This is a genomic window from Paraburkholderia sp. Tr-20389, from assembly GCF_017104565.1.
In the GTDB taxonomy this organism is placed as follows: Bacteria; Pseudomonadota; Gammaproteobacteria; order Burkholderiales; family Burkholderiaceae; genus Paraburkholderia.
The window spans coordinates 55,327-112,087 of sequence record NZ_JAAGPD010000006.1 but is presented as its reverse complement, the minus strand read 5'-3'; the positions used below and the strand labels follow the sequence as shown (position 1 = coordinate 112,087).

At 63.0% G+C, this 56,761-nt stretch carries 52 protein-coding genes (2 of these 52 running past the window's edge); 36 read left to right on the top strand and 16 right to left on the bottom strand.

The window, feature by feature from the left end:
* Window positions 1–688 carry the 5' portion of a M15 family metallopeptidase gene (locus G3N95_RS09500; RefSeq protein ID WP_205969875.1) on the bottom strand. 158 nt of this gene lie to the left of the window's left edge, so only the first 688 of its 846 coding nucleotides appear in the window; the start codon lies at window positions 686–688; its stop codon lies off the left edge, out of view.
* A gap of 126 nt (window positions 689–814) precedes the next feature.
* Here G3N95_RS09500 and G3N95_RS09495 point away from each other — a divergent pair, with 126 nt between their 5' ends.
* Together G3N95_RS09495 and G3N95_RS09490 are read left to right on the top strand one after the other, a co-directional pair.
* A complete protein-coding gene (locus tag G3N95_RS09495; RefSeq protein WP_205969738.1) occupies window positions 815–1,735 on the top strand; it encodes a hypothetical protein in 921 nt (306 codons plus the stop codon).
* A gap of 397 nt (window positions 1,736–2,132) precedes the next feature.
* Window positions 2,133–2,822 carry an HAD family hydrolase gene (locus tag G3N95_RS09490; RefSeq protein WP_205969737.1) on the top strand — a complete coding sequence of 230 codons (690 nt, stop codon included), beginning with the start codon at window positions 2,133–2,135 and terminating at the stop codon, window positions 2,820–2,822.
* Window positions 2,823–2,848: 26 nt separating this feature from the next.
* Here the strand turns inward: G3N95_RS09490 and G3N95_RS09485 are convergent, their stop codons facing one another.
* Window positions 2,849–3,709: a LysR family transcriptional regulator gene (locus G3N95_RS09485; protein WP_205969736.1), complete on the bottom strand. Its 861-nt coding sequence runs from the start codon at window positions 3,707–3,709 to the stop codon at window positions 2,849–2,851.
* Window positions 3,710–3,833: 124 nt separating this feature from the next.
* Here G3N95_RS09485 and mdtD point away from each other — a divergent pair, with 124 nt between their 5' ends.
* A complete protein-coding gene (gene mdtD / locus G3N95_RS09480) occupies window positions 3,834–5,249 on the top strand; it encodes a multidrug transporter subunit MdtD (RefSeq protein ID WP_205969874.1) in 1,416 nt (471 codons plus the stop codon).
* A 14-nt stretch (window positions 5,250–5,263) separates the two neighbouring features.
* Here mdtD and G3N95_RS09475 read toward each other — a convergent pair whose 3' ends face one another.
* Window positions 5,264–6,181: a LysR substrate-binding domain-containing protein gene (locus G3N95_RS09475; RefSeq protein WP_205969735.1), complete on the bottom strand. Its 918-nt coding sequence runs from the start codon at window positions 6,179–6,181 to the stop codon at window positions 5,264–5,266.
* 137 nt (window positions 6,182–6,318) lie between these two features.
* Here G3N95_RS09475 and G3N95_RS09470 point away from each other — a divergent pair, with 137 nt between their 5' ends.
* The 3 genes from G3N95_RS09470 (at window position 6,319) to G3N95_RS09460 (ending at window position 9,977) form a co-directional block, all read left to right on the top strand.
* Window positions 6,319–7,278 (top strand): hydroxymethylglutaryl-CoA lyase, encoded by a 960-nt coding sequence (locus G3N95_RS09470; protein ID WP_205969734.1) that lies wholly within the window; start codon window positions 6,319–6,321, stop codon window positions 7,276–7,278.
* 12 nt (window positions 7,279–7,290) lie between these two features.
* Window positions 7,291–8,442 carry a CaiB/BaiF CoA-transferase family protein gene (locus tag G3N95_RS09465; protein WP_205969733.1) on the top strand — a complete coding sequence of 384 codons (1,152 nt, stop codon included), beginning with the start codon at window positions 7,291–7,293 and terminating at the stop codon, window positions 8,440–8,442.
* Between the two features lie 95 nt (window positions 8,443–8,537).
* The gene (locus G3N95_RS09460) at window positions 8,538–9,977 is read left to right on the top strand and encodes an MFS transporter (protein ID WP_205969732.1); all 1,440 of its coding nucleotides are present in this window, start codon (window positions 8,538–8,540) and stop codon (window positions 9,975–9,977) included.
* A gap of 89 nt (window positions 9,978–10,066) precedes the next feature.
* Here the strand turns inward: G3N95_RS09460 and G3N95_RS09455 are convergent, their stop codons facing one another.
* Window positions 10,067–12,247 carry a malate synthase G gene (locus tag G3N95_RS09455; RefSeq protein WP_205969731.1) on the bottom strand — a complete coding sequence of 727 codons (2,181 nt, stop codon included), beginning with the start codon at window positions 12,245–12,247 and terminating at the stop codon, window positions 10,067–10,069.
* A 62-nt stretch (window positions 12,248–12,309) separates the two neighbouring features.
* Complete coding sequence (locus G3N95_RS09450; RefSeq protein ID WP_205969730.1) at window positions 12,310–12,726, bottom strand: heme-binding protein; 417 nt, start codon at window positions 12,724–12,726, stop codon at window positions 12,310–12,312.
* Window positions 12,727–13,060: 334 nt separating this feature from the next.
* Between G3N95_RS09450 and G3N95_RS09445 the strand changes: the two genes are divergently transcribed.
* Genes G3N95_RS09445 through hpaH form a run of 6 tightly spaced genes read left to right on the top strand, consistent with a single transcriptional unit; the run spans window position 13,061 to window position 18,190 of the window.
* Complete coding sequence (locus G3N95_RS09445; RefSeq protein ID WP_205969729.1) at window positions 13,061–13,828, top strand: fumarylacetoacetate hydrolase family protein; 768 nt, start codon at window positions 13,061–13,063, stop codon at window positions 13,826–13,828.
* Entirely contained in the window at window positions 13,825–14,583 is a 759-nt protein-coding gene (locus tag G3N95_RS09440) for a fumarylacetoacetate hydrolase family protein (protein ID WP_205969728.1), read from the top strand. Before G3N95_RS09445 ends, G3N95_RS09440 begins: the two co-directional genes overlap by 4 nt.
* Before the next feature lie 32 nt (window positions 14,584–14,615).
* On the top strand, window positions 14,616–16,073 hold the full coding sequence (gene hpaE, locus G3N95_RS09435) for a 5-carboxymethyl-2-hydroxymuconate semialdehyde dehydrogenase (protein WP_205969727.1): 1,458 nt from the start codon (window positions 14,616–14,618) through the stop codon (window positions 16,071–16,073).
* Window positions 16,074–16,085: 12 nt separating this feature from the next.
* Entirely contained in the window at window positions 16,086–16,949 is an 864-nt protein-coding gene (gene hpaD / locus G3N95_RS09430) for a 3,4-dihydroxyphenylacetate 2,3-dioxygenase (protein ID WP_205969726.1), read from the top strand.
* Between the two features lie 20 nt (window positions 16,950–16,969).
* The gene (locus tag G3N95_RS09425; protein WP_205969725.1) at window positions 16,970–17,368 is read left to right on the top strand and encodes a 5-carboxymethyl-2-hydroxymuconate Delta-isomerase; all 399 of its coding nucleotides are present in this window, start codon (window positions 16,970–16,972) and stop codon (window positions 17,366–17,368) included.
* A gap of 18 nt (window positions 17,369–17,386) precedes the next feature.
* The gene (gene hpaH / locus G3N95_RS09420; protein WP_205969724.1) at window positions 17,387–18,190 is read left to right on the top strand and encodes a 2-oxo-hept-4-ene-1,7-dioate hydratase; all 804 of its coding nucleotides are present in this window, start codon (window positions 17,387–17,389) and stop codon (window positions 18,188–18,190) included.
* Window positions 18,191–18,227: 37 nt separating this feature from the next.
* Here hpaH and G3N95_RS09415 read toward each other — a convergent pair whose 3' ends face one another.
* The 3 genes from G3N95_RS09415 to G3N95_RS09405 form a co-directional block, all read right to left on the bottom strand.
* The gene (locus G3N95_RS09415) at window positions 18,228–19,217 is read right to left on the bottom strand and encodes a helix-turn-helix domain-containing GNAT family N-acetyltransferase (protein ID WP_205969723.1); all 990 of its coding nucleotides are present in this window, start codon (window positions 19,215–19,217) and stop codon (window positions 18,228–18,230) included.
* 69 nt (window positions 19,218–19,286) lie between these two features.
* The gene (locus G3N95_RS09410; protein WP_205969722.1) at window positions 19,287–19,838 is read right to left on the bottom strand and encodes a thioredoxin family protein; all 552 of its coding nucleotides are present in this window, start codon (window positions 19,836–19,838) and stop codon (window positions 19,287–19,289) included.
* Window positions 19,839–19,890: 52 nt separating this feature from the next.
* Entirely contained in the window at window positions 19,891–22,638 is a 2,748-nt protein-coding gene (locus tag G3N95_RS09405; RefSeq protein ID WP_205969721.1) for a glucosidase, read from the bottom strand.
* Between the two features lie 199 nt (window positions 22,639–22,837).
* On the opposite strand from G3N95_RS09405, the gene G3N95_RS09400 reads away from it, so the two are divergent.
* Window positions 22,838–23,824 (top strand): pseudouridine-5'-phosphate glycosidase, encoded by a 987-nt coding sequence (locus G3N95_RS09400; RefSeq protein WP_205969720.1) that lies wholly within the window; start codon window positions 22,838–22,840, stop codon window positions 23,822–23,824.
* On the opposite strand, the gene G3N95_RS09395 is transcribed toward G3N95_RS09400, so the two are convergent.
* Entirely contained in the window at window positions 23,763–24,359 is a 597-nt protein-coding gene (locus tag G3N95_RS09395) for a molybdopterin-dependent oxidoreductase (protein ID WP_205969719.1), read from the bottom strand. The two genes, G3N95_RS09400 and G3N95_RS09395, sit on opposite strands and share 62 nt — an antisense overlap.
* 183 nt (window positions 24,360–24,542) lie before the next feature.
* On the opposite strand from G3N95_RS09395, the gene G3N95_RS09390 reads away from it, so the two are divergent.
* The 3 genes from G3N95_RS09390 to G3N95_RS09380 all read left to right on the top strand — a co-directional run bounded on the left by G3N95_RS09390 (window position 24,543) and on the right by G3N95_RS09380 (window position 27,331).
* Window positions 24,543–24,959 carry a cupin domain-containing protein gene (locus G3N95_RS09390; protein ID WP_205969718.1) on the top strand — a complete coding sequence of 139 codons (417 nt, stop codon included), beginning with the start codon at window positions 24,543–24,545 and terminating at the stop codon, window positions 24,957–24,959.
* A gap of 126 nt (window positions 24,960–25,085) precedes the next feature.
* Window positions 25,086–26,327, top strand: a complete 1,242-nt coding sequence (locus G3N95_RS09385; RefSeq protein WP_205969717.1) for a cystathionine gamma-synthase family protein — start codon at window positions 25,086–25,088, stop codon at window positions 26,325–26,327.
* A 152-nt stretch (window positions 26,328–26,479) separates the two neighbouring features.
* A complete protein-coding gene (locus G3N95_RS09380) occupies window positions 26,480–27,331 on the top strand; it encodes an alpha/beta hydrolase (protein ID WP_205969716.1) in 852 nt (283 codons plus the stop codon).
* Between the two features lie 16 nt (window positions 27,332–27,347).
* Here the strand turns inward: G3N95_RS09380 and G3N95_RS09375 are convergent, their stop codons facing one another.
* Entirely contained in the window at window positions 27,348–27,863 is a 516-nt protein-coding gene (locus G3N95_RS09375) for a GNAT family N-acetyltransferase (protein WP_205969715.1), read from the bottom strand.
* Between the two features lie 282 nt (window positions 27,864–28,145).
* Here G3N95_RS09375 and G3N95_RS09370 point away from each other — a divergent pair, with 282 nt between their 5' ends.
* Window positions 28,146–29,519 carry an MFS transporter gene (locus tag G3N95_RS09370; RefSeq protein WP_205969714.1) on the top strand — a complete coding sequence of 458 codons (1,374 nt, stop codon included), beginning with the start codon at window positions 28,146–28,148 and terminating at the stop codon, window positions 29,517–29,519.
* Window positions 29,520–29,585: 66 nt separating this feature from the next.
* Here G3N95_RS09370 and G3N95_RS09365 read toward each other — a convergent pair whose 3' ends face one another.
* Window positions 29,586–30,482 carry a GNAT family N-acetyltransferase gene (locus G3N95_RS09365; protein ID WP_205969713.1) on the bottom strand — a complete coding sequence of 299 codons (897 nt, stop codon included), beginning with the start codon at window positions 30,480–30,482 and terminating at the stop codon, window positions 29,586–29,588.
* A 212-nt stretch (window positions 30,483–30,694) separates the two neighbouring features.
* Between G3N95_RS09365 and G3N95_RS09360 the strand changes: the two genes are divergently transcribed.
* The 11 genes from G3N95_RS09360 (at window position 30,695) to G3N95_RS09310 (ending at window position 43,095) form a co-directional block, all read left to right on the top strand.
* On the top strand, window positions 30,695–32,173 hold the full coding sequence (locus tag G3N95_RS09360) for an aldehyde dehydrogenase family protein (RefSeq protein WP_205969712.1): 1,479 nt from the start codon (window positions 30,695–30,697) through the stop codon (window positions 32,171–32,173).
* 204 nt (window positions 32,174–32,377) lie between these two features.
* A complete protein-coding gene (locus G3N95_RS09355) occupies window positions 32,378–33,046 on the top strand; it encodes a haloacid dehalogenase type II (protein WP_205969711.1) in 669 nt (222 codons plus the stop codon).
* A 40-nt stretch (window positions 33,047–33,086) separates the two neighbouring features.
* Entirely contained in the window at window positions 33,087–34,361 is a 1,275-nt protein-coding gene (locus tag G3N95_RS09350) for an FAD-binding oxidoreductase (RefSeq protein WP_205969710.1), read from the top strand.
* A 78-nt stretch (window positions 34,362–34,439) separates the two neighbouring features.
* Complete coding sequence (locus tag G3N95_RS09345; protein ID WP_205969709.1) at window positions 34,440–36,059, top strand: ABC transporter substrate-binding protein; 1,620 nt, start codon at window positions 34,440–34,442, stop codon at window positions 36,057–36,059.
* Between the two features lie 67 nt (window positions 36,060–36,126).
* Window positions 36,127–37,083, top strand: a complete 957-nt coding sequence (locus tag G3N95_RS09340; protein ID WP_205969708.1) for an ABC transporter permease — start codon at window positions 36,127–36,129, stop codon at window positions 37,081–37,083.
* Window positions 37,080–38,036 (top strand): ABC transporter permease, encoded by a 957-nt coding sequence (locus G3N95_RS09335; RefSeq protein WP_205969707.1) that lies wholly within the window; start codon window positions 37,080–37,082, stop codon window positions 38,034–38,036. The genes G3N95_RS09340 and G3N95_RS09335 overlap by 4 nt, the downstream gene beginning before the upstream one ends.
* Window positions 38,033–39,868, top strand: coding sequence for an ABC transporter ATP-binding protein (locus G3N95_RS09330; protein ID WP_205969706.1), 1,836 nt, complete (start codon window positions 38,033–38,035; stop codon window positions 39,866–39,868). The genes G3N95_RS09335 and G3N95_RS09330 overlap by 4 nt, the downstream gene beginning before the upstream one ends.
* Entirely contained in the window at window positions 39,865–40,185 is a 321-nt protein-coding gene (locus G3N95_RS09325) for a (2Fe-2S)-binding protein (protein ID WP_205969705.1), read from the top strand. Before G3N95_RS09330 ends, G3N95_RS09325 begins: the two co-directional genes overlap by 4 nt.
* Complete coding sequence (locus G3N95_RS09320; RefSeq protein WP_205969704.1) at window positions 40,164–41,594, top strand: NAD(P)/FAD-dependent oxidoreductase; 1,431 nt, start codon at window positions 40,164–40,166, stop codon at window positions 41,592–41,594. The genes G3N95_RS09325 and G3N95_RS09320 overlap by 22 nt, the downstream gene beginning before the upstream one ends.
* Window positions 41,591–42,760 carry an FAD-binding oxidoreductase gene (locus tag G3N95_RS09315; protein WP_205969703.1) on the top strand — a complete coding sequence of 390 codons (1,170 nt, stop codon included), beginning with the start codon at window positions 41,591–41,593 and terminating at the stop codon, window positions 42,758–42,760. Before G3N95_RS09320 ends, G3N95_RS09315 begins: the two co-directional genes overlap by 4 nt.
* Window positions 42,757–43,095, top strand: a complete 339-nt coding sequence (locus G3N95_RS09310) for an AraC family transcriptional regulator (protein WP_205969702.1) — start codon at window positions 42,757–42,759, stop codon at window positions 43,093–43,095. Before G3N95_RS09315 ends, G3N95_RS09310 begins: the two co-directional genes overlap by 4 nt.
* 769 nt (window positions 43,096–43,864) lie before the next feature.
* Here the strand turns inward: G3N95_RS09310 and G3N95_RS09305 are convergent.
* Window positions 43,865–44,836 carry a LysR family transcriptional regulator gene (locus tag G3N95_RS09305; RefSeq protein WP_205969701.1) on the bottom strand — a complete coding sequence of 324 codons (972 nt, stop codon included), beginning with the start codon at window positions 44,834–44,836 and terminating at the stop codon, window positions 43,865–43,867.
* Between the two features lie 100 nt (window positions 44,837–44,936).
* On the opposite strand from G3N95_RS09305, the gene G3N95_RS09300 reads away from it, so the two are divergent.
* The 8 genes from G3N95_RS09300 (at window position 44,937) to G3N95_RS09265 (ending at window position 52,419) form a co-directional block, all read left to right on the top strand.
* Window positions 44,937–46,019, top strand: coding sequence for an ABC transporter ATP-binding protein (locus G3N95_RS09300; RefSeq protein ID WP_205969700.1), 1,083 nt, complete (start codon window positions 44,937–44,939; stop codon window positions 46,017–46,019).
* A 69-nt stretch (window positions 46,020–46,088) separates the two neighbouring features.
* Window positions 46,089–46,799 (top strand): HAD-IA family hydrolase, encoded by a 711-nt coding sequence (locus G3N95_RS09295; protein ID WP_205969699.1) that lies wholly within the window; start codon window positions 46,089–46,091, stop codon window positions 46,797–46,799.
* A gap of 2 nt (window positions 46,800–46,801) precedes the next feature.
* Window positions 46,802–48,130: an FAD-binding oxidoreductase gene (locus G3N95_RS09290; RefSeq protein ID WP_205969698.1), complete on the top strand. Its 1,329-nt coding sequence runs from the start codon at window positions 46,802–46,804 to the stop codon at window positions 48,128–48,130.
* A complete protein-coding gene (locus G3N95_RS09285) occupies window positions 48,127–49,038 on the top strand; it encodes an ABC transporter permease (RefSeq protein ID WP_205969697.1) in 912 nt (303 codons plus the stop codon). Before G3N95_RS09290 ends, G3N95_RS09285 begins: the two co-directional genes overlap by 4 nt.
* Window positions 49,035–49,832: an ABC transporter permease gene (locus G3N95_RS09280; protein WP_205969696.1), complete on the top strand. Its 798-nt coding sequence runs from the start codon at window positions 49,035–49,037 to the stop codon at window positions 49,830–49,832. The genes G3N95_RS09285 and G3N95_RS09280 overlap by 4 nt, the downstream gene beginning before the upstream one ends.
* Window positions 49,833–49,852: 20 nt before the next feature.
* Window positions 49,853–51,280 carry an aldehyde dehydrogenase family protein gene (locus G3N95_RS09275; protein WP_205969695.1) on the top strand — a complete coding sequence of 476 codons (1,428 nt, stop codon included), beginning with the start codon at window positions 49,853–49,855 and terminating at the stop codon, window positions 51,278–51,280.
* A gap of 99 nt (window positions 51,281–51,379) precedes the next feature.
* Window positions 51,380–51,847 (top strand): helix-turn-helix domain-containing protein, encoded by a 468-nt coding sequence (locus tag G3N95_RS09270; protein WP_205969694.1) that lies wholly within the window; start codon window positions 51,380–51,382, stop codon window positions 51,845–51,847.
* Window positions 51,844–52,419, top strand: a complete 576-nt coding sequence (locus G3N95_RS09265; RefSeq protein WP_205969693.1) for a PIN domain-containing protein — start codon at window positions 51,844–51,846, stop codon at window positions 52,417–52,419. The genes G3N95_RS09270 and G3N95_RS09265 overlap by 4 nt, the downstream gene beginning before the upstream one ends.
* Here G3N95_RS09265 and G3N95_RS09260 read toward each other — a convergent pair.
* The 4 genes from G3N95_RS09260 to G3N95_RS09245 form a co-directional block, all read right to left on the bottom strand.
* Window positions 52,316–54,082, bottom strand: a complete 1,767-nt coding sequence (locus G3N95_RS09260) for a GMC family oxidoreductase N-terminal domain-containing protein (protein ID WP_346778367.1) — start codon at window positions 54,080–54,082, stop codon at window positions 52,316–52,318. The genes G3N95_RS09265 and G3N95_RS09260 overlap by 104 nt on opposite strands.
* Before the next feature lie 99 nt (window positions 54,083–54,181).
* The gene (locus G3N95_RS09255) at window positions 54,182–55,192 is read right to left on the bottom strand and encodes an ABC transporter substrate-binding protein (RefSeq protein ID WP_205969692.1); all 1,011 of its coding nucleotides are present in this window, start codon (window positions 55,190–55,192) and stop codon (window positions 54,182–54,184) included.
* A 261-nt stretch (window positions 55,193–55,453) separates the two neighbouring features.
* The gene (locus G3N95_RS09250) at window positions 55,454–55,798 is read right to left on the bottom strand and encodes a cupin domain-containing protein (RefSeq protein ID WP_205969691.1); all 345 of its coding nucleotides are present in this window, start codon (window positions 55,796–55,798) and stop codon (window positions 55,454–55,456) included.
* Window positions 55,799–55,838: 40 nt separating this feature from the next.
* A protein-coding gene (locus tag G3N95_RS09245; RefSeq protein WP_205969690.1) for a M14 family metallopeptidase crosses the window boundary here: on the bottom strand, window positions 55,839–56,761 show its 3' portion. The gene runs 55 nt beyond the window's last position; only the last 923 of its 978 coding nucleotides appear in the window; its start codon lies beyond the right edge, outside the window — the gene reads right to left on this strand; it ends in the stop codon at window positions 55,839–55,841.

Here is a 56,761-nt window from a genome sequence, read left to right as displayed (position 1 = left end):
CGATCTTGCCGTCGCGCAAAAAGGCATTGTCGGCAGCGAGGCCGTATTGATGATAGCTTTGGAATGCTGCGGCATTTGTGACGTTGCTACCCATTTGCGCAAGGCGGTTTTGCCGTTCAGGGCTACGGTAACCTTCCAGTAAAGCCATCTCGTAGCCGTATTGCTCGCGCATGATTTTATAAACGAGCAATAGACGCGTTCGGAAATCCGCATCAAGCAGGTTCCAGTCGCGGCTGGCGTCCTTCAGCGCCGGCCTGATCTGCTCGACCTCTTGCGTGGCAAAGGCTTCGGGCGGCAGCGGCGGTGGCGGCACGAGCTGTTCGCCATTGAGCAATTGGGCGATTTTTTCGTCCGGTGACCTGGAAACGTCATCGAACTGGAATAGCAGTTTGCCGCGCAATGCAATAGCCACTAATGGCGGCGCCGCAAGAATACCTGCCGTCGTTAAAATCAGCAAGCGCCGGCGTGCAAGTAAGTTTTGCATATCGGCTAATGCCGATTGAGACATTTTTGCCGAATATGTTAATTGTGCTTTAGCCTTCAATGCGTTATTCGATGCGCGCTGCATGAAGCGCGCATGCAAACCGGATATGCCGCCGAAGATTGTCAAACGGACAGCCGGCAATAGAGCGATTGCTGCAACCAGAACAGCAATGGTGAAATAAGCGACGAGGGCAACGGCAATCAAAGGAAAGACCCCGGAAATTCTCAGCAATTGTTTTTTGTAATGCTTGATCTTAGAATCAGGCGTCCCCGAGAAGGGGCTTTTACACTTTACCGTCGCAGATATTAACCAGATTTGAAGAGACAGTGAATGAGTGCGCCAGAATCGAACTCGAAAGTTCCGCCAAGTCTGCTGTCCGGGCCGGCTAAAGACGGGCAAGCGGGGGGGGCGCGCATTCTTGCCAATCTCGAAGGACGCGTCGATCCTTCCGCGAACACGAAGCCAAAACGTTCGCGTGCGCTTGCGTTAGCGATCGCTGCGCTGGTGATCGTTGCCGGCAGCGTTGGCGCTTATCAGTTGCAGCATCGTTCTTCCGCTGCAGACGTGCAGAAGGTTGCGGCGAATGGCGCGTCGACTGTCGTTGCATCGAGTATCAAGCTCGCGAGCGGCGTGACCCCAGGCGCGCCTGCCGCATCGGCGACGGCGCCTGCAACGATCGTCGCGGATGACGACGCCACGAAGGACGCACAACGCACGCAAGCCTCGAACGACGATGGCAGCCGTCTTTCGCGTGCGTTGGCGAATGGCGCGGGGTCGTCGGATGAAGCGTCGTCGGCGGCTGTCGTGTCGAATGCGAAAGCCGACGATGTTGCGAAGTCCGCGAGTGCGGCGAACGCGAAGCAGGTCGAGACGGCATCGAAAGCAGTGCGCGACAAACACGACAAGCGGCAGCTTGCTGAAGAACGGCACGCGAAGGAAAGCAAAACGGCTGTGGCCTCGCGTGTGAAGAAGCAGAACGGGAAGCAGGAAGCGAAGGACGATTCCGATGCCGATCTGCTTGCCGCACTTGTCGCGCGCACGAAACCGGCTTCGGCCAAAGGCGATAAATCAGCCGATGGCCAGGTTGCCTCGAAGAAGGTGGGCGCGACAGCAACGCTCGCCGAACGTATCAACGAATGCGGCCAGCACGGGTTCTTCGAAGAGCAACTGTGCCGCTGGCGCGTGTGCGATGGCCATTGGGGCAAAGACCCGCATTGCCCCGCAGCGTCGGCGCAGGCTCGACAGCCCTGAGCGGTTTTCGGTCTTTTCCATGCTGAGCAGGCGGCGCCACGTGCGCCGCTTTTTTTGTCCTATCAGTGTCGCGTCATGAATTGCAACTAACCGTCTGCCGCAACCACCCCTCCCCACGCGCTGACGCGCACCCACCCGTCTGCAGGCAAAGCGCTCGTACGCGCGTCTGTCGCGCGATGCAACCGCTAAAGTGAAACAAACCGATCAACTTCGACGTGCACCATCGACGACGCACGTTCGACGACAGTGCTAGTCTTTGCGCAGATCGCGCATCAGCGAGCCTCGCGAACTTCATCGCACGTTGCGGCGCTGAGCGCGGACGGGTGACGTATCGCATCGAATGCTGAAACGAACACCGCGCTTCATCAACACACACGACCGACGCGAGGTAACGTGAATGGACACACCATCAGGCAACGACGTGGTCTTTCTGTTCGACGTCGATAACACACTGCTCGACAACGACCACGTGCTGAGCGACCTGCGCTCGCACATGACGCGGCAATTCGGCGAAGAGAACAGCGCGCGCTACTGGCAGATCTTTGAAGACCTGCGCGCCGAGCTTGGTTACGCGGACTATCTCGGTGCGTTGCAGCGCTATCGCAACGAGCATCAGGACGATACGCAGCTTCTGCTGATGTCGTGCTATCTGATCGACTATCCGTTCGCGAACCGCATTTTTCCGGGCGCGCTTGACGCGCTCCGCTATGCGAGCCGCTTCGGCAAGACGGCGATTCTTTCGGATGGCGACGTCGTGTTTCAGCCGCGCAAGGTATCGCGCTCGGGTTTGTGGGACGAAGTGGAAGGGCGCGTGATGATCTACATTCACAAGGAGCTGATGCTCGACGACGTGATCGCGCACTATCCCGCGCGCCACTACGTGATGGTCGACGACAAGCTGCGCATTCTCACGGCGATGAAAGAGAAATGGGGCGCGCGGCTGACGACGATCTTTCCACGCCAGGGGCATTACGCGCTCGATGCCAAGGAGATCTCGAAGTATCCGGACCCCGACATTACGATCGAAAGAATCGGTGAACTGACGTCGATCGACTTCGAGGCATTGGCAGCAAAAGGTCGACGCTGAACGAACGGGAACGGGCAAAAACGCCGCTACTCGCTCATCCATTCGCCGCTCAGATCGCTGCCTTGCAGCAACTCGAGCAGCGTGCCGGCGGGATGACTGAGCCGCTTCGCCGCGAGCGCGATGAATTCGACGTCGGGCAGCGCGGGCAAGCTCGCGCTGTTCACGGGCGGCGCCAGGCCGCGCGCCGACACGTATTGCGATTTCGCCGTCAATCCCAGGCCGCCGCGCGCGGCGGCGATGCAGCCCGCGTGGCTGCTGCTCGTGCAGATCACTTCCCAGCCGAAGCCTTTTTCCGCGAGCGCATTCAGCACGACGGCGCGCGTGACGCTCGGTTCCGCGACGAGCACGAGCGGCAACGGCTGTTCGAGATCGACGACGGTGCCCGGCCGCGCAATCCATTCGAGCCGCGAGCGCAGCAACGGCGTGCCGCGCCGCTCGCCGAGCCGCCGCTTGCCGACGAGCAGATCGATCGAACCGGCATCGAGCAGTTCATACAGGCGGCTCGTCATGCCGATGGTGATTTCCAGTTCGACATCGGGATGCGCGTGGCGGAATGCGGCCAGCACGTTCGGCAGTGCGCCCAGCGCGATATCGTCCGATGTACCGAGCCGCACGCGCCCCTTGAGGCGCGGCTTGCGGAACTGCGATTCCGCGCGATTCATGGCCTGCAGGATCACGTTCGCATGCACGAGCAGCGCTTCGCCGTCGGCTGTCATCGCAAGCGAATGTGTGTCGCGCACGAACAGCCGTCTGCCGACGCTTTCTTCGAGCCGGCGAATATGTTCGCTGACGCTCGACTGATTCAGACCGAGCCGTTTGCCTGCTTCCGTGAAGCTGCGGCAGTTGGTGACGGTCGCGAACGTCCTGAGCCAGAGGGGATTGAGCATGCGGCATTGTCATCGGCTTTTGCGATGACAGTCAATGGTTTCAGGCGGCTTCCCGATTACCGTTGAAATCGATACCATGATCGTCGTATCAGGGCGCGTCGATCGCGACGCCGCTTTAAGCGGCATGCGTCGCGCCTCTCCGAACTTCATCATGACCCGCGATTCCTCACACACCGCGCTATTGTGGATCGTCGCCGCTGCATTCTTCATGCAGGCGCTCGACACGACGATCGTCAACACCGCGCTGCCTTCGATGGCGCAAAGCCTTCACGCGTCGCCGCTCGCGATGCAGCCCGTCGTCGTGTCCTATTCGCTGACGATGGCGCTCCTCACGCCCGCTTCCGGCTGGTTCGCCGACCGCTTCGGCACGCGTCGCGTGTACCTGGCTGCCATTCTCGTGTTCGTGCTCGGCTCGCTGTGTTGTGCGGGCGCGCATACGCTCGATCAACTGGTGATCGCGCGCGTGCTGCAAGGCGTCGGCGGATCGATGCTGCTGCCTATCGGGCGGCTTGCCGTGTTGCGCAGCGTGCCGGGCGAGCAGTATGTGTCGGCGCTCGCTTTCGTTTCCATTGCTGGGCAGGTAGGGCCCATTCTTGGCCCGACGTTGGGCGGCTGGCTCACGCAGGCCATCTCATGGCACTGGATCTTTCTCGTCAACGTGCCCGTCGGTGCAATCGGTCTCGTTGCCGTGCAGCGCTTCTTGCCGCACGACCACGCGACGCATCCGCCGCACTTCGATTTCATCGGCTGCGGGCTGCTGTCGCTCGCGATGATCCTGTTGTCGCTCGCGATCGATCCGCCGATGAACGCGCATCGCGTCGAGTGGTCGGTGGGGCTCGCGGTGGCGGGGCTGATCGCGGCGCTGGCGTACATACCGCATGCACGCTCGAACAGCCGGCCGCTGTTCAGGCTGACGCTCTTCAGCGAGCCGAATTTCAGCGTTGGCCTGATCGGCAATCTGCTGTGCCGTATCGGGTCGAGCGCGGTGCCGTTCATGTTGCCGCTGCTGATGCAGGTGCAACTCGGCTATTCGCCGTTGCGTTCGGGGCTGATGATGCTGCCCGCTGCGATTGCGGGCACCGTATCGAAGCAATGGATCGCGCCGCTCATCAAGCGCTTCGGCTATTCGGCGTTCTTGCTCGTGAACACGATGATCGTCGGCTCGACGATCGTGGCGTTCGCGCTGGTGTCGAAAGAGTCGACGCCGCTGCTGGAAATCGTATTGCTTGCCATATTCGGCGCCGCCAACTCGATGCAGTTCGCCGCGATGAACAGCGTCACGCTGAAGGGCCTTTCGCACGCGGATGCGGGCAGCGGCAACAGCCTGTTTTCGATGGTGCAGATGCTGGCGATTGCGCTGGGCGTGTCAATCGGCGGCGGGCTCGTCAATCTGTTTTCCGATCGTCTGGGCTCGTCGTCGACGGGCTTCATGCTGAGCTTCGTTTGCGTCGGCGTGATCACGCTGCTGTCCGCGCTCGTGTTCCGGCGGCTCGATGTGTCGGCGGCGCGGCCCGCTGTTGCTGCACGCACGGCGCGCTGACGCGCTTTAGTGCTTCATTGCTTCGCCTGCGTGTGCCGTGCCCGCTCGACGAGATGATCGACCATGCGCTGCGCGGCCGGCTGTAGCGATTCGAAATCGCGAAAGCACACCACGAACTTGCGCTTCGCCCATTCGTCCGTAAGCGGAATGACGCGTACGTCCAGAATACGCGCGTAAGTATCGCCGACCACTTGCGGAATCACACTGATGCCCAGCTTCGCGGCCACCACGCGAAACGCGGCATCGAAATTCGACACCACCGCGCGGTACGACACCGTGCCGCCCGCACGTGCTGCGGCGCGCTGCAACATCATATGCACGGCTGTAGTCGGCGGCAGGCCGACGTGTTCGTAATCGAGCGTGTCCGTGAAGCGCAGCGTGGCACGCTTCGCAAGCGGATGGCCGGGATGCACGGCAAGCGCGAGCCGGTCCTCGCGATACGGCCGATGCGCGAGTCCTTCCAGATCCACGTTGTCCCAGCACACGCCGACGGATGCAGCGCCTTCGCGCAGGCGTCGCACGAGATCGTGCGACAGCCACTCTTCGACATGCACGCGGATGTTCTCGTGCGCGGGCATGCTCATGAACGACGCGACATCGTCGAGCAAACTCTCCGCGATCGCCGATGCCGACGCGCACACGCTCACGCTGCCGCGCAAACCGCTGCCGAACGCAGCGACGTCGCTCGCGATCCGGTCCATCGTGAACAGCACGTTGCGCGCGTGTTCGAGCAGCGCGACGCCTGCGGGTGTCGGCAGCACGCCGCGTCGCGAGCGCGTGAAGAGCGGCACGCCCAGATCGCTCTCCAGTTGCGCGATGCGCTTGCTGACGGCGGAAGGCTCGATGTGCTCGTCGTGCGCGGCGCGCGCCATGTTCTTGTGCTCGCAGACGGCCACCACCAGCCGCAAGGTTTTCAGGTCGATGTCGCGCATCGGTTGTGTCTCCGTGTGAGTTTCCGTACTGGAAACCTGGCGCTTCCAAATTAGCGCTTTATGTATCGTATGGAATGTCTAAAGTTAGCACAACGCCGGCACTCGCAACGACCGGCACGCAAACGGAGACAGCTTCCATGCCCCCATTCCCCACCAACGTCGTGATCCGCGAAGTCGGCCTGCGCGACGGGCTGCAAAGCATTCAGACCATTCTTACGACGCAACAGAAACGCGAGTGGATCGCCGCCGCGTATGCGGCCGGTCAGCGCGAAATCGAAGTCGGCTCATTCGTGCCCGCGCGTCTGTTGCCGCAGCTTGCGGATACGGCGGAACTCGTCGCGTACGCGAAGACACTGCCGGATTTGCGCGTGTCGGTGCTCGTGCCGAACCTGAAAGGCGCCGAGCGGGCGATCGATTCACAGGCCGATCTGATGCTCGTGCCGCTGTCCGCGAGCCATGCGCACAGCCTTGCGAATCTGCGCAAGACGCCCGATGAAGTGGTCGCGGAAGTTGCGCGCATGCGTGCCGCGCGCGATACGGCGGGCTCGAAGACGCTGATCGAAGGCGGCATCGGCACGGCGTTCGGCTGCACGATCCAGGGCGCCGTCGACCAGGCCGAAGTGCTGCGCTGCATGCAGGCGCTGCTCGATGCCGGCGCCGACCGGGTCAGCGTCGCGGATACCGTCGGTTACGCGAGCCCTGCCGCCGTGCGCGATCTGTTCGAGAAGGCGCGTCATATCGCGGGCGAGCGCTTCTGGTGCGGTCACTTTCACGACACGCGCGGCCTCGCGCTCGCAAACGTGTACGCGGCGTTGGAAACAGGCGTCGCGCGTTTCGATGCGACGCTTGCGGGTATCGGCGGCTGTCCGCATGCGCCGGGTGCGAGCGGCAATGCATCGAGCGAAGACCTCGCGTTCATGCTCGCGGACATGGGCATCGAAACGGGCATTGATATCGAGCAACTGCTCGCGTTGCGCGTGCAAGTGGCGCAGTGGCTGCCCAACGAAACATTGCACGGCGCGCTGTGGCTCGCGGGCCTGCCGAAGACATTCGACGGCGCTGCGAAGCACGCCGTTCATCAAGACGCTATTGCCTGATCGAGGATCGACATGAGCACTTCCAACCGACTGCCGCTTGAAGGCGTGCGCGTCATCGAATTCACACACATGGTCATGGGCCCGACGTGCGGGATGATCCTCGCGGATCTGGGCGCCGAAGTCATCAAGATCGAGCCGCCCGGCGGCGACAAGACACGCAAGCTGCCGGGTCTCGGCATTGGTTTTTTCCGCACGTTCAATCGCAACAAGAAGAGCGTCGTGCTCGATATCAACACACCCGAAGGCCACTCAGCGGCGGAAGAGCTGATCGGTCAATGCGACGTGATGCTCGAAAATTTCCGGCCCGGGTTGATGAACAAGCTCGGCCTCGACTACGGCACGCTGTCGAAGAAGTATCCGCGTCTGATCTATGTGTCGCACAAGGGCTTCTTGCCTGGGCCGTATGAAAAGCGCCTCGCGCTCGATGAAGTCGTGCAGATGATGGGCGGGCTGTCGTATATGACGGGGCCTGCGGGCCGTCCGCTACGCGCGGGCACGTCGGTCAACGACATCATGGGCGGCATGTTCGGCGCGATCGGCGTGCTCGCCGCGCTGCGTGAGCGCGATTTCACGGGGCGCGGGCAGGAAGTGCAAAGTGCGCTGTTCGAGAACTGCGTGTTCCTCGCGGGCCAGCATATGCAGCAATACGCGATGACGCATGAAGCGCCGCCGCCGATGCCATCGCGTGTTTCCGCGTGGAGCGTGTACGACGTGTTCTCGCTCGCGAACGACGAGCAGTTGTTCATCGGCGCCGTGAGCGACAAGCAGTTCGTCACGCTGTGCGACGTGCTCGACCGGAACGATCTCGCGCAAGAGCCGCAGTTCGCGGACAACGCGATGCGCGTCGCCGTGCGCCCCGAACTGCTGGCGCGGCTCGGTGACATCCTCAAGCACCATCGCGTTGAAGAACTCGCGCCGAAGCTGGAAGCGGCGGGCATTCCGTACGCGCCGATCGTGCGCCCCGATCAACTGTTCGACGATCCGCATCTGAAGCAAAGCGGCGGCCTCGTGCCGATGCAAACCGACGACGGCGATACCACGGAAGTCGTCTTGCTCCCGCTGACGATGGGCGGCCGCCGGCCCGGCGTGCGTCAGGCGCTGGCGAAAGTCGGCGAGCACACCCAGGAGATTCTCGCGCGGCTGACAGGAAAAGCGGCCGCCTGATCCTTATCAATCGAGGAACGATACAAAATATCGAAACACAAACCATCAGGCATCCAAATCAATTAAAAGCCGATGGAGACAATCAGGAGACACCTATGCAGCGCACTATCACCGCGGATGATTCGCCGTTTGCATCAAGCGCAGCGCACACCAATTTGCGCGCCGCTGCCGCCTTGTCGGCGCGAATGGACCGCTTGCCCATCACGCGTTATCTGTGGGTTCTCGTTCTGCTGATCTCGCTCGGTGGCTTCTTCGAGGTCTACGATCTGATCTTCACCGGCTACATCGCGCCGGGCCTCGCGAAGAGCGGGATGCTCAAGACCACGACGGAATCGTTCTTCGGCTTGCAAGGCATTGCGGGATTCATCGCGTCGACGTTCGCGGGTCTGTTCGTCGGCACGTTCTGTTTCGGCTGGCTGCCGGACCGCTTCGGACGGCGCAAGGTCTTCACCATCTCGCTGCTGTGGTATTCGATCGGCTCATTGATCATGGCGTGTCAGACGTCGCCGGAAGGGCTGATTCTGTGGCGCTTCATCACGGGCATCGGCGTCGGTATCGAGATCGTGACGATCGACAGCTACGTCACCGAACTCGTTCCGCAGCATATGCGCGGCCGCGCGATGGCGTTCAACCAGGCGGTGATGTTCGCTGCCGCGCCCGCTGCCGCGATTCTCTCGTACTGGCTCGTGCCGACGACGTTCATGGGCATCGACGGCTGGCGCTGGGTCGTGCTGCTCGGCGCGGCGGGCGCGGTGATCGTGTGGTTCATCCGGCTCGTGGTTCCTGAAAGCCCGCGTTGGCTCGCGAGTCATGGGCACGTCGAGCACGGCGAACGTGTGGTCAGGAAGATGGAAGAGATAGCCGAACTGCAGAGCGGTCGCTCGCTTCCCGCGCCGCTGCCCGCTGTCGAGCAGCCGTTGCACCGCCGCGCGTCGCTCGCGGAGTTGTGGCAGGCGCCGTATCGCTCGCGTCTCATCATGCTGATCGTGTTCAACTTCTGTCAGGCGATCGGCTATTACGGTTTCGCTAACTGGGTGCCGACGCTGCTGATCGGTCAGGGCATCACCGTGACGAAGAGCCTGCTGTATTCGTTCATCATCGCGATTGCGCTGCCGACAGGGCCATTGCTCGCAATGCTGTTCGCTGACAAGGTGCAGCGCAAATGGCTGATCGTGGGTTCGGCGTTTGCTGTGGTCGTGTTCGGGCTGATGTTCGGCCAGATGAAAACGGTGGTGCCGCTGATCGTACTGGGCGTGCTCATCAGCCTCGCGGGGCAGACCATTTCCGTCTGCTATCACGCGTACCAGGCCGAACTGTTTCCGACTCGCATCCGTTGCCGGGCAAATGGCATCGTGTATTCGGCAAGCCGCGTCGGCGCAATGATGTCGGGTTTCATCATCGCCCATTTGCTGCGCGAGTTCGGCGTGGCAGGCGTGTTCGCCGGCATCACGGCCTGCATGCTCGTGGTGATGATTTCGATTGGCGGGTTCGGGCCGAAGACGAACGGCGTGCGGCTCGAAGATCTGTGCCACTGATCCGCTGATACCGAAAAGAAAAACGCCGGCCGGGTCTCGATCGACCCGGCCGGCGTTTTTGACTACGTGTGGCAATCAGATGTCCTGCATCAGGCGTTGCCGGCTGCCTTCAATTGCAGACGGAACTTGTGCAGCAGCGGTTCCGTATAGCCGCTGGGCTGCGCGCAACCTTCGAACACCAGCGCGCACGCCGCCTTGAACGCAATCGATGTGTCGAAGTTCGGTGCCATCGGCTTGTAGCTCGGATCGCCCGCGTTCTGCTGATCGACGACCTTCGCCATCAGCTTGAGCGTGTCCAGCACGAGTTCCTGCTTGACCACGCCATGACGCAGCCAGTTCGCAATGTGCTGGCTCGAAATGCGCAGCGTTGCGCGGTCTTCCATCAGGCCGACGTTATGGATGTCCGGCACCTTCGAACAGCCAACGCCCTGATCGATCCAGCGCACCACGTAGCCGAGAATGCCTTGCGCGTTGTTCTCGATTTCCTGGCGAATTTCGGTGTCGCTCCATTGCGCTTTTTCGACGACGGGAATCGTCAGCAGGCCATCGAGCAGCTCGTCGCGCACGCTCGCCAAGTCCGTGCGTTCGAGTTCCTTCTGCACGGCCTGCACGTCGACCTGATGGTAGTGCAGCGCATGCAGCGTCGCGGCCGTGGGCGAGGGCACCCATGCCGTGTTCGCGCCCGCCTTCGGATGTCCGATCTTCTGTTCGAGCATCGCCTTCATCAGATCGGGCATCGCCCACATGCCCTTGCCGATCTGCGCGCGGCCACGCAGGCCCGCAGCGAGACCGACGAGCACGTTGCTGCGCTCATACGCGGCGATCCACTTGCTCGACTTCATATCGCCCTTGCGCATCATCGGGCCGGCTTCCATCGAGCTATGCATCTCGTCGCCCGTGCGGTCGAGGAAGCCCGTGTTGATGAACGCAACGCGCGGCGCTGCTTCGCCGATACACGCGGCGAGGTTCACGCTCGTGCGGCGCTCCTCGTCCATGATGCCCATCTTGATCGTGTTGCGCGCAAGGCCGAGCAGATCTTCGACGCGCGCGAACAGTTCGCTCGCGAATGCCACTTCAGCCGGGCCGTGCATCTTCGGCTTGACGATGTAGATCGAGCCGGTGCGCGAATTGAGCTTGTGCGTGCGGTCGTGCAACGCGCACAGCGTCGTGACGACGCCATCCAGAATGCCTTCCGGAATCTCCTTGCCGTCGCGGTCGAGCACGGCCGGGTTCGTCATCAGATGGCCGACATTGCGGACGAACAGCAGCGAGCGGCCATGCAGCTTCACGGGCTTGCCATCTGCGCCGTGGTATTCGCGGTCCGCGTTCAGGCGGCGCGTGAAGGTCTTGCCGCCCTTCGACACTTCTTCCGTCAGATTGCCGACCATCAGGCCGAGCCAGTTGCGATAGAGCTGCACCTTGTCGTCGGCATCGACGGCGGCGACGGAATCTTCGCAATCGATGATCGTGCTGACGGCCGCTTCCATGAGTACGTCTTTGATGTTCGCGGGGTCGGTCTTGCCGATCGAATCGTCCGCGTCGATCTGGATTTCGAAGTGCAGGCCGTTGTGCTTGAGCAGCACGGCCGACGGCGCATTCGCGTCGCCCTGATAGCCGATGAATTGCGCCGGATCTTGCAGCGCCGTCGCGCCGTTCTTCAGCGCGACGCTCAGCTTGCCGTTCTCGACGCGATAGCCGGTTGCGTCCTTGTGCGAACCGTTTTCGAGCGGCGCGGCGTCGTCGAGGAACTTGCGCGCGAACGCGATCACGCGCGCGCCGCGCACCGGGTTGAACTTCGCCGTGCGCTCGGCGCCGTCCGTTTCGTCGATGGCGTCCGTGCCGTACAGCGCGTCATACAGGCTGCCCCAGCGCGCGTTCGCCGCATTCAGCGCGTAACGCTGGTTCGACAGCGGCACGACGAGTTGCGGGCCCGCCTGTTCGGCGATTTCGCGGTCGACGTTGTCGGTGGTGGCCTTCACGCTGGCAGGCGTCGGCACGATATAGCCGATGCTTTCCAGGAAGCCGCGGTACGCGCGCAGGTCGCGCACGGGGCCGGGGTTGGCGCGATGCCAGGTGTCGAGTTCGACCTGCAGGCGGTCGCGTTCGGCGAGCAGGGCGCGGTTCTTCGGCGCGAGCTCGTGCACGATGGCATCGAAACCTGCCCAGAACGCGGCGCTATCGACACCGGTTCCTGGCAGGGCTTCCTTTTCGATGAACTGTTCGAGGTTCGCGGCGACCTGCAATCCGCCGCGTTGGGTCATTTGAGTCATGGGCTGTTCCAAGAGGGGCAAATTCGGGGCAATCTGTTTCTATTCGCTGGTCAGGGCGGCGCTCAACTGTTTGCATGGCTGGCAACGGCCGTGGCACCGGCCTTTGCCACCTGGGCATCCTGATCGGCCTTGACGCCGGACACGCCGACAGCGCCGATCACCTGACCATTTACCACAACGGGCACGCCGCCTTCCAGCGTGCCCGACAGCGGCGCGCTCAGGAACGCGGTGCGGCCGCCGTTGATCATGTCTTCATACTGCTTCGATTCGCGGCGGCCGAGCGCGGCCGTGCGGGCCTTGTCGGTCGCGATATACGCGCTGATCGGCGCGCAGTTGTCGAGGCGCAGCAGCGACAGCAGATGGCCGCCGTCGTCCACCACGGCAATCGCGACGGCCCACTGGTTGCGTTCGGCTTCGGCACGCGCCGCTTCAATGATTTTCGTCGACTCGGCGACCGTCAGCACGGATTTTGTCTGCATGTTGCGATTTCCTGAAACGATTGAAATGGTTTTCGACGGGAGGCCGGCCGCAAGCCGCGAACGCACTCCTTTGCCTCATGTGAGCATGCACCGCCGGTGTGCAGGCGAGGTCCAGTCTTATATATGACTTGACGCTCATTGTTCCGCGTTCTGAGCGGCTTGTCGACCCGGTGGAACACTGGTCATACCAGTTTTTCTCGCCCTATTTACGCGGGAGAAGGGCGCGCAGGCGTGACGCCAGGGAAAACCCGCGTCGCGAACCAATACGCTTGACCACGCGAAGCACGACGCGAATACTACTAATATGTTAGTGAATGACGGGTGCCGCCAAGTCATGTTCGCGCTACACGATCACCTGATTCATCTCGAAGCCGAGCCGCTCGCACGCGATAGCGATGCGCGAACCGTGCGCGCGCTGCTCGCAAACGGCGCGGCATGCACGCCGCCCGTCACCGGCGCGGTCTACGGAACGCTGCTGAACGATCGCGCCGCGCTCGACGCACTCGGCGATGCCGTCAACGCCGCGCCTTACAAGGCGCCGCCGAAAGCGCCCGTGCTCTATGTGAAGCCGCGCAATACGTTCGCCGGTCATCGCGCAAGCATCACCGTGCCGAACGACGACGAGGGTGTGCAGGTGGGCGGCTCGTTGGGCATCGTGATCGGGCGGACGGCGTGCCGTGTGAGCGTCGAGCACGCGCTGGAATATGTCGCCGGCTATACGATCGTCGCCGATCTCTGCGTGCCTCATGAAAGCGTGTATCGGCCTTCGGTGAGATTTCGCGCGCGCGACGGCTTTTGTGTGCTGGGACCGGCTGCCGTCGCGCGCCGGCATGTGGACGATCCCGACGCGCTGCCCATCGCGATACGCATCGAAGGTCAGGCGCCGTTCAATGCGACAACGACGACGTGGATTCGCAACGTCGCGCGCCTGATCGCCGATGTCACCGAGTTCATGACGCTCGCACCCGGCGACGTGCTGACGATGGGCGTCCCGCATGGCGCGCCGATTGCGCATGCGGGCGACGAGATCAGCATTGCAATCGGCGAGATGCCGCCGCTGTGTTTCTCGATGAAGGCAAAAGCAGAAGGAGGCGAACGATGATGCGCGGCCGTGTTGCATACGCAGGCGCAATCCATGAAGCGTATCCGCACGAACGCGGCGTGCGTCTCGCCGATGGCAGGGTGTGTCGCGAGGATGAAGTCGTATGGCTCGCACCCATAGAGGCGGGCACGATCTTCGCACTCGGGCTCAACTACGCAGAGCACGCAAAGGAACTGCAATTCTCGAAGCAAGAAGAGCCGCTCGTCTTTCTCAAAGGACCGGGCGGTGTGATGGGGCATCGCGGCGTGACGCGGCGGCCATCGGACGTCACGTTCATGCACTACGAGTGCGAGCTTGCCGTCGTGATCGGCAGGCCGGCAAAAGAAGTGACACGCGATGAGGCCCTGCAATATGTCGCCGGCTACATGATCGCCAACGACTACGCGTTCCGCGATTATCTGGAGAACTACTACCGGCCCAATCTGCGTGTGAAGAACCGCGACGGCGCGACGGTACTCGGACCCTGGTTTGTTGATGCCGCCGACATCGCCGACGTCGCGCAACTCGAATTGCGCACCTACGTGAACGGCACGCTGCATCAGAAGGGCAATACACGCGATCTGGTGACCGACGTTCCCGCGTTGATCGAATACCTGAGCAGCTTCATGACGCTCGCACCCGGCGACATCATCCTGACGGGAACACCCGAAGGAGTCGTCAATGTGAATGCCGGCGACGAAGTCGTCTGCGAAATAGACGGTCTGGGCCGTCTCGTCAATGTGATCGTTTCCGACGCGGACTTCTACCGCGACTGATTGCTCCGCTCAATGACCATTCAGGATCTGCCATGCGAATCGAACATCTGATCAACGGCAAACCGAAGGCCGCACGCGACTACTTCGAAACGGTGAATCCGGCGACGCAGGACGTGCTCGCCGAAGTCGCGAGCGGCACGGCCGAGGACATCGACGCCGCCGTGCAGGCCGCGAAAGACGCATTCCCGGCGTGGGCCGCAAAGCCCGCGAGCGAACGCGCGAAGCTCGTGCGCAAGCTCGGCGAACTGATTGCGAAGAACGTGCCGGAGCTCTCCGATACCGAAACGCGCGACACGGGCCAGACCATTTCGCAAACGCGCAAGCAACTCGTGCCGCGCGCTGCCGACAACTTCACCTACTTTGCCGAGATGTGCACGCGCGTCGACGGCCATACGTATCCGACCGACACGCATCTGAACTACACGCTGTTTCATCCCGTCGGCGTGTGCGCGCTGATTTCGCCGTGGAATGTGCCGTTCATGACCGCGACGTGGAAGGTTGCGCCGTGTCTTGCATTCGGCAATACGGCCGTGCTGAAGATGAGCGAACTGTCGCCGCTCACGGCTTCGATGCTCGGCAATCTCGCGCTGGAAGCGGGCATTCCCGCCGGCGTGCTGAATGTCGTGCATGGCTACGGCAAGGACGCGGGCGAGCCGCTCGTCGCGCATCCTGACGTGCACGCGATCTCATTCACGGGGTCGACTGCGACGGGCAATCGCATTGTGAAGACTGCGGGCCTGAAGAAGTTCTCGATGGAACTGGGCGGCAAGTCGCCGTTCGTCATTTTCGACGACGCCGATTTCGAGCGCGCGCTCGATGCCGCAGTGTTCATGATCTTCTCGAACAACGGTGAGCGCTGCACGGCGGGCTCGCGCATTCTGGTGCAGAAGTCGATCTATGCGAAGTTCGCGGAACGCTTTATCGAGCGCGCGAAGCGTTTGACGGTGGGTGATCCTTTGAGCGAGAGCACGATTATCGGCCCGATGATCAGTCAGGCGCATCTCGCGAAAGTACGCAGCTACATCGAACTCGGACCGAAAGAAGGCGCGACGCTCGCATGCGGCGGGCTGGATGCGCCGGCGCTTCCGGACGCGTTGAAAAAGGGCAACTTCGTCACGCCGACCGTATTCGTCGATGTCGATAACCGCATGCGCATCGCGCAGGAAGAGATATTCGGGCCGGTGGCCTGTCTGATTCCTTTCGACGACGAAGCCGAAGCCATTCGCCTCGCCAACGATATTTCATACGGCCTTTCCAGCTACGTGTGGACCGAGAACACGGGACGCGCGCATCGCGTCGCGGCCGCGATCGAAGCAGGTATGTGCTTCGTGAACAGCCAGAACGTGCGCGATTTGCGCCAGCCGTTCGGCGGCACGAAAGCATCGGGTGTCGGGCGCGAAGGCGGCACGTGGAGCTACGAGGTCTTTCTCGAACCGAAGAACGTGTGTGTGTCGCTCGGTTCGCATCATATTCCGCGTTGGGGCGTCTGAACGGAGGTCGCGATGGGTAAGCTCGCATTGGCCGCGAAAGTGACTCATGTGCCTTCGCTGTATCTGTCGGAGCTGGACGGGCCGCATAAGGGCTGCCGTCAGGCGGCGATCGACGGGCACTATGAAATAGGCCGCCGCTGCCGCGAACTGGGTGTCGATACGATCGTCGTGTTCGACGTGCACTGGCTCGTGAATAGCGAATACCACATCAATTGCGCACCGAAATTCGCAGGTATCTATACGAGCAACGAGTTGCCGCATTTCATCAACAACATGGCATATGCGTATCCGGGCAATGTGCAGTTGGGCAAGCTGATCGCCGAAGTCGCCAATGAAATGGGCGTGAAAAGCCGCGCGCATAGCGAGACCTCGCTCGACCTCGAATACGGCACGCTCGTGCCGATGCGCTACATGAATGCGGATCAGCACTTCAACGTCGTATCGATCGCGGGCTGGTGCATGTGGCACGACCTGCCGACGAGCGCGCGCTTTGGGCTCGCGGTGCGCAAGGCGATCGAGGAACGCTACGACGGCACGGTCGCGATTCTCGCCAGCGGCTCGCTCAGTCATCACTTCGCGAACAACGGCACGGCGGAGCAGTTCATGCACAAGGTCTGGGATCCGTTTCTCGAACAGACCGACCGGCACGTGGTGTCGCTGTGGGAGAACGGTGACTGGAAGACGTTTTGCGGCATGCTGCCGCTGTACAACGAAAAATGCTGGGGCGAGGGCGGCATGCACGACACGGCGATGCTGCTCGGCGCGCTCGGCTGGGATCGTTACGAAGGCAAGGTCGAAGTCGTCACGCCGTATTTCGGCAGTTCGGGAACGGGACAGATCAACGCGATTTTTCCCGTCACGCCGCTGCCGCTTTGATCGATCAAGGGAGAGTTGACGTGCCGCATCTCACGCTCGAATACAGCGCCAATCTGGCGAACGAAGACAGCATCGGCGCGCTTTGCCGGAAGCTCGCGCAATGCCTCGATGCGCAACGCGATGACGATCAGCGGGTCTATCCGCTGGGAGGCATACGCGTGCGCGCGTTGCGCTGCGAACAATACTGCATCGCTGACGGAAGACCCGATGCAGCCTTTCTGCATGCGAACCTGAAGATAGGCGCGGGCCGTTCGGACAGCGTAAAGAAGGCCACGGGCGATGCGCTGTTCGACGTCATCAAGCAGCACTTTACGGCAGCGTTCGAAAAGCAGGGGCTGGCGTTGTCGCTGGAAATCAACGAATTCAGCGAAGCGGGCACCTGGAAGCACAACAATCTGCACGCGCGCCTGAAGGGCTGAGCACGAGAGGAGAGCATCATGCTGGACGAGAAGACCATTCGCGAACTCGCCGCGAAACTGGATCACGCGGAGAAGACGCGCACGCAGCTGCGTCATTTTTCGGCGGCGTATCCCGAGATGACCATCGAAGACGGCTACGCGATCCAGCGCGAATGGGTGAAGCTGAAGCTCGCCGAAGGACATGTGATTAAAGGGCGCAAGATCGGCTTGACGTCGCGTGCGATGCAGCGTTCGTCGCAGATCGACGAACCGGACTACGCGCCGCTTCTCGACAGCATGTTTATCGAAAGCGGGCGGGACATACGCGCGGATCGCTTCATCGCGCCGCGAGTCGAAGTGGAGCTGGCGTTCATTCTCGCGAAGCCGCTCAAAGGGCCGGGCGTCACGCTCTTCGATGTGCTCGATGCAACCGCGTACGTGACCCCTGCCGTCGAAATCATCGATGCGCGCATCGAACAGTTCGACCGCGAAACGAAAGCGCCGCGCAAGGTCTTCGATACCATTTCCGATTTCGCGGCCAACGCGGGCATCGTGATGGGCGGCCGTCCCGTGCGTCCGATGGATGTCGATCTGCGCTGGGTCGGCGCGCTGCTGTACAGGAACGGCGCCGTCGAAGAGAGCGGTCTTGCCGCCGCTGTGTTGAATCATCCGGCGACGGGCGTCGCGTGGCTCGCGAACAAGATTGCGCCGTATGACGAAGCGCTGAATGCCAACGACGTGATACTCAGCGGCTCATTCACTGCGCCGATCCCCGCGCGGGCGGGCGACACGTTTCATGTCGACTACGGCCCGCTCGGCGGCATTGCGTTGAATTTCGTCTGACTTCGACGCGCCTATTTGACGAGCTTATTTGACGAACTTAAGGACGCGTCCGTTTCGACGCCGCTCGACGTCGAACGAAGCGCTGTTCGACGACCGCTTTCCCCCATTGCTTGCCTTCGGCTTCCTCGGCCAGCACGAAATCGAACGCCTCATACAGATGACGCGCGGCGTCCAGACCTTTGAACGTCCATAGGTACGTTTCGTCGAAACGTTCGTCGACAAAGGCCATCGCGCGCATCATCAACTGTCGGCCGATGCCCGTGCCGCGCAGCGTATCGTCGACGATGAACCAGCGCAGATGCGCGACACGTGTCTGCGCGTTTCCGTCGATAGCCAGCGACGCCAACGTTCTTCCGTTGTCATAGACCAGCCACAATTGCCTGTCGGGATCGGGCAGTGTCTCCGCGAACTCGGCGAGCCCCGTTGCGACCAGCTTCTCGAAGTACACGCCGAAGCCCGAATGTTGCGAGTAGTAGCGCGCATGAAGGCTCGCGACGTCGCCGATACAGCCAGGCCGATAACCTTCGACGATCTGCACGGCAGGCGCCGCGCTCTGCGTTTCCTTCGCGTCGTTGTCCTGCGCGAGCGCGCTCGCGTACAGCGACAGCGCGCGCACCAGCGACTGCTGATCGGAAGGGGCGAGCTTGCGCAGCGCGCTCGACACCTGATCGGTCGCGAACTTGTCGATCTTCTTGCGAAGCTGCTGACCCGCTCTGGTCAGATGAAGCGCCGAAGACCGCGCGTCATCGCTCGATGCAATGCGCTCGACGAGCCCAGCCATTTCGAGCTTCGTGATCTGCCGGCTCGCATTCGACTTGTCGAGCCGTAGAAGTTGCGCGAGGTCGCGAGCTTGCATGCCGGGCGTCGCGCCGATTTCAAGAATGGCGTGCACCGCCGAGGGCGCGAGATCGCTCTCCGCCAAGGTGGAGCGCATGAAACCCAATTCGCGCACGAGCTTGCGCGAGAACTCGCGCAGTTCGAGGATGGTCGCGTCACGCGACTGGATGGGTGTATCGACGATGTCCACTGCTGCTCCTGTAGTTGCGCTTCGCAACCACTATAGTTGCGAAGCGCAACTTATGCAAGAGGCCGATCGTCACTCCATCTTCCACTTGATCGAGCAGCCGAGCGCCGGATGTTGCGTATCGGGTCCCGTCCCGGTCTGCGCGATCTGCTGCATCGCCTCGAAGAGATCGCGGCGCGCGTCGGGTATCGCGTCTTTGCGCGATGCGTCCAGCCTGCCGCGGTATCGCAACGACAGGTCTGCGTCGAAACCATAGAACTCCGGCGTACACACGGCGTCGTAAGCGCGCGCGACCTGCTGCGACTCGTCATACAGATACGGGAACGGCAAGTGCAGTTCGGCGGCGAGCGCGATCATGCGCTCGAACGAATCTTCCGGATACGTGATGCCGTCGTTCGAACTGATACCTACCATGCCGATGCCGAGCTTCGCGAGATCCTGCGCTTCGCGCACGATGCGTGGCAATGCGGCCTGCACATACGGACAGTGATTGCACATGAAGACGACGACGAGACCCTTAGGGCCACGCACGTCGTCGAGTGTATAAGTGCGCCCGTCGGTAGCGGGCAAGTTGAAGCCCGGAGCTTTCGCACCGAGTTCGCCGGGAGGAGATTCTGTCGCCATCCATTGCTCCTTGATTGACAGTGTCGAAGAATCGAACCGCTGAAGAGAAACGCTAACGCGCCATTGCCGCAGCCACTGTTTCTTCCGCCATGTGCGCTGCATGGGGCATTGCATCGGGCGTCATGTGGGACAGTTTCATCAGGCGCGGTTGCAGCAGCAACGCGACCAGTCCCGTCCAGCCCGTTTGATGCGACGCGCCGACGCCGCGCCCGTTGTCGCCGTGAAAGTACTCGTGGAAGAGAATCAGATCCTGTGAGCGCGGGTCGGCTTGCAGCATCGGATAGGCTGCCATCACGGGCCGCACGCCGTGCTCGTCTTTCAGAAACAGCGTCGTGACGCGCCGCGCGAGATCGTCGGCGACTTCGCTCAGTGAGGCGCAGTGGCCCGATCCCGTCGGATGTTCGATGCGGAATTCGTCGCCGTAGTAGCGATGAAATTCGTAAAGCGATTCGATCAGCAGATAGTTGACGGGTATCCACACCGGTCCGCGCCAGTTCGAATTGCCGCCGAACACGCGCGATTCCGATTCGGCCGGTTGATACTGGATGCAGACGCTCACGCCTTCGTGATCGAACAGATACGGTTCGTCGAGATGCACGCGCGACAGTGCGCGCACGCCATAGTCCGAAAGAAACTCGCTTTCAGCGAGCGCGCGTTTGAGCAGCGATTTCATCCGGTGTCCGCGCAAGAGCGAGAGCAGCGTGGTGTTGCCTTTGCCGGGTTCCGTCCAGCGCGACACGAGCCGCGCGAGATTGGGCCGGTGATCGAGAAACCACACGAGCCGTTCGCGCAATCCGGGCAGATGACCGTGAACCTGTTCGTCGAGCACGTGTACGGCAAACAGCGGGATCAATCCGACGATCGAACGTATCCGCATCGGCACACGCGTTCCATCGGGGAGATGCAGCACGTCATAGAAGAATTCGTCGCGTCCATCCCATAGCCCCGTATTGCAGGCCTCGCCGCCGCAACTGACGGCTTCGGCGATATACAGAAAGTGCTCGAAGAACTTCACTGCGATTTCGACGTAAGCGGCATTCGTCATCGCGAGTTCGAGTCCGATCTGCATCAGGTCGAGCGCGTATGACGCCATCCATGCGGTGCCGTCTGCCTGATCGATGCGGCCACCTGTCGGCAGCGGAGACGAGCGATCGAAGATGCCGATGTTGTCGAGCCCGAGGAAACCGCCCTGGAAGATGTTGCGGTCGTCGGCGTCCTTGCGGTTGACCCACCACGAAAAATTGAGCAGCAGCTTATGAAACATCACTTCGAGAAACTCGTGGTCGCCGACGCCCGTCACTTCGCGATCGAGTTCATACACGCGCCACGTCGCCCACGCATGCACGGGCGGGTTCGCGTCGCCGAACGCCCACTCGTACGCGGGTAGTTGCCCGTTAGGATGCATGTAGCGTTCCTTCACGAGCAGCTGCAACTGCTTCTTCGCGAAGTCGGGATCGATCATCGCGAAGGCGACGGCATGGAACGCGAGATCCCACGACGCATACCACGGGTACTCCCACTTGTCGGGCATCGACACGATATCGCCGTTGCACATGTGCCGCCAGTCCGCGTTGCGGCCGCGCCTGCGGTCTTTGGGCGGCACGGGCTGGCCCGGATCGCCGTCGTGCCAGCGCGTCACGTCGAACTGGTAATACTGCTTGCTCCACAGCATGCCGGCGAGCGCCTGGCGCTGCACGAGACGCGCGTCGGGATCGGCGATATCGTGCTGAAGCGCGGCATAGAATTCGTCGGCCTCCGCCTGACGTCGTGCGAAGAGGGCAGGCATATCGAGCGGCGCGGCATCGACAGAGCATTCGGGGCGCCAGCGCAGATACAGCACTGCCTGTTCATGCGCGCCGAGATCGAGCACTGCATGCGCTGCGGCCCGTGTGCCCTTGTCGCGCCGGATCGCGCGCTCGTCGCCATTCACGAGGTAGTCGTTGAAGCCATCCTTGAACGGTCCTTCGCCTTCGATGCCCCAAATGCGTCGCGGGTTGGTTTCGTTTTCGCAGAAGAGCCATTCGATCGGCTGTTGCGCCGACGCCGTCACGATCATCGTGTCGAGCGACGGGTTGCGCGCGACGACACGCGCACCTTCGGCGGCATCGTGTTCGAGCGTCAAAGAAGGTTTGCCGGGCTTGCCCGACCATGCCCAGCGATTGCGCGCCCAGAACTGCGGCAATACATGCAGCGTCGCGCGCCGCGTGGAGCGGTTCTCTACCGTGACGCGCATCACGACGTCGTCGGGCGTGTGCTTCGCGTATTCGATCCACACGTCGAAGTAGCGGTTGTCGTCGAATACGCCCGTATCGAGCACTTCGTATTCGGGCTGCTCCGGGCCGCGCCTTGCGTTTTCGTCGATCAGATCCTGGTACGGATACGCCTCGTGCGGATACTTGTAAAGCATCTTCATGTACGAATGCGTCGGCGTGCCGTCGATATAGAAGTAAAGCTCCTTCACGTCCTCGCCATGATTGCCCTGCGCGTTCGTCAAACCGAAGAGCCGTTCCTTGATGATGGGATCGCGTCCGTTCCAGAGCGCGAGCGACACGCACCAGTCGAGCGGATCGTTGCCGAATCCGGCGATGCCGTCCTCGCCCCAGCGATACATCCGGCTGCGCGCATGATCGTGCGGAAAGTAGTCCCACGCGGTGCCGTATTCGCTGTAATCCTCGCGCACGGTGCCCCATTGCCGGTCGCTCAGATACGGCCCCCAGCGGCGCCAGTGCGCGAGGTCCGGACCATGCAGGCGCGAGCCTTCCTTCGACTGGAGCAGATTGATTGCGCTTGACGGCTGCATGGCACCTCCCGGCCGAGATCGATCGTCCGATACGTTCTACGCGTGAACGCCTGTGCTTTTCCGCCGCGAACGCGTTGCGTGCGGTGGAATCATGATGATAGGCGCCAACGCGTCACGTGGCGATTCAGGGGGCGAATCTATCGAACGGGCGGCATCGATCCTGCATACTTCGGCGAATCACTCGCGGACGGATACCGACATGGATGCAAACCTCGCACGCGCCTGGCTGACCTTCAGCGACTCCGTGGCCGCCGCTCAGGCGGCCGGCCGACCCATCGTGGCACTGGAGTCGACGATCATCGCGCACGGCATGCCGTATCCGGAGAACGTGCGTACCGCGCGCGAAGTGGAGGCGGTGATCCGCGAGCTGGGTGCGGAGCCCGCGACGATCGCCGTGATCGGCGGGCAAATCCGCATCGGACTCTCGGACGACGAACTCGAACTGATCGGCCGCTCGCCCGACGTGCACAAGGTCAGCCGCCGCGATCTGCCCGCCGTGCTGACGGGCGGCGGACTCGGCGCAACGACGGTCGCGGGCACGATGATTTGCGCGGCGCTGGCGGGGATCGAGGTGTTCGTGACGGGCGGAATCGGCGGCGTGCATCGTGGCGCGCCGGAGACCTTCGATATTTCCGCCGATCTGCAGGAGCTGGCGAAGACGTCGGTGGCGGTGGTGTGCGCGGGCGCGAAATCGATTCTCGACATTGGGCTGACGCTGGAATACCTGGAGACGCAAGGCGTGCCCGTGCTCAGTTGCGAGCAGGACAATTTCGCTGCGTTCTATACGCGCGACAGCGGCTTTCGCGCGGACTATCGGCTCGACGATCCGGCGGAGCAGGCGCGCTTCATCCGTGCCAAATGGGATCTCGGCCTGGCCGGTGGTGTGCTGTTGAGCACGCCCGTGCCAGCCGCAGCCGCGATGCCCTCCGATGAGATCGACAGCCTGACCGGGCAGGCGCTCGACGACGCGGTGGCGCAAGGCATCAGCGGCAAGGCAGTGACGCCGTTTCTGCTGGCGCGCATCAAGGCGTTGACGGGTGGACGCAGCCTCGCCACCAACATCGCGCTGATCAAGCACAACGCCGAAGTCGGCGCGAAACTCGCGGTGGCGCTGGCGGCTGCTTCTACGCCTCGCTCACCTGAATCTGATAAAGCCCCCACGGACACAACACGAAGCGGTCCTTGAGCGGCTTGGCAGCGAGTTCGGGAATGTTATCGGCATCGTAGATCGCCCATAACGGACCGAGCCCGCCTAGCGGCATCGGCTTGCCGTCCATCTGCGTCGCGACGATGAAATGCCACGCGCGGATGTTGTCGAGTGTCGTGAGCACTGTGTAGCCGTCGACCGCGCGTAACGAAACTTTGGTGTCGCCGGCGCTGGGCACGCCGGCCTTCTCAAGCACGTTCGCGAGCAGTGGGCCGCTCAGCGTATGTTGCTTCGCGTCGTATTCGATGGTCGGTCTGATCGTCACCGTGGGCAGGCTCGCGATCGACTGATAGTCGAACGTGCAGGCCGACGTGAATTTGACGAGCTGCTTCGCCATCAGAGGATCGAAGGCGGGATCGAGCGGCCCGCGGTTCGTGTGCTTGACCGCACCCGATACGGTGAGGATCGCGGGAGCCGCCGCGCATGCAGCGGGTTTTGCATTCTTGGCGCCGAATGCGGGCGTGACGCTGGCGCCGAGTACAGCGGCGCTGCTCAGGAACTGGCGTTTGTTCATGTTCAATGGCTCCGCTGATGTCGGCGATGTATTCGACCCTTATACACCGCCGAGCCGTATTCCGTGATGTCCGTCGCCTGTTTCAGTGGATGCTTCAGGAGCAAGCCTTTCTATCGATTCGGCGCACGAGCGCGGCGTAGAATCGTTCTGCATTCAGCCGTCCACCGAACGGGAGGGTCGCATATGGAAGACGATTCACAACGCGAGCGCGCGCAAGTCGTGGTCGTGCATCCCGACCGGGAGATCGCCACGACGCAGCGCCTGCCGTACTTCGTCGGCATTTCGGGCACGACGGCGGGCGCGCAGGCGCTGTCGATGCATCTCGTCGTCGTTCCACCGGGCGGACATGCCGAGCCTCATATCCATGCCGGCTACGAAACGGGCATCTATGTGCTGGAAGGGTGCGTCGAAACGCGGTACGGGCCGGGATTGCGTGAGTCGGTCGTCACGGAAGCCGGCGACTTTCTGTTCATTCCACCCGGCGTGCCGCATCAGCCTTTCAATCTCAGTACGACGACGGCGGCGCGCGCGATCGTGGCGCGCAATCATCCCGACGAGCGCGAGCAGGTGCTGCCGTACGATCCGGCTCAGGACGAATGAAATCCAGGTCTTGCCGCGCACGATCGGGCCGGTCGGCAGTGCATCGATCCGGCACGGAATATCCTGGCGTCATCGGTTTGCAGCGATAATGTGCCGCAATAATCGACTTGGAAAGCGGAGAAGGGGATGGACAAGCAAGGACTCACCACAGCCATCGTTCATGGCGACAGAGTCACGGGCAGCGAGCACGGCGGCGTGCATCAGCCCATTCACACGTCCGTGCAATACGGCTTCGAACGCGTCGAGGATCTGATCGGCGTATTCCAGGGCACCAGGAAGGGCGGCTTCAATTACGCGCGGCAGGGCACCCCCACGACCGCCGCGCTCGAACGCAAGATCACGGGCCTCGAAGACGGTATCGGCACGATCTGCTTCAGCACGGGCATGGCCGCTATCACGGCGACGTTCCTTACGCTCCTGCGTGCCGGCGATCACCTCATATCGAGCCGTTACGTATTCGGCAACACCAATAGCCTCCTGGGCACATTGCGAACGCTCGGCGTGGAAGTCACGACCGTCGATGCCTGCGATGTCGAAAACGTGAAGAACGCGATCCGGCCGAATACGCGCATGGTGTTCGTCGAAACCATCGCAAATCCGGGCACGCAAATTCCGGACTTGCAGGGTATCGGTGACGTGTGCCGCGAGCGCGGCGTCGTCTATGTCGTCGACAACACGATCACGTCTCCCGCATTGTTCAAACCGAAGGCTGTCGGCGCGACGCTCGTCATCAATTCGCTGACGAAGACGATTGCGGGTCACGGCGCTGCGCTTGGCGGAGCGGTCACCGACACGGGCCTGTTCGACTGGAGCGCGTATCCGAACATCGCGGACGACTATCGGCGTTCGGCAGCGAAGGAGCAGGGTCTGTTGCAGATCCGCAAGAAGGGCCTGCGCGACATGGGGGCGTCGTTGTCTTCCGAGCAGGCACACTCGATTGCGCTGGGTGCGGAGACGCTCGCGTTGCGCGTGAAGCAAAGCAGCGACAACGCGCTCGCCCTCGCGCATTTCCTGGAAGGACACAAAGCGGTCGGCAAGGTTTTCTATCCCGGTCTGAAGAGCCATCCGCAATACGACATTGCGCAGGCGCTGTTCAAGGGGGCGTCCTGGCTCTTGTCGTTCGAGTTGCGCGACGCAGAGCGCATGGTGGAAGTCGTCAACGCGCTCAAGCTGCCTATCAAGGCGACGGGTCTCGCCGACACGCGCACACTCATCATTCCCGTCGCGCCGACGATCTTTTTCGAGGCCGGTCCGGAAACCCGCAAGGCGATGGGCATTTCTGACGGCATGTTGCGGCTGTCGGCGGGCATCGAAGATATCGACGATCTGATCGCCGATTTCTCTCAGGCGCTGCAGTTGGCAGGTTAGCCTGCGCTCCAGGGGAGGCGGCGCGTGACCGCGTCTCGCCTCCGACATGCCATCAGAAAACCTGAACGGTTCGATCCGAATTACGCGTTTTTCTTACGCCAGAGAATCCTGCATAGTAGTCACACCACGATACCTGCGAGGCTGTGACTGCGATGAACATGCGAACCGATCACTCGTTGCTGGCCGATCCCCAGCTGAGTTTCGCGACTGTCGCATCGGGCATTTGCATTCCTTATGTCGAGCGAGGCGCCGGCGAGCCGGTCGTGTTCGTGCACGGCTCGCTGTGCGATTTCCGCTACTGGGACGCGCAGATCGCGCCGCTTTCCGCACACTTCCGCTGTATCGCACCGAGTCTCAGCCACTATTGGCCTGCCGCCGAAGCGTGCATCCAGAACGATTTCGGCTGGCAGGTTCACGTCGCCGAACTGGCGGAGTTCATCGACGCCATGGATCTCGCGCCCGTGCATCTGGTCGGGCATTCGCGCGGCGGATGCGTTGCGTTTCAGCTCGCGCGCGAATATCCGCGCCTCGTCAAAAGCCTGACGCTCGCCGATCCGGGCGGCCCCCTGCAACTCGACGGCATGCGCGAAGCGTCGTTGCCTTCGCCGATGAACGCGCTGCGCGCCAAAGTGGCGGTCATGATCGAGGAGGGTGTCGTCGAGCCCGGGCTGGAACTGTTCGTCGATTCCGTCAGCGCGCCCGGCGCATGGCGAAAGAGCACGGACGCCTTCCGCATGATGGCGATCGACAACGCGAGCACGCTGCCCAAGCAGTTTCTCGATCCGTTGCCGGCCTATTCGCGCGAAACGGCAGCCGACGTGACCTGCCGGACGCTGCTGATCGACGGACAGAAGAGCCCGCGCATGTTCCGCAACAACGTCGATAGTCTGGAAGGCTGGATCTATCGCGCGGAGCGGGGCACGATAACGGGCGCGTCGCACGGCATGAACGTCGCGAATCCCGCCGCGTTCAACCGCATGCTGCAGTCGTTCATCGACAACTGACGGCACGCAAAGCCGCTCAACCGAGCCGCAACACCATCTCGACTTCGCGATCGTCATCGTCGTCGATCTCGTCGGTGCACGGCTCGTCTTCCACTGCCTCGAAGCCCGCCGACCGGTAGAGCGCGATCGCGCCGGCATTGTCGACGCCCGTATTGAGCGCGATCTGCGCAAGGCCCATCGCGCGCGCCTGATCGACGGCGGCCGCGATCAGACTTCGCGCGATGCCGCTCCGCCGATGTTCCTGCACCACGAACAGTCCCCACAGAAACCCCTTCTGCTGGACAGGGCGCAACGGATAACGCCGCAGCCCCGCCACGGCGACCAGCTGATCACCCGCAAACGCGCCGAACACCACCTGATTCGCCGTCGAACAGATGCGCGCCTCGATTTCATCGATCGACCGTTTTGCTTCCTCATCGCGCGTCGACAGGAACGACTCGGGCGCCTCGTCGATCGCGCTCAGCCGCAGCGACGCATAGGCAGGCGCATCGCAAGCGGATAACAGGCGGATGGTCGGGCGGGCGGTTTCCATCGCGCGATTTTAAGACACGAGCATGTACAAGCTGTGCCGTTTCAAAAAGCGCAGCGAGATACGTCGTCGTACAACTATGAGAAGCGTTATCACATCCCGTCAATATGCTAAACAGGACGTCAAAGCTCCGTCAGTTGTAGCTCTCTAGGGTAAACGCCGGATTGCAAATATTAGTACAGGGCTTGATGATGTCATCAGACAACCTATGAGGCGGAGTGCGCTCGGCACCGCCGGTTGCGCAATCTTGCCGGCAAGACGCTGGTTCTAAGGGGGAGACATTTCATGGCCAACGTTGTGCAAGGCGTGACCGCCGAGCGGAGAACGCGCATCCGTTACGGGATCGTCGCGATGCTGTTCCTGGTCACGGCCATCAACTACGCGGATCGCGCGACGCTGTCGATGGCAGGCACCTCGATGTCCAAAGACCTCGGTCTGGATGCCGTCGCGATGGGCTTCATCTTTTCCGCGTTCGGCTGGTCGTATGTGATCGGGCAGTTGCCGGGCGGCTGGCTGCTCGACCGCTTCGGCTCGAAACGCGTCTACGCCGCCAGCATTTTCATCTGGTCGCTGTTCACGATATTGCAGGGCACCGTCAGTTTCCTGAGCGTCTCGGTTGCCGTCACGACGCTGTTCGTGCTGCGCTTCATGGTGGGCTTCGCCGAGGCGCCGTCGTTCCCCGCCAACGGCCGCATCGTCGCCTCGTGGTTTCCCGCCGCCGAGCGCGGCACGGCATCGGCCATCTTCAACTCGGCGCAGTACTTCGCGACGGTGCTGTTCGCGCCGATCATGGGCTGGGTCACGCACCGTTTCGGCTGGCCGTACGTGTTCTACTTCATGGGCGCCGTGGGCATCGTTGTGAGCTTCGTCTGGATGAAGACGGTGCACAGCCCGAAGGATCACCCGCGTATCAGCAGCGCCGAACTCGCCCACATCAAGGAAGGCGGCGCGCTCATCGACATGGACGGGCCTAAAAAGGCCGCCGTCGCAGATGACGCCGCTGCGCAGGCAATCACGACGCAAAGCGCGAACGAAGCGCCGAAACTGTCGTACGTCAAGCAGTTGCTGAGCAACCGGATGCTGCTCGGCGTCTATATCGGCCAGTACTGCATCACGACGCTCACGTATTTCTTCCTGACGTGGTTCCCCGTGTATCTCGTCAAGGAACGCGGCATGTCCATTCTCAATGCGGGCTTCGTGGCCGCATTGCCGGCCGTGTGCGGGTTCGTGGGCGGCGTGCTCGGCGGCATCTTCTCCGACTTCCTGATCCGCAAGGGATGTTCGCTGACCGTTGCGCGCAAGGTGCCCATCGTCGTCGGCATGCTGCTTTCGACCAGCATGATCGCGTGCAACTACGTGGATTCGTCGGCCGTCGTCGTCGCGATCATGGCGTTCGCGTTCTTCGGCAAGGGCCTGGGCGCACTCGGCTGGGCGGTGGTCGCGGATACGTCGCCGAAGCAGATCGCGGGTCTGAGCGGCGGCATGTTCAACACGTTCGGCAACATCGCGGCCATCACGACGCCGATCATCATCGGCTATATCGTGAAGGCGACGGGCTCGTTCAGCGGCGCGCTCGTGTTCGTTGCATGCAACGCGGTGGTCGCGATCATCAGCTACCTGGTGATCGTCGGCGAGATCAAGCGCGTCGAACTGAAGTAAGTCTGCAGCCCGCCATGCCCGCGCCGCTTTCGGGCGTCGCGGGCATTGTTGCGTTTGTGCCCGCCGTTACCACACCGCCTGACTCGTAATCGCAAACTGCTTCAACTGCGGATCGGCGGGCAGCGGTCCATTGCGCATCATCTTCTCGATGCTGTCCACATGCGGCAGCCCGAGCCCTTCGAGCCACGACGAAAGACCGAACTCGGCGGGCGTATCGATCCGCACGAACATGCCCGCGTTCAGCGCGAGCCAGTGACTGATGAGCGCTTTCGCGCGGCTTGCATCGGGCGAATCCGGCGCGATGACGGGGCCGATCACGTGTCCATCGCCGAAGCGCCTGAAGAGGGCAAAGCCGATCAGTTCGCCGTCGCGGTCGAGTGCGATGCCGCTCGCGATATCGAGCAGTGCCGGTAGCAGATCGCTGCGGTCCAGTCCGCTCGCGCGCGACGCCAGTTCGACGAGGCGCGGCACATCGTTGACGCCGAGCGGACGCAGCCGTTCGCCGGGCGGCAACGACACGAGCGGCGGCTGAAACGCCGCGCCCTGATGCTGATGGATCGTGCCGATGCTTCGAAAGCCGAGCTTCCCGCAGAGCGATTCGCCGGCGGGGCTCGCGTGGATCAGCAGCGTGCGCGGGCCGAGTTCGTCGATCAGCAGTTCGAGCAGCTTGCGGCCCACGCCATGCCGCTGACGCTCGGGCGCGACGATCATCATGCCGAGCGTCGCGGCTTCGCGCCCGAAGCGCCATGCGAGCGCGGTACCGATCACGCCGCTGTCGTCCTGCGCGACGAAGCCTTGCCCGATGCGTGCCGCAAAGCGCCAGTCATCGGGACGATGCCGCCATCTGACGGCGCTCGAAAGCGCATGCCCTGCCGCGATGTCATCGGAGGTGAAAGGGCGGTACTCGATCATGCCGTTCTTGTTTGGGTCGGACACGCCGGCCTCCTCGTTCTGAAGACACATACCGTGACTCTCTCACCGTATCGCACGTGTGACTAGGACGATCCTTCTATCACGCGATGGGCTCGCGGCCCGCGGCATGATGCGCTGCAAAACGCGGAGTTCCGGCGACGATAACGCGTCGATTGTGCTGTGCGAGCTTTTTTGTCGGTGAAATATGCGGTGGCCGCGAGCCTACGATTTCCAGCATCGAAGGCAATCGAGGACTCACGCAAATGGACCGATTCGATCCCGCGACGATCAACGTGCGCAGCGGACATTTCATCGGCGGCGAATACGTCGATGTGCATGGGCCGCGCATCGACGTGGCGCGCCCGTCGGATGGCGCCGTGTACGCGTCGGTGCCCGTCGCCGATGCCGAACTGATCGAGCGCGCGGTGCAAAACGCATGGACGGCTTTCCGCACCAGCAGCTGGGCGCGCATCGCGCCACGCGAGCGGGCGCGAGTGCTGCGGCGCTTCGCCGACCTCGTCGCCGCCGATGCCGCAACGCTCGCGCCGCTCGAAGCACTCGGCTCGACGCGGCCCGTTCGCGACGCTTTCAACTGGGACGTGCCGTTCACGGCGGAAGGCATCCGCTTCTATGCGGAGTTCGCCGACAAGATCGGCGGCGACGTCGCCGCGACCGATCACGATCATCTCGGCATGACGATCGCCGAGCCGTACGGCGTGATCGGCGCGATAGCGCCATGGAATTTCCCGCTCGTGATGGCGTCGTGGAAGGTTGCGCCCGCGCTCGCGGCGGGCAATGCCGTCGTGCTGAAGCCGTCGGAGATGACGCCGTTTTCCGTGTTGCGGCTGGCCGAACTCGCCGTCGAAGCGGGCGTGCCGCCCGGTATCTTCAACGTCGTGCAAGGCGATGGCCGCACCACCGGCGATGCGCTCGTGCGCCATCCGCGCATCGCGAAGGTGACGTTCACCGGCTCGACGCGCACGGGCGCGGCGATCATGGCGGCATGCGCCGAAACGGGCACCAAGCCCGTCACGCTCGAACTGGGCGGCAAGAGTCCGCAGATCGTTTTCGCCGATGCGCCGCGCCTCGACGATGTCGCGCGCCGCATCGCCGGCGCGATTACGGGCAATGCGGGGCAGGTGTGCGTCGCGGGCTCGCGGCTGCTGGTCGAACGGTCGATCGCAGACGAACTCGCCGACCGCATCCAGCGCCTCTTCAGCGAGCCCAGGGCGGGCGCGACGTGGTCGCCCGACACCACACTGCCGCCGATCATCTCGGAGCCGCAGGCGGCGCGTATCGAAGCCATCGTCGGGCGCAGCGTCGCGAGCGGTGCGACCTTGCGCTGCGGCGGCCATCGCGCAGATGCGGCCACGCCGGGCGCCTTCTACATGCCGACGCTACTCACGGACGTCACGCCGCAGACGGATGCCGTACGCGAAGAAATCTTCGGACCCGTGCTGACCTTGCAGACCTTCGACACGGAAGACGCAGCACTCGCGCTCGCCGCGCATCCCGACTACGGCCTTGCAGCAGGCGTGCATACGGCCGATCTGGGCCGCGCGCTGCGCATGGTACGCGGCATCGAGGCGGGCACCGTGTGGGTGAACCGCTACGGACGCACGAGCGACTTCATGATCCCGACGGGCGGCTTCAAACGCTCGGGCATCGGCAAGGATCTCGGCCGGCAGGCTTACGAAGCAAATTTGCGCTTCAAGAGCGTGCTGATCGACGCACGCGTCTGATGAATTCCGCTGACGCGATAGCGATGAAAACGGCGCCGCATAGTCTGCTGCCGATGCCCCTCAAAACGCGTGGTTTGTATCGCGCGAGCCACTCGAATCAGCGACATCCGACCTTTTTGCACTGTTTAAATTTTCCGCAGGGATGCGTTTTCCTGTTCCGCCACTGAACCCCGCGTGGGTTCACAACAAGATAGGACTGACACCATGATCGATTTCGAGCCGAAGTACATCACGTTCGACTGCTACGGCACGCTGACGAAGTTCCGCATGGCCGACATGGCCCGCGAGATGTACGCCGACCGCCTGCACGGCGCCGAGCTGGAGCAATTCGTAGCGTTCTTCGCCGGCTATCGGCGCGATGAAGTGCTCGGCGCATGGAAGCCGTATCGCGACGTGATCGTCAATTCCGTGCGCCGCACGTGCAAGCGCATGAACGTCGAGTTCAATGAAGCGGAAGCAGAAAAGTTCTATCTGGCCGTGCCCACCTGGGGTCCGCATCCGGATGTGCCGGAAGGCCTCTCGCGTCTGGCGAAGAAGTACAAGCTCGTGATTCTGTCGAACGCATCGAACGATCAGATCCAGAGCAACGTCGACAAGCTCGGCGCACCGTTCCATCGCGTGTTCACCGCGCAGCAGGCGCAATCGTACAAGCCGCGCATGCAGGGCTTCGAATACATGTTCGACCAGCTCAACTGCAATCCGGGCGACGTGCTGCACGTGTCGTCGAGCCTGCGCTACGACCTGATGACGGCGCACGACATGGGCATCAAGCACAAGGCGTTCGTCAAGCGCGGCCACGAGCCGGGCACGCCGTACTACGAGTACTACGAAGTCGACACGATCGGCGACCTCGCGACGCAGCTCGGTCTCTGATACGCCCACGCCATCGTCGATACGCGCGCAAGGACACCCGATGAAACTCGACTCCTACTGGCTCGATACCGCGCCCGCCGGCATGCCGGCGAGCGAGGGGCCCGTCGAAGGCTATGTCGACGTCGCCGTGATCGGCGGCGGCTTCACGGGCTTGTCCGCCGCGCTCGCGCTCGGTAAACGCGGCGCGTCGGTGACGGTGCTCGACGCCGGGCGTATCGGCGGCGGTGCCTCGGGGCGCAACGGCGGCCAGTGCAACACGGGCGTCGCGCAGGACTACGCGGCGCTGCGCGAGCAACTGGGCGTCGAACGTGCGCAAGGTTGTTATCGCGCGTATGCCGCCGCCGTCGATACCGTCGAGCGGCTGATCCGCGAAGAGCAGATCGATTGCGACTATCTCGCGTCGGGCAAGCTGAAGCTCGCCGCGAAGCCGCATCATCTCGCGCATCTCGAACAGACGGCCGAACTGATTCGCCGCGAAGTCGATCCCGACGTGGAGATCATTGCGCGCGAGCGCATTCGCAGCGAAGTCGAATCGGACAGTTTCTTCGGCGGTCTGCTGCAAAAGCGCGGCGGTCAGATGCATATGGGCCGGTTCGCGGCTGGGCTCGCGCACGCGGCGGTACGCAACGGCGCGCGTCTGTTCGAGCACGCCACGGTCACGTCGATCGAAAAGGATCGCGGCGCCTATCGCATCGAAACCGCGCGCGGCACGCTGCGCGCGCAGCAAGTGTTGATCGCGACAGGGCCGTCGCGGCATGGGCCGTTCGGCTGGTACCGGCGCAGGCTCGCGCCCGTGGGTTCGTTCATCGTCGTGACGGAGCCGCTGCCTGCCGATCAGCTTTCGCGTCTGCTGCCGATGCGCCGCTCGTACACGACGAGCCGCCTGATGCACAACTATTTCCGCGTGACGTCCGACTCGCGGCTGCTGTTCGGCGGACGCGCGCGTTTTACCGCTTCCGAGCAGCCGTCCGATGCGAAGAGCGGCCGCATCCTGCAGGCGAATCTCGTGGAGACATTCCCGAGCCTTGCGCAGGCGCGCATCGACTACTGCTGGGGCGGGCTGGTCGATATCACAGCGGACCGTCTGCCGCGCGCCGGGCAGCACGACGGCATCTACTTCTCGATGGGTTACAGCGGACACGGCACGCAGATGTCGACGCACATGGGCCAGGTGATGGCCAAGGTGATCGGCGGCAATGCGGCCGCGAACCCCTGGCGCGATTTCGACTGGCCCGCGATTCCGGGGCACACGGGCAAGCCGTGGTTCTTGCCGCTCGTCGGCGCGTATTACCAGATCAAAGACGTTTTTTATTGACGTTGCTTCTAACCAGGCATCCCAAAGACAGCCCGAAGCTGCCGAATTTCCCCAAGACCATCTGACGCGGAGAGTTTCATGAGCATCGATAAATCGCCTGAAGCAGTCGCCCATGCCGGCATCCGGCTCGAAGAGTTGACGCGCCGCGGCGCCTCGCGGCGCGACGTGCTGCGCGCGATGGCGGCGGGCGGCCTGATGTCGCTGACGGGCGCAGGCCTGCTGGCGGCGAGCAGCGGCGCTTTCGCGCAGCAGGCCAAGCCGAAGCAGGGCGGCAAGATTCGCGTCGCGACGCAGTCGGCGTCTGCGGCCGACACGCTCGACCCCGCGAAGGGCGCGCTCGGCACCGACTACGTGCGCGCGAACATGTTCTACAACGGCCTGACGGAACTCGACTCGCATCTCGGCGCGAAGATGGCGCTGGCGGAATCGCTGGACACGAAGGACGCGACCGTGTGGGTCGTCAAGCTGCGCAGCGGCGTTCAGTTCCACGACGGCAAGTCGCTCACACCGCAAGACGTGATCTATTCGCTGATGCGTCACAAGGATCCCGCTATCGGCTCGAAAGCGAAGACGCTCGCCGACCAGATCAAGGACGCGAAAGCGACGGGTCCGAACGAAGTGACGATCACGCTCGAAGGCGCGAATGCTGACCTGCCCGTGATTCTCGCCACGTCGCACTTCCTGATCATCAAGGACGGCACGACCGACTTCAAGACGGCCGTCGGCACGGGCCCGTTCAAGCTCAAGGAATTTTCGCCGGGCGTGCGCACGGTCGGCGTACGCAACGAGAAGTACTGGAAGCCGGGCATGCCGCATCTCGATGAGGTGGAGTTGATCGGCATCGGCGACGAATCGGCGCGCGTGAATGCGCTCCTGTCCGGCGACGTCCAACTGATCAACGCCGTGAGCCCGCGCTCGACGGCGCGCATCAAGGGCACGCCCGGCTTCTCGGTGCTCGAGACGAAGACGGGTCAATACACCGACCTCATCATTCGCGACGAAGGCGGCATCACGGGCACGGCGGATTTCCGGCGAGGCCTGATGCATCTGATGGATCGCGAGCAGATCCGCCGTGCGGTGTTTCTGGGTTATGGCGCAATCGGCAACGACCAGCCGATCGATCCGACCAACAAGTACTACATGGCGGGTCTGCCGCAACGCGCATTCGACCCGGAGAAGGCGAAGTTCTATTTCCAGAAGGCAAAGCTGGGCAGCGCGCCCGTGCAGCTGTATGCGTCGCCCGCCGCCGAAGGCTCCGTCGAAATGGCGATGCTGCTGCAACAGGTCGCGCCGCAAGCGGGGCTGAATCTGCAGGTGGTGCGCGTGCCGTCCGACGGCTACTGGTCGAATCACTGGATGAAGCATCCGCTCGGCTACGGCAACATCAATGCGCGCCCGAGCGCCGACGTGCTGTTCACGCAGTTCTTCAAGTCGGACGCGCCGTGGAACGAGGCGAACTGGAAGAACCCGAAGTTCGACCAGATGCTGGTCGCCGCGCGCGGCGAACCGGACGACGCGAAGCGCAAGAAGATCTACGGCGACATGCAGCAGCTCGTGCATGAAGACGGCGGCATCGGCATTCCGATGTTCCAGAGTTCGCTCGACGCGCATTCGTCGAAGCTCAAGGGGCTCGGCTCGATTCCGCTGGCCGGCCTGATGGGCTTCATGTTCGCGGAGAACGTCTGGCTCGACGCCTGATTCCGTTCTGCCATCACGCGTGCCGCCGCCGTGCGGCACGCGGCTTCGAAGAAGGAGGCGATACCCGATGAAAGCACACGCGCAACGACTCATCGCCGCGCGCCTCGGTCTCGCGTTGCTGACGCTGCTGCTGGTGTCGGCGATCGTGTTCGCGATCACGGGCCTGTTGCCCGGCGACGCGGCACAACAGGCGCTCGGCCAGGCCGCCACGCCCGAACAGGTCGCCGCCTTGCGACATCAGTTCGGCCTCGATCAGCCCGCGCTGCAGCGCTATGTGCAGTGGCTCATGCACGTCGTGAGCGGCAACTTCGGCATCTCGCTGTCGAACAATCTGCCCGTCAGCGAACTGATCGCCACGCGTCTGCCCAACTCGCTCGTGCTCGCCGGCTTGACGGCGTTGGTTTCCGTGCCCGTCGCGCTCGTGATCGGCATCCTGTCGGCGATGTTTCGCGGCTCGCTGCTCGACCGCGTGCTGAACGTGCTGACGCTGTCGACGGTAGCCGTGCCCGAGTTTCTGATCGCGACCGTCGCGGTGCTGATCTTCGCGGTGAAGCTGCGCTGGTTGCCGGCGCTGTCGTATCTGTCCGAGGTCACGTCGTTCGGCGCGCTGCTGCGCATCTATGCGATGCCCGTGATGACGCTGTGCTGCGTGATTGTCGCGCAGATGGCGCGCATGACGCGCGCGGCGGTGCTCGACCAGTTGAATGCATCGTATGTCGAGATGGCCTTGCTGAAGGGTGCGTCGCCGATGCGCATCGTGTTGCGCCATGTGTTGCCCAACACGATCGGCCCGATCGCCAATGCGGTTGCGTTGAGCCTGTCGTATCTGTTCGGCGGCGTGGTGATCGTCGAATCGATCTTCAACTATCCGGGGCTGGCGAGCCTGATGGTCGATGCCGTCACGAACCGCGACATGCCGCTCGTGCAGGGCTGCGTGATGGTGTTCTGCGCGGCGTATCTCGCGCTCGTGCTGATCGCCGACCTGTGTCAAATCATCTCCAACCCGAGGCTGCGTCAACGATGAACCGACCCGCCACCTCTCACGCGACGACCGTTCTCTACGCGACACCCGACGAAGACGGCAAGCCTTGCGCCGATGCTATTCAAGAGGCGCCCGTGGAAACGCAAGTTGCAAAACGCGGCCCGCTGCGCCGCCTCGTGAACCGCTTTTCGCTGCTCGGCCTGATCGGTCTGACGCTCGTCGTGTTCTGGGTCTGCGTCGCGTTCATCGGTCCATTGGTCGCGCCATATAAAGGCGGCGCGGTGACGTCGACGGAAATCTTCGGTGTGTACAGCGCCGCGCATCCGCTCGGCACCGACTATCTGGGCCGCGACATGCTGAGCCGCGTGCTGTACGGCACGCAATACACGGTGGGACTCGCGCTGGCGGCGACGTTGCTCGCGAGCTGCATCGGCACGTTCTTCGGTCTCGTCGCTGCCGTCTCCGGACGCTGGGTCGACGAAATCCTGAGCCGTCTGTTCGATGCGCTGATCTCGATTCCGAGCAAGGTGCTCGCGCTCGTCGTGATCGCGGCGTTCGGCTCGTCGGTGCCGATGCTGATCACGGTCGCGGCGCTCGCCTACATTCCCGGCGCGTTCCGCATTTCGCGCTCGCTCGCCGTCAACCTGATGACGCTCGAATACGTGCAGGTCGCGAAGGCGCGCGGCGAAGGGCTGTTCTACATCGCGCGCGTCGAGGTGCTGCCGAACATGATTCATCCGATGCTCGCGGACTTCGGCTTGCGCTTCGTGTTCATCGTGCTGCTGCTCTCGGGGCTGAGCTTTCTCGGCCTCGGCGTGCAGCCGCCGAACGCGGACTGGGGCTCGCTGGTGCGCGAGAACATCGGCGGTCTCGCGGAAGGCGCGCCCGCCGTGCTGATGCCCGCGGTCGCGATCGCGACGCTGACGATCGGCGTGAATCTTCTGATCGACAGTCTGCGCCGTCACGGCGCGCGTGCGAACGGAGGCGGGCAATGAACATGATCGAAGTGAAAGACCTGCGCGTGGTTGCGGGCACGGCGCCCGACCCTGTCGTCCACATCGTGAAGGGTGTCGACTTCACGGTGAAGCAGGGCGAAGTGCTCGCGCTGATCGGCGAGTCGGGTTCGGGCAAGACGACGATCGCGCTGTCGCTTCTCGGTTACGCACGCGGCGGCTGTTCGATTGCGGGCGGTTCCGTGAAGATCGGCGGCGTGGATGTGCTGTCGCTCGACGACAACGGGCGGCGCGCGTTGCGGGCGCGCACTGTGGCGTATGTCGCGCAGAGCGCGTCGGCGGGCTTCAATCCGGCGCGCACGATCATGGATCAGGTGACGGAGCCCGCGCTGCTGCACAAGCTGATGACGCCCGCCGCCGCGCGCAAGAAAGCGATCGATCTGTTCCGTTCGCTCGCGCTGCCCGCGCCGGAGACGATCGGCTCGCGCTATCCGCATCAGGTGTCGGGCGGACAGTTGCAGCGCCTGATGGCCGCCATGGCGTTGATCACCGATCCCGCCGTCGTCGTGTTCGACGAGCCGACTACGGCGCTCGACGTGACCACACAGATCGAAGTGCTCGCCGCGTTCAAGAAGGTGGTGCGCGAACTGGGCACGACGGCCGTGTACGTATCGCACGATCTTGCCGTGGTCGCGCAGATGGCGGACCGCATCGTCGTGCTCAACGGCGGCACGGTGCGCGAGAACGGCACCACGGCGCAAGTGCTGGACGCACCCGCCGACGCCTACACGCAGCAACTGCTGGCCGCGACGCGGCGGGCCGAACCGGAGCTTGCATCGACGGTTGCCGGCGATCCGCCGCCGCTGCTCGAAATCCGCAACCTGAGCGCGGGCTACGGCCGCGTCGATGCGAACGGCGTGCCCGCCATACGCGTGCTCGACGACGTGAGCCTGAAAATCGCGCGCGGTTGCACGCTCGGCGTGATCGGCGAATCGGGTTCGGGCAAGACGACGCTGGCGCGCGTGGTGGCGGGGCTGGTGGATCGCGCGCGCGGAGATGTGCTGCTCGACGGCAAGCCGCTGCCCGCGAAGCTCTCGGAGCGCACGCTCGATCAGTACCGGCGCGTGCAGATCGTGTTCCAGAATGCGGACACGGCGCTCAATCCGAGCCGCACGATCGCCGACATCCTCGCGCGGCCGATGAACTTCTATCACGGCCTGCGCGGCGCCGCCGCGCAAAAGCGGATGCTCGAACTGCTCGATCTGGTGAAGCTGCCTGCTTCGGTGGCGAAACGCCAGCCGGGCGGGCTGTCGGGCGGACAGAAGCAGCGCGTGAACCTGGCGCGCGCGCTCGCCGCGAAACCGGCGCTGATTCTCTGCGACGAGGTGACGTCCGCGCTCGATACCGTGGTCGGCGCGGCGATCCTCGATCTGCTCGGGGAATTGCGGCGCGAACTCGGCGTGTCGTATATGTTCATCAGCCACGACATTTCGACGGTGCGTGCGATCTGCGATGAAGTGATCGTGCTGTACGCGGGGCAATGCGTCGAGGCGGGTCAGCGCGATGCGCTGTCCGCGCCGCCTTATCACCCGTACACGGGCTTGCTGGTCGATTCGGTGCCCGCGCTGCGGCCCGGCTGGCTCGACTCCCGGCGCGCGCTGACGGGCGGCGCGTTGCCCGCGATGGGCGAGCCGAGCGACGCGCACTCGCACGAACTGTGCAGTTTCCGTTCGCGCTGTCCGGCGCGTATCGACGGCATGTGCAACGTCACGCCGCCTTCGATGAAGAGACTGCCGTCGGGCGCTGAGATTCGCTGCCATCACTCGGCGGAGGAATTGATCCGCATGCAGACAGCCGATACGGTGGCCGCATGAATGCACGCTTCGTGAGAGTGGCGGAGACGGCGCGCAAGACCTTCGACATCACTGTCGACGGTGTCGTCACGCAGGCGGCCGAAGGCGACACGCTGATGGTCGCGCTGCTGACCGCGCACGACACGCTGCGCGATTCCGAATTCGGCGACGGCCGTCGTGCGGGCTTCTGTCTGATGGGCGCCTGCCAGGACTGCTGGGTCTGGACGGCGCAAGGCGAGCGTGTGCGCGCATGCACGACGCCCGCTGCGCCGGGCATGTCGATCGTGACGCGCATTGCGTTTGCCGGGGAGGGCGTATGGCCGCGCAGCGGGACGTGAAGGCGTTGAAGGTGATCGTGATCGGCGCAGGGCCGGCGGGCGTGCGCGCGGCGCAGGCGCTTGTCGAAGCGGGATTGCGTCCGATCGTCATCGATGAAGGACGGCGCGACGGCGGCCAGATTTATCGTCGACAGCCAGAAGGCTTCTCGCGTTCCTACGAAACGCTTTACGGAACGGAGGCGGCGCGCGCCGAAGCACTGCATCGCGATTTCGACGCATTGCGCGCGCAGATCGATTATCTGCCCGACACGCTGGTGTGGAATATCGCGCCGAAGGCAGTGCATGTCGTGCGCGGCACGCAAAACGACGAACTGGCATTCGATGCGCTGATCGTCTGTAGCGGCGCGACTGATCGGTTGATGCCCGTGCCGGGTTGGCATCGTGCGGGCACGTTCAGTCTCGGCGGCGCGCAGGTCGCGTTGAAATCGCAGGGCTGCGCGATTGGCGCGCGAACCGTGATGATGGGCACAGGGCCGTTGCTGTATCTGGTAGCGGCGCAATACGTGAAGGCCGGCGCGACCGTGAGCGCCGTGCTCGACACATCGACGCTCGCACAACGTGTGCGTGCGTTGCCTCAGTTGCTGGTCATGCCTCGCACGCTGCGCAAAGGCATTGCGTTGATGAGCGTGTTGCGGCGCGCGCGCGTGCCCGTTCATCGCGGCGTGACGCCGCTTGCCATCGAAGGTTCGTCCGCGCATGGCGTGACGGGTGTTCGCGTGAAGCTCGCGAGCGGCGCGACGCTCGATGTGAATTGCGATGCCGTCGCGCTGGGCTATCACTTGCGCGCGGAAACGCAGCTTGCCGATCTCGCGGGCTGTGAGTTCCGTTTCGACGATGCGACGCAGACGTGGCTGCCGCGCATCGACGCCGATGGCCGCAGCAGTGTCGCGGGCGTCTATCTGGCCGGCGATGGTGCGCGTGTGCGCGGCGCCGATGCGGCGGAGCGCGCGGGCCGGCTCGCTGCGTTGGCCGCGTTACGCGATGCGGGTATCGAACGTGAAGGAGCCGCGCAGTTGCGCGCCGAACTCGCGCGCTACACGCGCTTCGCGGCGGGCTTGCGCGCGGCGTTTCCGTGGCCTGCGCGGTTTGCGGCCGCGTTGCCCGACGAAACCATCGTGTGCCGTTGCGAGGCGATCACGGCGGGCGAATTGCGGCACGTGGTGCGCGAGATGGGCGCAACGGAAGCGAATCGCGCGAAGGCATTTTCGCGCGTCGGCATGGGCCGTTGTCAGGGGCGCTTCTGCGCGCATGCGGGTGCCGAAGTGATCGCAGCGGAGGCGCGCGTGCCGCTCGAAGCCGTCGGGCGGTTGCGTGGCCAGGCGCCCGTCAAGCCGCTGCCGATGGCGTTGGCATCGACGTGCGCGACTTCATGTGCGGTCGAAAACGCTGAAAAGGAGTTCAGCGAATGAGTGATCGTGCCGATGTGATCGTGATCGGCGGCGGAATCGTCGGGACGTCGACGGCGTTTTTTCTGCGACGCAGACAACGGTCGGTGATCCTTCTCGAACGCGGGCTGACGGGACAGCAGGCGAGCGGCGTCAACTTCGGTGGCGTGCGCCGTCAAGGGCGAGCGCTGACGCAACTGGCGATGGCCAATCGCGCGCTCGATACGTGGCGGCACTCGAAGGAACTGCTGGGCGAAGACGTCGAGTTCCTCGCATCGGGCCACACGCGTGTGTGCTATCACGCGCATGACGCCGAGTACTTTCATCGCTACGCAGCCGAGGCGCGTGCGTACGGCCTCGACCTCGAAGTGCTCGACGGCGCGGCGATGTTCAGACGCTTTCCGTTTCTCGGCCGCGAGGTATTGGCCGCGTCCATCTCGCCGCTCGACGGTCATGCGAATCCGCGGCTGGCGGCGCCGGCGTTCGGCCGTGCGGCGGCGCGCATGGGCGCGCGTATCGTCGAAAACACGGAGATCGTGCGTGTGGAGAAGGAGGCGGGCGGCTTTCGCGTCGAGAGTGCGGCGGGCGACGTGTATCGCGCGGAACAGGTGTTGATCTGTGCGGGCGCGTGGGCGAATGCGCTGTCGACGCAACTTGGCGAGCCTGTGCCGCTCGTGGCGCGCGGTCCGCAGATGGCGGTTACGGAGCCGGTGCCGTATGTGTTCGCGTCGTCGATGGGCGTGTACACGTCGATCAAGGAAGAGAGCGTCTATTTCCGGCAGATTCCGCGCGGCAATATCGTGCTGGGTGGCGGGCCGTCCGGTCCCGCCGATGCCGAGACGCGGCGCGCGGCGGTGCTGCCGGGAAACACGGTGCAGCAGATGGCGCAATTCCGCCGGCTCGTGCCTGCGCTTGCGGCGTTGCATGTGATTCGCGTGTGGAGCGGCGTCGAGAGTTATTTGCCCGATTCCGAGCCCGTGATCGGGCCCAGTTCGAAGATGCCGGGACTCTTTTATGCGTTCGGTTTCAGCGGCTCGGGATTCCAGATTGGGCCGGGTGTCGGCGAGACACTGGCCGAACTGATCGACACGGGCAGCACGCCGATTCCGCTGGATACGTTTTCTATTGCACGATTTGGTTATGCCGTACCGGCGCAGGGTGTGCATGCCACTAGCGAGGCTTCTTCATGAGTACCGTCGATCAGTCTTCGATCACCTTGCGGGATGCTGTGGCTTATATCGAAGCGAACTTTGATAAGACTGTGAGTCTTGCGCAATTGGCTGAGCTGTCGGCGCTCAGTGTTTCGCGGTTTGCTACTGTTTTTAGACAGCAGGTTGGGCTTTCGCCTTATCGGTATTTGTGTGGAGTTCGAGTGAGGCGTGCTCAGACTTTGCTGCTGGCCGGCGTGCCTGGGGCTGTTGTCGCTACTGAAGTTGGGTTCTTTGATCAGAGCCATCTGGCTCGCCACTTTAAGAGGTTTTGTGGCATGACGCCGAGTGGGTTTTTGCAGAAGGCTAGGGGGTAGGGATTTGGGGTTTTGGGGTTCTGGGGTCTCTCGCTGGCATCCGCGTTTTGCCTCTGGTTTGCCGGCGTTGCCCCTGTGCGGGGCGGCACCTACTTTTCTTTGCAGCGGCAAAGAAAAGTAGGCAAAAGAAAGCCGCTAACACCGCCAGCCCGTGTAATTGCCCAGGAGCCCTAACGTCCCCGTCCTTCGCGCGGCATCGCGCTATTTCATGCGCGTTGCCAGCGTGCTAACTCACGCATCACCCACTTCAGCTTCCCGCGTAGCTAACTGACTTACCGGACGTCCACCGCCGCCCAGGTGGCAAACTGTGTGTAGGCCGTCGCGATCGAAGTGCACCACTCCGGACTGAAAAACGCGATCGGTGTCGTAGGAGCGCGAACGTGTACGGTGCGATCGCCTACACACAGTTTGCCACCTGGGCGGCGCAGACGGGTCGCTGCCGCTGGCTGCACTACGGGTGACTGGAGTGGGTGATGCGTTTGTTCAAGGCGCTGGCAACGGGCGCAAAGCGATGTATTGCCGTGTGAAGTGCGGGACCCGTTGGGGGCCCGCAGGCAAGAACATGGGCTGGCGGTGTTAGCCCGCTTTCTTTGCTTACTTTCTTTGCGGCGGCAAAGAAAGTAAGTGCCGCCCCGCACAGGGGCAACGCCGGCAAACCAGAGGCAAAACGCGGATGCCAGCGAACGCGCAGAGCAAAAGCCGAAAGGCGAAGCCCGCGCCGAGAAGGCAAGAATGGCGACTGCGTCGCAGACAAAAACCAAAAAAACCACTACCCAAACTTCAACCCACTCTGCCGCAGAGCATCAGACAACCCGAGCATCGGGTACTTCTTCTCAATGATCCGCATATCATTGCGAGTCTCTTCGATAAGCCAATCTCGCACACTATCGACGATAGGCCGTAAAGGCTTATTAGCAGGCCGCACAAGACAGCAGCGTCGATTAGTAACGATGACCTCCTGCTCGGCGGGGAGCAGGGCACCCTGCGCCAGCCAATGCGACACCACATTGAGCCACCCAAGCGCAATACCCTGCCCAAGCAGCGCAGCCTGCACAACAATCGCGTAATCGCCGAAGCTCAGCATCCCCGCGACGTGCCGCCCATGTCCCGCGTACGCGCCGAAGCGCTCGTGCCAGCCGCGCTCTTCGTCGTCCATCACGATCACCGTGTCGCCGTGCAAGCGGCCCGCGTCGGTCTGCGCACTCTCCAGATAACGCTCGTTGCAGACAGGCAAAAGCGTCTCGGGCATCACCAGCACCGCATATTCATCGATCTCGCCATCATGCAAAAACCGCATGCCAAGATCGACGTCGTTCAGCGGCCCGCCGATGCGCCCCGATATCAGCTGGAAGCGCAAATCGATATTAGGGAAAGCCTGATTCAGCCGGCTCATGCGCGGCATCAGCCAGTGCGTGGTGAAACCCGTCGACACCGATAACGTGACCGACTCGACCCCCGTCGCGCGGGCCTCGATTTCCCTGATTGCATTTTCGATGCCGTTGAAGCCTTCGGAGATCGCGCGGTACAGGATACGTCCGCTTTCCGTCAGCTCGATGCCGCCGCGCACCCGCTCGAACAGGCGCACGCCGATGTGATCCTCCATCCGCGCGAGCATGCGGCTCACGGCTGGTTGGCTCACATAGAGCTCCTGCGCGGCGCGCGTGAAGTTGCCGCAGCGTGCAGCCGCTTCGAACACGAACAGCGCATTGGCGCTCGGCAGTTTCTTGCGAAGATTTGGCATGACCTGATGTTATGCCCGATCCAACAATTTGGGAATTGCCGTCAAAAAGATCGAGCCGTATATTTTTCTCAACACACCCCTTTCCAGCGAGAGACACGCAATGGACGCACGAGCGAAAACGGGAGTATCGATCCGGTCGGCAACGAAGCGTTATGGTCCGGTGGTCGCGCTGGACGACGTATCGCTCGATATCGCGCCGGGTGAATTCGTGTCGCTGCTCGGGCCTTCCGGGTCGGGCAAGACGACGCTGCTCGGCATACTCGGCGGCTTCGTGCAGCCTACCTCCGGCACGGTCTGGGTCGGCGAGCGCGACATTACATTTGCGCCGCCGCACAAGCGCAACATCGGCATCGTGTTCCAGAACTATGCGCTGTTCCCGCACATGACAGTCGGCGAGAACGTCGCGTTTCCGTTGCGCGCGCGCCGCGAGCCGAAAGCGGGCTGGGCGAAGAAGGTCGCCGATGCGCTCGCGATGGTCGAACTGGGCGGCTACGAGTCGCGCAACATCAGCCAGCTGTCGGGCGGCCAGCGTCAGCGTGTGGCGCTCGCACGCGCCATGGTGTTCGAGCCGCAACTGATCCTGATGGACGAGCCGCTTTCGGCGCTCGACAAGCAGCTGCGCGAAACCATGCAGATCGAATTGCGCCGCCTGCATCGCAAGCTCGGCGCGACCATCGTCAACGTCACGCACGATCAACGCGAAGCGCTGACCATGAGCGATCGCGTCGCAGTGCTGAAGGACGGCAAGCTCGTGCAGATCGACACGCCCGAGCGTCTCTATGACCGCCCTTGCGACGCATTCGTCGCGAGCTTCATCGGCGAAGCCACCCTGCTCGACGTGAGCCGCGCCGGCGACGACGCCGTGCGTCTCGGCGATGCCGTGCTGCGCAGCGCGCATCCGTTGCCGCGCGGCGAACGGTTGCTGCTCGCGGTGCAGACGGAAAAGCTTGTGATCGACGGCGCGAACGGACAGGACGGCACGCATACGAATCGTCTGTCGTGCCGCGTCACCGAAGTGCTGTATCAGGGCGAGAGTCTGCGTGTGTTCGCCGCGCTCGCCGACGGCACGGCCATCAGTCTTCGACAGCCCGGCAGCCATGAAGCGCGCCGGCGCATTCCATCGCCGGGCGCGCAGATGACGGTCGCGCTCGACCCTCAGGACACGATCGTCGTGGCCGCCTGATTTCACTCACCGCCTGTGCACGGGCATGCCTTCTTACGCGATTCACGCAAACTGCAAAGGGATGATGCAATGAAGCTCACCGATTTCAAGGTTCTGACGTTCGATGTCGTCGGCACGCTGATCAACTTCGAGAAGGGCGTGCTCGCGTCCGTGCGGCGACTGGGCGGCGCGAAAGCGAAAGACCTGACCGACGAACAGATCTTCGAGCCGTACATGGACGGCCGCGCGAAATATCCGGGCCGCTCGAGCCATGAGATGGCGAACGTGTATCTGCATCTCGCGAAAGAACTCGGCCTGCCCGACGACGCGCAATCGGCTGCCGCATTCCAGCGCGACGTGCTGGAATGGCCCGCGTTCGAAGATTCCGTCGCGGCGTTGAAGCGCCTGCGCAAGCACTATCGTCTCGTCGCGATGACGAATGCGGACCGCGTCGCGTTGTCGGCGTATGCACACACGCTCGGCGATCCGTTCGACGATACCGTCTGCTGCGACGAAACGGGTGTCGCGAAACCCGATCCGCAATTCTTTGCGTACAACCGCGGCCGTCAGGCGGCCTTCGGTTTCAAGTTCAGCGAGATCCTGCATACGGCGCAAAGCCAGTATCACGACATCGGCATCGCGACGAAGCTCGGCTACTCGACTTGCTGGATCGAGCGGCGCCAGGGCCTGAAGGGTTTCGGCGCGACACCGGTGCCCGAAGCCGTGACCGAGCCGACCTTCAGGTTCGCGACGCTCGCCGCGCTCGCGGATGCGGTCGAAGCCGAAGCGCGCGCCGCCTGATCATGCTCGCACCGACACCGCACCGGCCACAGCCCGACTCGCTCTGGCGCGCGATGGCAGCACGCTCGCCCGTCGCGCATGCGCCCGTCAGCATGGGCTCGCCGCTCGCGCGCGATCTGATCGTCGACGTGGCGATCATCGGCGCGGGTTACTCGGGCCTCGCGGCGGCGTATGCGCTGCAAAAGCGCGGCGTCGACTGCGCGGTGTTCGATGCGAACCCGATCGGCTGGGGCGCGAGCGGGCGCAATGGCGGTGTGGTGTCGTCGAAATTCCGCTTGTCGTTTCCATCGATCGCGAGTACCTACGACCTCGATACCGCCAGGCGCATGCACCGGCTTGCGCATGATGGCGTGCGCGTCGTCGAGCAGCTTGTCGACGAATTCACGCTGGAGCGCGCGCGTTTCGAGCATACGGGCAGCCTGCGTTGCGCGCATACGGAGCGCGCGTTCGCGTCGATTCGGGCGGAAGCGGACTGGGTGCGTACCCAGCTAGGCGATACGTCGATGACCGTTCAATCGCGCGAAGAGATCACGCACGAGACGGGCTCGAACGGTTTTGTCGGCGGCGTGTTGAGCGCCGATGCGGGCACGATCCTGCCGCTTGAATACGTGGTCGGCATTGCGCGCGGCTTGACGGCGCGCGGCGTGCCCATTTACGAATCGACGCCCATCGTCGACATGATGCGGATACAGGAAGGCGTGCTGCTGCGCACGCCCGGCGGCAGCGTGCGTGCGAAGCAGGTGATCGTCGCGACCAATGCGTACTCCAATCTCACCGATGCGACCGCACAGTATCAGCGCGAACTCGTGCCGTTCCGCAGCGCGATGATAGCGACGGAAAGACTGTCGCCGGAACTCGACGCGAAGCTGATGGTCAACCGCCGGAGCTACACGGAAACGCGCCGCATGATGAAGTGGTTTCGCAAGGTGGACGGACGCATGCTGTTCGGCGGGCGCGATGCGTTCGGCAAGGAAGGTCAGGACACGGGATTCGCCGCGTTGCAGCGCGCGATGGTATCGCTCTTTCCCGATCTTGCGGGCGTCGCTGTGGAGTATCGCTGGTCGGGCTATGTGGGCATGACGTTCAATGCGTTGCCGCATGTCGGGCGCAGCGACGCTGTCACGACCTTCTGTCTCGGGTATAACGGTGCAGGTGTCGCGATGGCGAGCCTGATCGGTCAGCATGCCGCGGCGCTCGCGCTCGGCGAGAAGCCCGAGCTTGCATTGCTGGCGCAGGAAGGCTTGCGGCCTGTGCCGTTTCATTCGCTGCGCGCGCCGGGTGTCCGGCTCGTCGCTGCGTGGTATCAGTTTCTCGACGCCGTGGGTGCATGATGACGACAGTCAAACACGCTTTCCAGGATCAGACTGTGATGCAGACCGCTACGATCGATCCGTCGGTTCGCCACCAGCAGCGCGAAGATCGCGCGATGCTGCTGCTGATGGCGCCCGCGCTGCTCGTCGTGGTGGTGCTGCTGGTGTTGCCGCTTGCGTGGCTCTCGTGGCAGTCGATCTATCACGACGGCGCGTTCACGCTCGTCAACTACCGGCGCATTTTCACGGGCACGTATCTCGACACGTTCCTGATGACGTTCAAGCTGAGCATCATCGTGACGGGCGTTACATTGCTGCTGGGGTATCCCGTTGCGTATTTCGCGGCCTCCGTGCCGCCGAAGTGGAGCGCGCTGATACTCGGTATGGTCATTCTGCCGTTCTGGACCAGCGTGCTCGTGCGTACCTATGCGTGGCTCGTGCTGCTGCAGCGTACGGGGCTCGTGAACAAGGCCTTGCTGTCGATGGGGCTGATCGACAGGCCGTTGCAGCTTTCGTATAACCAGTTCGGCACGATCGTCGCGATGGTGCACATCCTGTTGCCGTTCATGGTGCTGCCGCTGTACTCCGCGATGCAGAAGATCCCGGCCAATCTGTCGCAGGCGGGCGCGAGCCTGGGCGGTTCGCCGCTGCATGTGTTCTGGCGCGTGTTCCTGCCGCTGTCGATGAGCGGCGTCGTGGCGGGCGTCACGCTCGTGTTCGTGCTGTGCCTCGGTTTCTACATCACGCCTGAACTGATGGGCGGCGGCAAGTCGATCATGGTGTCGATGGTCGTGAGCCGCAACGTCGAGATCTACAACAGCTGGGGCGCGGCGAGTGCGGTGAGCGTCGTGCTGCTGGTCTGCGTGTTCGCAATCTTCTATGCCGCGAGCCGCGTGATTCCCCTCGAAAAGACCTTGGGCGCGAAATGAACAAGATCTCATTCGGAAGGCTGACGCTCGGTGCGGGCGTCGTGCTGATCCTCGTATTCCTGATGTTGCCCGTGGTGATCGTCGTGCCGCTGTCGTTCTCGGACACACGCTTCATGACGTTCCCGCCGCCCGCGTATTCGCTGCGCTGGTATCACTCGTTCTTCGATAACCCCGCGTGGATCGACGCGGCGCGCGTGACGCTGACGGCGTCCGTGTGCGCCGCATTGATCGCGACGCCGCTCGGCATCGCGGCGGCCTACGGCATCCAGCACGGCTCGCACTGGTCGATGAAATATCTCCGCACGCTGCTGATGCTGCCGCTGATGGTGCCCATCATCATCGTTGCCGTCGGCGTGTTCTTCGTGTTCACGCAGGCTGGCTACGTGAACACGCTGGGCGGGTTGATCGTCGCGGATACGATGCTCGGGCTGCCGTATGTGCTGATCTCGGTCGGCGCGGATTTGCGGACTTTCGATCGCACGCAGGAGATGGTCGCGCGCAGCCTCGGCATGAATCGCTTTCGCAGCTTCATGACGGTGACGCTGCCGCAGATCAAGGCGAGTGTCATTTCGGGCGCGGTGTTCGTGTTCATTCAGGCGCTGGATGAAACGGTCGTCGCGCTGTTCATTTCGGGCGGCTCGAACCAGACGTTGACGCGACGCATGTTCGTCACGCTGCGCGACGAGATCGATCCGACCATCGCGGCGATCAGCACGATGCTGACGGCACTGACCTTGTGCCTCGTGATGATCGTCGTCGTGAGCCGCCGGTCGTCGTCGACGGCGCGGGCCTGATTTCTTTCTACGGAAACGGCATGTCCCATTCCCTGAAGTTCTATATCGACGGCGCGTGGGTCGAGCCGTCCGGCACGGCGCGTCTGCCCGTCGTCGATCCCTGCACGGAAGCGCCGTTCGCCGAAGTGGCGCTAGGCGACGCGCAAGATGTCGAACGCGCGGTTGCGGCGGCGAAGCGCGCGTTCGTTTCGTTCTCGCGTACGCAGCCCGAAGAGCGCGTGACACTCGTACGGCGCATTCTCGATGCGTATCTCGAACGCTATGACGAGATGGCCGCGACGATCATGCGCGAAATCGGCGCGCCTGCGAAGCTCTCGCACGCGTGGCAAGCGGGGCTCGGCAAGCGGCATCTGGAAGAGGTGCTGCGTACGTGCGAGACGTTCGAATGGCAGCGCAAGAAGGGCACGACGCTGATCAATCACGAGCCTGTGGGCGTCGTCGCGTTGATTACGCCGTGGAACTGGCCGATCAATCAGATCGTCTGCAAGGTCGCGCCGGCGATTGCCGCGGGCTGCACGATGGTGCTCAAGCCCAGCGAGGTGTCGCCGCTCAATGCCGTGCTGTTCGCGGAGATCATCGATGCCGCCGGCGTGCCTGCGGGCGTGTTCAATCTGGTGAACGGCGACGGGCCGACCGTGGGTGCCGCGCTGTGCAGTCATCCCGATGTCGATATGGTGTCGTTCACGGGTTCGACGCGTGCCGGTATCGACATTGCGAAGCTTGCCGCGCCGACGGTGAAGCGCGTGCATCAGGAACTGGGCGGCAAATCGGCGAACATTCTGCTCGACGATGTCGATCTCGAAGCGGCAGTGACGGCTGGCGTCAATTCGTGTTTCGGCAATAGCGGTCAGTCGTGCAACGCGCCGACGCGGATGCTCGTGCCTGCGGCGCGGCATGACGAAGCGGTGGAGATCGCGCGGCGCGCAGCCGAGGCGCATCGCGTCGGCGCTGCTGATGCGGCTGATACGACGATGGGGCCTGTGGTCAGCGAAGTGCAATACGGGCGCGTGCAGCGGCTGATCGGCATCGGCATCGACGAAGGCGCGCAACTGGTGACGGGCGGTCTCGGACGTCCCGATGGCTTGACGCGCGGCTACTTCGTGAAGCCGACGGTGTTCGCCAACGTGGATCCTTCGATGACGATCGCGCGCGAGGAAATCTTCGGCCCTGTGCTCGCGATCATGCCGTATCGCGATGAGGAAGACGCCATCGCGATCGCCAACGATACGCCGTTCGGGTTGGCGGCGTACGTGCAATCGGCGGATGTCGCGCGTGCACGGCAGGTCGCGTTCAGGATGCGCGCGGGCAGCGTGTATCTGAACTATCCGGCGTGGGATGCGGGGTCGCCGTTTGGCGGGTACAAGCAGTCGGGGAATGGGCGCGAGTACGGGGAGTGGGGGCTGGAGGCGTTTCTGGAGGTGAAGGGGATTGTGGGATTTGGGGGCTGAGGCAACGTAACGCGCGAGCGGGGCGTTTCGTTTATTGCGATTTTCGTTTATTTCGAATAGACTGATGGCTTCGCTGCCGTTGTAGCTTCGGAGCTAGCCATGCCGCACACCAATATGTCTGGAATGACCTTGCCGGTCGAGCGTGAGGTAGAAGCGGCTGTCCAGGGGCAACGGGCTCTGGCCGCCTATCTCGCGACCAGGTTCGAGACCCAGCGCATCCAGATCTTCGATGAGAAGAATCGGGCGCATCAGGTGGAACTGCCAACGTCGGCGTTGCGTTTGCTGGTCGATATACTCGCGGAACTCGCCGACGGAAACGCCGTTCGGGTCGTGCCCGTCCACGCTGAATTGACCACGCAGGAAGCGGCTGATCTGCTCAATGTATCGCGTCCTCATCTGGTCAAGCTGCTCGAAGAGAACGCGCTGCCGTATCACAAGACGGGCAAGCATCGGCGCGTGCGATTCGCCGATCTGATGCGGTTCAAGGCAGAACGCGATCAAGCCAGCGAACAGGCCATGGAGTCCCTCGCCGAGCAAGCCCAGAAGCTGGGAATGGGCTACGAATGAGGTGTTCGGCGTTCACAGTGGTCTACGACGCGTGCGTGCTCTATCCCGCGCCATTGCGCGATTTCCTGATGTGGCTGGGACTCACCGGCCAGTTCAGGGCGCGATGGAGCGCGCAGATCCACGAGGAATGGAAGCGCAACCTCTTGTTGAATCGCCCTGATCTGACGGCCGAGCAACTGGATCGCACGTCGGATCTCATGAATCAGGCTATTCCCGATGCTCTGGTCAGTGGGTATGAAGATCTGATCGCCGGATTGTCTCTGCCTGATGCAAACGATCGCCACGTACTTGCAGCCGCAATCCGCTGCAACGCGAGCGTGATCGTCACATTCAACGAACGGGACTTCCCGAATGAGCGTCTTGCCGGCTTCGGTGTCGAAGCTCAGCATCCCGATGAGTTCGTCGAGAATCTGTTCGATCTCGATCCTGCCGCCGTGGTGTCGGCTGCGCAACGTCAGAGACGCACGCTCAAGCACCCACCCGTCGATGTCGATCGATATCTCGAGATTCTGTTGAAGCAGGGCATGGTGCAGACCTGCAAATCGCTTGCGATGTACCGTTCGATTCTTTGATCAAATCCGCCACCCGCTCCGCCACCATGATCGTCGGCACATTCGTATTCGCGCACGGAATGGACGGCATCAGCGACGCATCGCACACATGCAGTCCTTCCACGCCATAGACCGCGCCATCGGCATTCGTCACAGCCAGCGGGTCGCCGGCGGCACCCATGCGGCACGTCCCCGACGGATGCCACGTTCCGCCCACCGACCGCGTGACGAACTCGGTCATCGCCCGATCGTCGGCGAGCAGTGCTTCAATCGAAACCCCCTGCGTCACCACGCGCCGGATCACTGACGCGCGCAACGGCCCGGCCACATCGAGCAACGCGCTCAACGTGCCACGCTGAAGCGCATTCCAGACGCCCGGCACGGCGACGGCCGCGACGCGCGGCGAGTAGCTCGACGGAAAGATCACATCCCGATGACGCGCCATCGAAGGCGCCCCCAGCGTCTGCGCGCCGAAGCGCAACGCGAGCTTCAGGCGTTCGAGATCGCGCGGATCCGAGAGCATTGCAAAGTCGACCTGCGGCTCGTCGAAAGGATTCGTCGACGTCAGCTTCAGATGCCCGCGCGAATACGACTTGTTGACCCAGAAGAAAATCGTCCCGAGCCGATAGCCGACGGAATGCCAGCCCGAGCGCGACAGAATCGCGCCGTGCATGTCGCCGGGGACCGTATCGGGTAGGCCCGAAGAAAAGCGCACGATGGCCTGCTCATGATGTTCGTCGGGAAACGGCGTGCGCGTCGCGCGCGGCAAGAATGCCGATACTGCAATCGACGGATGTTCCATCAGATTGCGCCCCACACCCGCACGATTCGCACGCACCTCGATACCGAGCGCCGCGAGATCGCTGGCCGGGCCGATGCCGCTTCTGAGCAGCAGTGCAGGGCTGTGAATCGCACCCGCGCTGACGATCACGCGCGCCGCGTGCACGTCTTCATGTGTGCCGTCCGGGCGCAACACGCGTGCGCCCGTCGCGCGCTGCCCGTCGAACAGAATGCGATCGACGACGAAGTCCGTGCGTATCGACAGATTCTTTCTCGCACGCACCTGATCGTCGAGATAGCAGACGGAAGTGGGAATGCGTTCGCCGGCTTCGCTCATCGCGATAGCGCCAATGAAAGTGCCGTCTTCCCACGGGCCGTTCTGATCCTCATGCTGTGCATGCCCGCGCTGTTGCAGCGTTTCGAGCACCGCCTTCACGAACGGCGAGATGCGCGGCCATGCGTTGCGCTGAATACGCAGCGGACCACTCGCACCGTGCAGTTCGCCGCCGAAGTCGCAATCCGTTTCGAGCTTGCGAAAGTAGGGCAGGCACGCCTGCCAGTTCCAGCCGCGCGCACCGAGCATGTCCCACTCGTCGTAATCGGCGGGCGCGCCGCGATTGGCCATCAATGCATTGATAGCCGAACCGCCGCCCAGCAGCTTCGCCTGTTCATAGCGGCGCAGCGCGGCAGGCGCGCTCATGCGCGCCTTCAACAGTTGCCAGATGTTGTTCGTGTCGAGATATGCGCGGCCCGGATAGCGGCTGCGAATCGCATCGGGCATGGTCGTCTGCGACATATCGCGGCCCGCTTCGATCAGGCAAACGCTCTTGCTCGTGTCTTCGGAAAGGCGCGCGGCCAGCACGCAGCCTGCAGAGCCGCCACCGAGAATCAGATAATCGATCACGTCGAATGTTGTGAGGCGCAGCGCATCAGCCGATGCAATGAAAAACGCCCGCGATGAACGAGGTTCCTGCGGGCGCATGGAGGAAAGGCGCGATGGCCCTTACTGCATGAACTTCAGCCAGCGTGCCTTGGCCTGAATGCCGGCATCGGACGCCCACCATTCTTCCGACATCAGCGCCTGCTTCGACGCGTTCTCCGGCGAACTCGGCAATTCGCTTGCGCGCTTGGCGGTGATCTTGCCCGTCTTGAACGCCGCAGGATTGCCGGGGCCGTAGTCGATATACAGCGGCAGATTGGCCTGCAATTCCGGCGACAAGGCGGCGTTCACGAACTTGATCGCGTCGGGCAGATTCGGTGCGTTCTTTAGTACGCACAATTGCGTGTTCTGCAGAATGCCGTCGTTGAACGTGAAGTCGACATCGGGATCGTCCTTCTTCACGGCGCTCGCTCGGCCGTTCCAGATCATCGTCATATCCACTTCGCCGTCGTGCAGCAGTTGCGCCGACTGTCCACCCGAAGTCCACCACACGGTGATGTCCGGCTTGATCTGTTGCAGCTTCTTGAACGCGCGGTCGACGTCGAGCGGATAGAGCTTGTCGCGCGGCACGCCGTCGGCGAGCAACGCGGCTTCGAGCACCGTTTGCGGATCGTTGCGAAGCGCGCGCGTGCCGGGGAAGTTCTTCACGTCCCAGAAGTCCTTCCAGCTTTGCGGCACTTTCTTGAGCGTCTTCTTGTTGTAACCGATGACGGTCGAATAGAACTCGTACGCGACGGAATAGGGCGTGCGGTATTTGTCCGGCACGGACGCGGCATTCGGGATCTTCGAGAAGTCCAGCTTTTCCAGCAGACCCTCGCGGCCGCCGCGCAGACAGTTCGAGGTCGGCGTATCGACCACGTCCCAGATCGGCTTGCCCGTGGCGCCTTGTGCCTTGATCTGCGGCCACGCGTCAGGGATGCTGTCCTGGTTGATCGTGATGCCGAGCTCCTTGGCAGCGGGATCGAGGATCGCCTTGGTCTGGGCTTCCTGATACGTGCCGCCTTGCGACACGAACGTGATTCTTCCCGCAGCGAGTGCGGGCGCCATGCCCGCGATGCTCAACGCGAGAGTCATGGCTAATGGGCGCAAACCCGGGCGCAACTTTGGTATGTTGATCACGAATTTTCCTCGACACGGTTGAAGCGAAAGACATCTTCCAGGTCGTGCTGTCGTGCTTCCGGCTTGCCGATGGAAGCAGAACAGCGCGGGATTGATTGAAAATATAGAGAGTCAATATGCGGGGAGCAACGCCGGAATTGTTGGAGTCCCCATGACGTAGCGTTATGTCAGACGCTTGCGGATCACGTCACCAGGGCTCGCACCGATCGCACGGCATCAGAAGATCACGTAGACCTTGCGCATCGTCTCGTCGACTTCCCATGTGCCTTCCGTATGGGCTTCGAAGAACAGCGTGTCGCCGCCTGCGAAGTGAATGGCGTCTTCGCCGTCGGGCGTGAAGCGGCCCCGGCCGCTGAGGAAGTGCATCACTTCGGCCTGTTTGACCGAGCGGCGATAGGTGCCGGGCGTGCATTCGAAGATGCCTGTATCGATCGCCTCGCTACCCCGTATGACTTTCTGCACGCCCGATACCCTGATCTCCTGCGTGCCCGGAAGACCGGCCGTGCCCCAGTCTTCCAGCCCTTGCAATCCGATGCTTTGTTTGATCTGCTGGACTTTCATCTCGTGTTTTCGCTGACGATGGTTGGAATGACGACAAACGCTATTTCGCTCTCGCAATACGCCGCTCGATCCTGCCGAGCCGCACGACGGTCACGCCCGCGCGCAACTGTCTGAGCGACGGCATCACGAGCATGCAGTCGGGATAAGGCGTGCGCACGGCTTCGCCTTCCGACCAGCCGATCACGCTGCCCGCATCGGGAAACACTTCGAGCCCCGTGTAGTTATCGGCGAAGCGGAAGTCGAGGCTCTTCGCGACGACGGGCTCAGTCACACGCACGATCAGCATTTCATCAGGCAGCGGCATGATCCAGCCGAGAGGCAAATCCGCTTCATCGACGACACCCGACAACAGCAGAAAGCGCGCCGTCACATCGCGCGCAACGGCCTCGGCGCTTGCTTCCCAATGCTGTCCGCATTCGATCAGCAGCGCATTCTTCGCGCTGTGCGGATCGCCAAAGCCTTCGTAGTCGCGCATGCGGCGGCCTTCGGGATGGCCTTCGTCGCAGATCACGGTGGCAGGCGTGCCGAGCTTTGCCGCCAGCTCGATGCCTTTCTCAAGCGGCCCGGCGACGATCAACGGCTTGCTCTTCTCATGCATCGAGTGCAGGTCGAGCAGCAGATCGACGCTATCGATCACGGGCCGCATCGCGCGTGCGCGGCGCAGTTCGCTCGAATCGAGCTCGGTGTTGTCGAGCGTCTGTGCCGTCCACACGCGATTGAAGTCCTGGTCGACGAAGCGCGCCGCATCCGGCTTCGACGGATCGAAGCGCGCATACGCATCGACGTTTGCGAACGCGAGCGTCAGCTTGCCGCGCCTCGGACGCAGTTTCGCGCGCAGCAATGCATCGACGACGATCGCGCCACACACTTCGTTGCCGTGCGTGAGCGCGTTGATCATTACGTGCGGACCGGCGACGCCTGAATCGAAGGTATGCACGTACGCAATGCCCGTGTCGCTGCGTT

Coding starts and splice junctions, on each gene's coding strand:
- G3N95_RS09495 (WP_205969738.1), top strand. CDS start 815: ATGAGTGCGCCAGAATCGAACTCGAAAGTTCCGCCAAGTCTGCTGTCC.
- G3N95_RS09490 (WP_205969737.1), top strand. CDS start 2,133: ATGGACACACCATCAGGCAACGACGTGGTCTTTCTGTTCGACGTCGAT.
- G3N95_RS09485 (WP_205969736.1), bottom strand. CDS start 3,709: ATGCTCAATCCCCTCTGGCTCAGGACGTTCGCGACCGTCACCAACTGC.
- mdtD (WP_205969874.1), top strand. CDS start 3,834: ATGCGTCGCGCCTCTCCGAACTTCATCATGACCCGCGATTCCTCACAC.
- G3N95_RS09475 (WP_205969735.1), bottom strand. CDS start 6,181: ATGCGCGACATCGACCTGAAAACCTTGCGGCTGGTGGTGGCCGTCTGC.
- G3N95_RS09470 (WP_205969734.1), top strand. CDS start 6,319: ATGCCCCCATTCCCCACCAACGTCGTGATCCGCGAAGTCGGCCTGCGC.
- G3N95_RS09465 (WP_205969733.1), top strand. CDS start 7,291: ATGAGCACTTCCAACCGACTGCCGCTTGAAGGCGTGCGCGTCATCGAA.
- G3N95_RS09460 (WP_205969732.1), top strand. CDS start 8,538: ATGCAGCGCACTATCACCGCGGATGATTCGCCGTTTGCATCAAGCGCA.
- G3N95_RS09455 (WP_205969731.1), bottom strand. CDS start 12,247: ATGACTCAAATGACCCAACGCGGCGGATTGCAGGTCGCCGCGAACCTC.
- G3N95_RS09450 (WP_205969730.1), bottom strand. CDS start 12,726: ATGCAGACAAAATCCGTGCTGACGGTCGCCGAGTCGACGAAAATCATT.
- G3N95_RS09445 (WP_205969729.1), top strand. CDS start 13,061: ATGTTCGCGCTACACGATCACCTGATTCATCTCGAAGCCGAGCCGCTC.
- G3N95_RS09440 (WP_205969728.1), top strand. CDS start 13,825: ATGATGCGCGGCCGTGTTGCATACGCAGGCGCAATCCATGAAGCGTAT.
- hpaE (WP_205969727.1), top strand. CDS start 14,616: ATGCGAATCGAACATCTGATCAACGGCAAACCGAAGGCCGCACGCGAC.
- hpaD (WP_205969726.1), top strand. CDS start 16,086: ATGGGTAAGCTCGCATTGGCCGCGAAAGTGACTCATGTGCCTTCGCTG.
- hpaH (WP_205969724.1), top strand. CDS start 17,387: ATGCTGGACGAGAAGACCATTCGCGAACTCGCCGCGAAACTGGATCAC.
- G3N95_RS09410 (WP_205969722.1), bottom strand. CDS start 19,838: ATGGCGACAGAATCTCCTCCCGGCGAACTCGGTGCGAAAGCTCCGGGC.
- G3N95_RS09405 (WP_205969721.1), bottom strand. CDS start 22,638: ATGCAGCCGTCAAGCGCAATCAATCTGCTCCAGTCGAAGGAAGGCTCG.
- G3N95_RS09400 (WP_205969720.1), top strand. CDS start 22,838: ATGGATGCAAACCTCGCACGCGCCTGGCTGACCTTCAGCGACTCCGTG.
- G3N95_RS09395 (WP_205969719.1), bottom strand. CDS start 24,359: ATGAACAAACGCCAGTTCCTGAGCAGCGCCGCTGTACTCGGCGCCAGC.
- G3N95_RS09390 (WP_205969718.1), top strand. CDS start 24,543: ATGGAAGACGATTCACAACGCGAGCGCGCGCAAGTCGTGGTCGTGCAT.
- G3N95_RS09385 (WP_205969717.1), top strand. CDS start 25,086: ATGGACAAGCAAGGACTCACCACAGCCATCGTTCATGGCGACAGAGTC.
- G3N95_RS09380 (WP_205969716.1), top strand. CDS start 26,480: ATGAACATGCGAACCGATCACTCGTTGCTGGCCGATCCCCAGCTGAGT.
- G3N95_RS09375 (WP_205969715.1), bottom strand. CDS start 27,863: ATGGAAACCGCCCGCCCGACCATCCGCCTGTTATCCGCTTGCGATGCG.
- G3N95_RS09370 (WP_205969714.1), top strand. CDS start 28,146: ATGGCCAACGTTGTGCAAGGCGTGACCGCCGAGCGGAGAACGCGCATC.
- G3N95_RS09365 (WP_205969713.1), bottom strand. CDS start 30,482: ATGTGTCTTCAGAACGAGGAGGCCGGCGTGTCCGACCCAAACAAGAAC.
- G3N95_RS09360 (WP_205969712.1), top strand. CDS start 30,695: ATGGACCGATTCGATCCCGCGACGATCAACGTGCGCAGCGGACATTTC.
- G3N95_RS09355 (WP_205969711.1), top strand. CDS start 32,378: ATGATCGATTTCGAGCCGAAGTACATCACGTTCGACTGCTACGGCACG.
- G3N95_RS09350 (WP_205969710.1), top strand. CDS start 33,087: ATGAAACTCGACTCCTACTGGCTCGATACCGCGCCCGCCGGCATGCCG.
- G3N95_RS09345 (WP_205969709.1), top strand. CDS start 34,440: ATGAGCATCGATAAATCGCCTGAAGCAGTCGCCCATGCCGGCATCCGG.
- G3N95_RS09340 (WP_205969708.1), top strand. CDS start 36,127: ATGAAAGCACACGCGCAACGACTCATCGCCGCGCGCCTCGGTCTCGCG.
- G3N95_RS09335 (WP_205969707.1), top strand. CDS start 37,080: ATGAACCGACCCGCCACCTCTCACGCGACGACCGTTCTCTACGCGACA.
- G3N95_RS09330 (WP_205969706.1), top strand. CDS start 38,033: ATGAACATGATCGAAGTGAAAGACCTGCGCGTGGTTGCGGGCACGGCG.
- G3N95_RS09325 (WP_205969705.1), top strand. CDS start 39,865: ATGAATGCACGCTTCGTGAGAGTGGCGGAGACGGCGCGCAAGACCTTC.
- G3N95_RS09320 (WP_205969704.1), top strand. CDS start 40,164: ATGGCCGCGCAGCGGGACGTGAAGGCGTTGAAGGTGATCGTGATCGGC.
- G3N95_RS09315 (WP_205969703.1), top strand. CDS start 41,591: ATGAGTGATCGTGCCGATGTGATCGTGATCGGCGGCGGAATCGTCGGG.
- G3N95_RS09310 (WP_205969702.1), top strand. CDS start 42,757: ATGAGTACCGTCGATCAGTCTTCGATCACCTTGCGGGATGCTGTGGCT.
- G3N95_RS09305 (WP_205969701.1), bottom strand. CDS start 44,836: ATGCCAAATCTTCGCAAGAAACTGCCGAGCGCCAATGCGCTGTTCGTG.
- G3N95_RS09300 (WP_205969700.1), top strand. CDS start 44,937: ATGGACGCACGAGCGAAAACGGGAGTATCGATCCGGTCGGCAACGAAG.
- G3N95_RS09295 (WP_205969699.1), top strand. CDS start 46,089: ATGAAGCTCACCGATTTCAAGGTTCTGACGTTCGATGTCGTCGGCACG.
- G3N95_RS09290 (WP_205969698.1), top strand. CDS start 46,802: ATGCTCGCACCGACACCGCACCGGCCACAGCCCGACTCGCTCTGGCGC.
- G3N95_RS09285 (WP_205969697.1), top strand. CDS start 48,127: ATGATGACGACAGTCAAACACGCTTTCCAGGATCAGACTGTGATGCAG.
- G3N95_RS09280 (WP_205969696.1), top strand. CDS start 49,035: ATGAACAAGATCTCATTCGGAAGGCTGACGCTCGGTGCGGGCGTCGTG.
- G3N95_RS09275 (WP_205969695.1), top strand. CDS start 49,853: ATGTCCCATTCCCTGAAGTTCTATATCGACGGCGCGTGGGTCGAGCCG.
- G3N95_RS09270 (WP_205969694.1), top strand. CDS start 51,380: ATGCCGCACACCAATATGTCTGGAATGACCTTGCCGGTCGAGCGTGAG.
- G3N95_RS09265 (WP_205969693.1), top strand. CDS start 51,844: ATGAGGTGTTCGGCGTTCACAGTGGTCTACGACGCGTGCGTGCTCTAT.
- G3N95_RS09255 (WP_205969692.1), bottom strand. CDS start 55,192: ATGACTCTCGCGTTGAGCATCGCGGGCATGGCGCCCGCACTCGCTGCG.
- G3N95_RS09250 (WP_205969691.1), bottom strand. CDS start 55,798: ATGAAAGTCCAGCAGATCAAACAAAGCATCGGATTGCAAGGGCTGGAA.